Raw genomic sequence first — 54,965 nt, 5'->3', positions numbered from 1 at the left:
CTCCTGCTATAATACAAATAATGGATAAAATAATTACCGTTTTTTTCTTCATAGGAAATCCCCTTGCATTTAAATATATTTAAAATATACATTGAAAATAAAATTGTTAAACAAATGTTGAGAAATATCAAATTTCAATTTCCATTATATTCTATTCTTGCTATTATTTAATGTAAGACTATTCAGAAAAGGAAGGGATTATATGCAGGTTCCAGTGAAGGGGAATGAAAAGATTACAAAGTTACTTAATGACTGGTATCAATTAATGCTACAACAACAACTTTCAAAAGTAACAAACTTAAAACAAGAACTTGATGAATATATTAAAATCTTAAAAACTGAAGAAAACGCAGAACTACAAGACCAAAACCTATTATTATACTACTCTCTATTAGATTTTCGTTTTAAAACACTTACCGATAGATTCAGTATCACTAAAAGTAGTTTTGATAAAATTGATTCTTTTGAAACTCCGACTGATGGTTTCTTAGCTTATTATTATCATTTTTATAAAGCTGTACATTTCATGATACTCACTGACCATAATGAGGCACAAAATCATTATGAAAAAGCTGAATCTCTTTTGAAATATGTTTCCAATGAAATCGAACAAGCTGAATTTCAATCTAAGTTAGCTTTGTTTTACCATAACACCTACGAACCACTTTTAGCTATTCGTTATGCAACTACTTCAAAAGATATCTTCTCTAAACACCAAGGTTATGAAAGTAATGTAGCTTCTTGTGAAAATACAATCGGAATGAGTTGTGTATCTCTAAAACAATTTGAACAAGCCGAGGAACATTTAAATTCTGCATTAAACTTATTAAACAAGAATAACGAAGAAACATTAATTTCATTAGTCCGCCACAATTTAGGTTGGTTATATTCAAGTCAAAATCTTTCTGAATCAGCTATTCGTCACTTATCAGAAGTAACAGAGAAAATTCCTAATCATTTTAAAGCTATTTTCCTACAAGCTAGAGAATATTCTAAGTTAGGTGAAACAAATATTGCCTCTGACCTAATTGAAAAAGGTTTAAAAATTTGTTTAAACCTAGAGAATGAAGAATACACGCATCACTTTACCATTTTAAAAGCACTAAATAACAATGCTTCTATTGAAGAATTAAAAAGAGTAACTATTGCAGGTATTTCCTATTTCAAAAGAGAAACACTTTGGGATTATGTAGAAGAATATGCAGAACTGTTAGCAACTAGATTACATACTGCGTGTGAGTACCAAACATCTAGTGACTATTTCTGTTTAGGTCTTGAAGCAAGAACAAAATTATTAGCTAAAGGGGCGTTAAAGTAATGAAAAAGCTTGGTTTAACGGTAATGAGTTTAGCTGCTACAGGTATTATGTCTTTCGGATTAAGTACTATTCCTGAAACACAACAAACAGCAAAGATAGAGAACATTAATAAATTACAATCAACACATGGAGAAGGCTGGTCACCTCAAAGACCTGACTTAGCGTATAGTCACGGTAATGGTGGCGGTGCACCTACTTACGATCATGGAAGACCGCCTGCACCACAAGCTTAATTGTTTCGCAAAGAAAGTCATACTACTTGTATGGCTTTTTCTTTATTTTAGTTACTTAAGCCCTACATTTTTATCTAATTTGCTTTTGCTGGTGTAGAAGAGGAAAAAGATATAGAAGCATAAAGTGAAACTTTAATCAGTGGGGGTTTTCTTCATCCCCACTGATTATCAGCCCTCACCAATTGGGCTTTTACGGGCAGCCCGCCCCCCCACCTAATTTCTTTGCTTTCGCTGAATTTTGAGGTGGGGATCTTACTGCCCGTTAATGCGTGATAAAAGAAAACCGCCTGAAATGATGTGTACTCGAATAGTAGTACATAAAAAAATACAAATAACAATAAATTAAATCTCGTTAAAACAAAAAGGAGATGTCCTAGTACCATGCCTAGGACATCTCCTTTACTTATCTAAATTTCTAAATTCTATACAGCACTATCAATTAAACAATTATTAGATATATCTTCTATCTAAAACATCGTATTATCATTAGCTGCTTCACTTGGAATCTCTTGAATTACATCCCAGTGTTCAACAATCTTTCCATCCTTGATACGAAATATATCGACTATAGCAACTCCCTTATCTTGAGAATTAGTACGAGAATGCACATGAAGAGCAACTGTATCCCCTTCAGCTACTACACGTTTAATCTCTGCAGAGGAATTAGGATTTTTAACAAAATCCTCCTTAAAGAAATCCATGAAGGCTTTTCGTCCATCAGCAACAAAAGGATTATGTTGCTTATAATCTTCGCTAACATATTTAGGGATAATATCGATATTATGTTTGTTAAAAACTTCATTATAGAAATCAACTACCATCTTTTTATTCTTTTCATTTTCTTTTACTTCTTTTGATACAGAAGCGACATTTTCGCTCTTTATTGAGTTCCCTTTGTTATTACCGGTGGAAGCTTGAAATATCAAAGTCGATACAATTCCTAAAATAAACACAGAAATAATTATTACTATTAAACTTTTCTCTAATTTCATATATACCTACCTCTTCTAATCATATAAATTATATTCCATTACATTTTTGGGAAGTAAAACCCTTCCCAAAAATGTAATGTCAGAGGTAATGTTAGGAAATTTCATTTATCCTAACCTCCCCCTATACAAGGCATATTAGAAACGATTAACTCTAACTTAATACCTCATTAACAGTTGCACTGTCCACAATTTGAATAAACTTCTTAACCTTATCGTTCTCATCAAACTCATAAAGGTGACAAAAATCTGCTATGAACGATTTCCCTGTAGCTTTATATGTTCCACTATATTTTCCATAAACGATAACAGTATTGTTATTGAAAGTATAAATTTCATCTTTAGCGCTATAGTCATCCCATTCCGTGCCAAGACGTTCATGTACGTTTTTCACTACTTCATCTGTACCTATATAAGTACCTGCATATGGAAACCCGGCAGCTTCTGTCCAAGATACATTTTCACTTAAATACGTTTTGAACGCATCCAATTTCCCTTCGCCAGTTAACACATACGTTTCATGTAATAGTTTTTGATATTTATTCATATCATTAACCCCAAGGCATTTCTTTTGTTACAACTTTTGCACTTAATTCTAATACACCTTTATTTGCATAGCCTGGATATGCTGCTTCAAGTTTTGCCACAAAATCTTTTGAAGTTTCACTTTCCTCAGAAGCTTGAACCGCAGTTCTTAGATAATCCATTGTCGCAGTAAGTGCTTGATTATTTAGGGATTTTTCGATTGATCCATGGCTAGGTACAATTATGTCAGCATGTAATGCTTGTAATACTTTCAAGTTCTCAATCCATGCCTCCATAGCCGCTTTTGAGCTAGTATCCGCTAAGAATACATGTATTTCGTTAAAGACATCAATACCACCAATTAATAATTTTAGTTCTTTATTAAACAGGCTAGTTCTGTAATGATCTAAGCCTACTAGTTCAAATGTTAACCCCTGAAAATCAATCGCTTTTTCTTTAAACACTTGAGGTAATACCACGTTACTTGGCGCGTTTTCTCCAAGGGCATCTTTCCAAACTTTTAATTTCCCTAGTACAGAATGAACAATATGTTCAACAGTAGTCTCTGTAGCATACGCTATAGCTTCTGGGTAAGTAGCTTTAATATTTTCTAATCCAAAGTAGTAATCAGGATCCCCATGAGTAATAAAGATTTTATCTAAAGATAAGTCGTTTTTTTTCAGATACTCAACAATTTCTTTCGAATCAGACTGCGTAAATTTTGAGTTTATTAAAAATGCATGTCCTGCTTTCTCAACTAATGTTGCTGTGACCATAAAGCTTTTTTCGTCCGAACTAAACACCGTTAATTTCACATCTTTTTGATTTGTATCGATTGTTTTAAACATAGTATGTTATTCTCCTTTTGTTAAAGTTATTAACTAATTATCATATTTTTATCTTGTTCCGATAAAATCTCCCACTCCCATTCATCTGAAAGTGTAATAGTACCGGCGAATATTCCGGAGATGAATGTCAGGTGCCCTAAGATAACATGTTTGCTACTATATCCTAAATTTTCTTAATATAAATTTTTAAAACGTGCTTCGATTTTATCCGGCGTCATTACCCCACCACCAATAGGGATAATTTGATTATCCTTTTGTAAAAGTAATGAAGGATAACTATTAACACCAAGCTGTCGAACTTTATTGAAATCATTTTGGACATCTATTATTGTTTCTTGAGCGTTTAAACGTTCTAATACTTGTTCAGGGTCCAAACCATGCTCGATTGCAATCTTACGATATGTTTCAGGATCACTCAGACTTTGGCCCTCATAATAAAACGCTTTTTGCATAGCCGAAGTGAATTCTAATAAACGGTCTGGCGCTAATGAGCGTAAGGCTGAAAAGCCAATTGCAGCATCTTTCGAATTCATTTTAAAAGTCCCTTCCTCCACCAGTTTTTGATATGAAGGACCAAATTCAGCACCTGTAAGTTGATTAATTCTTTTATTTCCTTCTTCTATATATGAAAAGTTTTTCATTGGTAAATTATCTAAAAATAACCCTCCACATAAAACCATTAATGGCACTTCAGTGTGGTTTTTGTAAAATCCTTTAATACTTTCTGAAAAACCATAGCACCATCCACAATATGCGTCCCATACGTAAATAAGGTTATCTTGTGTCTTCTCCATTTAAATCTCCTACCTTTCTTTTTATTATCCAGCTCAACTAAATTTTTGGTTTATATAAGTACATCTTTTTATACCTTGTTCTTTTTTTAGATACCTTACTATATTTCCCCAAAACTAATATTTCCAAAGAAAGAGCAACCAAGGTTTTTAACAAAAGATAACGCTGCACCTTATTGCCCCGTAACAGAAAATACTAAAGCTTGGAATATGCATTGATTTGAATGCGTTAGTAACTGTCTACACCGGGTGGCAACGTATGGACCACCATCCTTAATTAAATATATAAATCATATTTTTTAGCTGATATTAGTTGTAACTAAATAGATTACATCTTTATGTAACTATTTTAGTTACAACTAATATAGAAGTCAATTCTTTTTTCCGAAAACATTAAATTTCTACATTATAACGAAATCCTGTGTTAACTTGTAACAAAAAAAGAGGAGTCATCTCCTCTTAATAAATAAACACTATTTAATTTGTTCCTTATACTCATGGTTAACAACTACATACCATTTTCCTGTATCAAATTTTTCTTTATTAATCACGTAAACTTTACTTTCTCTCCTTACCTCCCCTGGTTTTAATTCCTTAGTAATAGTAGAGGTTTCGCCTTTTTCAACCCCATAACTACTAGCTGCCCACACATCACTTTGGTAAGCATTATCATTTTCATCCACTAAATCCACTGATGGTAAAACGGCTAATTTCATCGATTCGTTTGTGATATTTTTTCCTTCTGCTTCTACAACAATAAAGACATGTCCATCTTCAGGTTTTTGGAATCCTATACTTTCTTTACCAACCTTATCTCTTTCTACAACTCTTTTTACAGTTACATCAAATTTAGGTGTATGAAAATCCTTGTTTACAGCATACTCTTTTTCTTTTATTTTTGATTTCTCTTTTGTTTGTTCTGTATTTTTCTGCTTTGTATTCTCTTTCGTTTTCGCCTCATCAGTTGTTTGCACTTTCTTTTCTTCTTGTTTAGAATTGGTTTCTTTAGATTCTGAAGAAGTTTTGTCGGATGTATTGCCGCAACCAGATAAATTGAATACTAAAGCGCCACCTAAAATACATGTAGTAAATTTTTTCAACATCTCTTTTTATCCCCCAATAACACGATATGTAAATTCCTTACTTATCATAGCAAAAAATACAATCTTAAATTGTTGCATCTTGTCGAATGATTAAGAATGATCAATTGTTTTTATTGCATATAAAAAAACATGATCTTGATGTAGTACGAAGATCATGTTTTACGTTGATGTTATTTATAAAACACTTTATTCACATTATACTTCGCTTGAAATTCGTTAATCATATATGTTTCGTAAATTCCTCTTTCCATCGGATTTTCTACAATACATACATCAATACGATACACTTCATCACGATGATTTTTAATACATTGTCTTACTTTACGTGCTTTCCCAACAAAAAGAAGTTCGTCATTCAAATTATAGTTAAACAATAAGGAAAATTATATGACAGGAGATGCAAATATAGACAGTCGCTGATCATTAGTCTACAACCAATCCCACTCTTTACAAAAATATATCAACGATTATTCAATTATATCGATCGTAACTCCGAATATATCGACGATTCGACACAACATATCGACTTACCGACAAATTTCGTGAAAACTATAACCAAAACCACCAACCAATCCCACACCGGCACCCACGCTCCCTACAAAAGAAAAAAACACCTTCAATTTGTCGTTTACATCTACATACTACAGACTGGGTGTTCTATCCTTGTCTCACTTTATTGGGTCACTCCAAAGTATGCCAATTCAATCGGTGCATTCTTACTCATGATGATCGGTGCTACACTTCCATTAACGCAATTGTAAAAGCCGAACTCTTCCCAACTGAAATTCGCGCACTTGGCGTAGGTTTACCATATGCGCTAACCGTTGCGATATTCGGCGGAACAGCTGAGTTCATCGCATTATGGCTAAAGAGTATCGGAATGGAGTCACTATTCTACTTCTATGTAGCTGGATTTATCGCGATAAGCTTTATTTCGTATTGGCGTATGGATGAGTCATCGAAGAATTCGCAGATTGAGGCAGAGCTTGGTGGTGGGGATAAATTAATTAATAATAAATCTAGTTAAAATTATGCATTCTATAATTTTCGTTTATCTGAAAAAGTATAATTCATTAATATGCAATTTAAAAACCTCTACTAATATGTAGAGGTTTTTAAACTTTATAATAGAAAAAATATTCAATTGTAAAGAATAGTATCCTTGTACCAGAAGTATATGTATAGCTTGGGCTGATTTTTTCCTACTCTCTATTTTTAATAAATATAAAATAGAAACCATTTTAATATTCCAAAGAAAAATTCCCTATACAAACCTTTAATTGATACAATAATCTATGGATAAAATTAATATTTTATTTATATTAAAAAATCGAAAAGAGGTGGGGCTTTGAACAAGTGGGCTATATTATCTTTAATATGTGTACCTTACGCTCTCTTAACTATAGTAAATGAAAATACATTAGAAATAGGTGGATCAGCAAATGTCTTTTGGAAAGTTGGTTTATTTGCACCACTTATAGGTGTTTTATTTTCAGCTGGAGCCAGTAAAACTTACCAACGCGTTATGCTTGCAATATTTAATTTAAGTTACTATTTTGTACTCTACATCTATATGATATACACTTTTTAAAATACTCTTATACTCGTTTTATGAACATATATTTTGGAGAGAAAATCATGAAAAACAAAACATACTATTTATCAATAATTTTCACAAGTCTTGTTTTTTTATTTTTATTTACAAAAGCTTTAGGATTTATCTTCTGGATAAATGGTGCACCAATAGACAAATGGGTAGCTTTGGTTGGTTTATTTGCTATTCCGATTTTCATCTACTACTCTTTTCCAGGACAAAATTTTAAAAAAGCACAAAAAACAGTAACCATAGTTATAATAATAGTTCAAATCATATGGCTAAAATGGGCCATTAATCAGTCTAAATATTATGTATATGTTAACAGTAATAACATTCTCCCCTCTCCATATATAATTCAGGAGACTCCAAATTCAGATACTCCTATTTCTCTTGGTCAAAGGCTTTTAACTAACTATACATTTTATAAATCAATTCATTCATATCTATATGTAAGAGAAAATGTCAAAGAAAGTGATCGAGGCATTGTTGATTGGATAAAACATTTTGATAGCGAAATAAAAGAAGAAGGCGACGGGCGCATCTATATAGAAACTTATAAGGGGAAGTTATTTTTCAAGTAAATTGTAAAAGGGAGAACTCAATTTGAAATCTCCCTTTTACATTCTATCATTTAATATCTACTCTCCAAATATAACAATATCAATAGAGTAGATACAACAATTTTTGGAGCTTACAGCATAAGATACAATTCCCTTAGGAATCTATACGCTTTATTATCTTTTATTCTATTTTTGCACTAGAACCTTCTTTTTTGCTTTGCTCTTTGAGATATGCTTTTTCTTCTTTTGGAGTAGCTAATCTTTTGGCTTTCCCCGTACTTTCCCCACCTGCTTGCTCCAACATATAATTATGTTCCTCAACCGCCTGAGAAAAATCTCCTTTTTCCCAACGCTTTAAAATCTCAACATATTTTTCTTTTTCGAGTATTTTATCACTTTGATCTAACAAGTGACGGAGCTTTTTAATATTCTCAGGAGACATTACGATAAACCCAATCTTTGTATCAGCTATTACTTTTTGATGCAGCATTTTGTGCATAGAGTCGATTATGACACCCTCAGAGTTGACCAAATCGTCAATTTCCTCACCTTTGGCAACAACTATTCTCTCTTGTGCTTGCTTATTGTCACTTCCAGAATTGAAAAACATTCCCACCATATATCCTATAAATATACTAAATACCACAACACTGACTACAATCATTGAAAACTTTGTCCACCTATTCATTTGTTGAATCACCCCTTTTCAAGAAATCAATCCATTTGCAATATAGCCCCTATAAAGCACTTTAATATTTGCACTTTATAGTAATTAGAGCATAAACTTAACCACTATTTTATATTTTGTATCTTCCACTAGAAAATTACTATAATTTCCATCTTTTTTCTCTTCTACCGATAAACAACTTATGTTTTCAATCAATTTGATAACATTGATTTATAAGGACAGATTCAGATAATGAGTGTTTGCCCCATCGCTATCAACTAAAAAAACAGGTCCCCCCCAAAACAGTAAAAATAAATAGATTGCTTCTCAATTTAAGTATATTTTAAGTGTTAATATTTGCCTAATAATATTATAATTTATATATCAAAAATATAATTGAGGGTTATAACTGTTGTGCCTTTAAAACGGACAAACGGGAACAAATTATTTTTAATGATTATGATGTTACGTTATTGCAAAGATTAATAGAGTTAAAAAGTATGCCACAAGTTACATTGAAAGATGCTTGCAAATTACTCTTAAAAGAAGTATTGAGAGAATTAAAAAACACAGTAGAATTACAACAAAAGCAATTACAAAATCAAAATGAACAGATAGCCCAATTAACAAACTTATTGGAATCGCAACAAAAGTTATTAACTCATTCTAATGCTATAGAAAAACAACAGGTTACTGATCGTGATAAAGCTGTTATGACTGTTATGCGAGAACTTCAAGAAGTAAAACAGATGGTTGCGGCAAGTAATGAAAAGAAATGGTATCAATTTTGGAAGTGATTTGCTGAGTCATAGCGTTTATGCCGTGAAAGTTCTTTGATGATGAGGGTTCGGAGGCTCGTGGTCAAGGGAATCGTGGAATAAAAAGCGAGGACGGACCCCAGGACAGGGCAAAAACCAAGGTCTTCGCCAAGATTTGTGGTTTTATTGTTAGAAAAGGCGAATAAGAATATAGCATACATACAATAAGGGAATGCAGTATAGATCAGTCTATAAGCATTCCCTTATTATTCTTTTGGTTTTAAAAATTGGGATTTTAAGTAATTAAATGAATTTGAAATGATATTATTTACAATGTATAAAGTGTTTAGAAGGAGAAGGAGAATGAAAATGAAGATATTACGGAGTAAAACTACTTGTTTTGGAATAGGAATGAATATTATTTTTTGTATAGCAATATATATATATATTGCTTATTATAATGATTTTATTTATTTGGATTCTGGTAATTTACATAGAAGTCTTGGAGATGATATTACATATATTTTATATGCTTTATTAGTTCCTTTGGGTGGTTCTATTATATTTTCGTATATTGCTTTAGGTAAAAAAGAATATAGTAAAGGGGTATTAATTTTTAACTTATGTTTTTCGATATTTTTTATAATTTTTATTGGAATTTGGTTTGTTTGTCTTTTGATTTCGTTTTAATATGTGGTTTTTAGGGGTGGTTATTTTGGTTTTAGGATTCTTTAGATAGAGAATTAATATAGAAAGATAAAAAGGAAATGCAGTATAGATCAGTCTACAACCAATCCTACTCTTTACAAAAATATATCAACGATTATTCAATTATATCGATCGTAACTCCGAATATATCAACGATTCGACACAACATATCGACTTACCGACAAATTTCGAGTGCGCTATCCCCTAAACTAACAACCAATCCCACACCACGTCCACCTACAAAGAAAAAAAGCACCAGGTCCCCTAGTGCTCTCCCTCTAAAACAAATGACAAGCCACTTGATGCCCCTTCGCAATCTCAACCATCTTCGGTACTTCCTGCGCGCATTTTTCAGTGGCGAATTTGCAGCGCGTTCTGAATTTGCAGCCAGATGGTGAGTTTAGTGGGCTCGGTACTTCTCCCTCTAGGATGATCCGTTCTTTACCAGTGTTTGTTGGATCTGGTTCTGGCATAGATGAGAGTAGTGCTTGTGTGTATGGATGTGCCGGTTTTGTGTATAGATCTTCGCTGTCAGCAATTTCTACTATGTTTCCTAAGTACATGACTCCGATTCGGTCTGATATGTGTCTTACCATCGATAGGTCATGTGCGATGAATAAGTATGTGACTCCTGTTTCTTCTTGAATGTCTTGCAGCATGTTTACGACTTGCGCTTGGACTGAGACATCGAGTGCTGAGATCGGTTCGTCACATAGAATGAAATCTGGTTTTACAGATAGTGCGCGTGCGATGCTGATGCGCTGACGCTGGCCCCCGCTAAACTCGTGTGGGTAGCGATATAGGTGTTCTTCTTTTAGTCCTACTTTTTTGAGAAGGTCTAGAATGATTTCTTTTCTTTCTTCCGTTGTGTAAGAACCGTGAATGTTCATCGGTTCGCTAATAATTTGGAATACATTCATTGCCGGGTTTAATGATGCGTATGGATCTTGGAAAATGATTTGCATTCTTTTTCTATATTCTTTTAGTTCACTTTCCTTTAAACTTGCGATGTCTTTTCCGTCAAATAAAACGTTACCTGAAGTGACATCGTGTAAACGAATGATGCTTCTTCCTGTCGTTGATTTTCCGCAGCCCGATTCTCCTACTAATCCGAATGTTTCACCTTTTTTAATTGTGAAGCTTAAGTCATCTACTGCTTTTAATTGCTCTGTTTTCCTGCCGAATAGTCCCTTTTTAATAGGAAAATACTTTTTTAAGTTCCGAACTTCAATTAAGTTTTCTTCACGCATGTAAATCACCTACTGTCTTATCGTTTAACCAGCACATAGAACGTCTTTCGTTTCCAATTTCAAAATATGGAGGACGTTCTTTTTCACAAATGTCCATCGCATGCGGGCAACGCTCTGCGAATGGGCAACCTTTTGGCGGGTTTAATAAGTTTGGCGTTACACCTTGAATTGGCGCGAGTCTCTCTTTTACGCCGTTCGATATTTTCGGCAGAGAGTTTAATAACCCTTTCGTATATGGATGATTTGGTGATTGGAAAATATGAAGTACAGGTCCTTCTTCCATAATAAGTCCGCCATACATAACGATAACGCGTGTACAGTTTTGTGCGACTATTCCTAAGTCATGCGTAATAAGAAGTAACGCCATGTTCGTTTCGTTTTTTAAGTTTTTCATTAAATCTAGTATTTGTGCTTGTATCGTTACATCAAGCGCTGTCGTCGGTTCGTCCGCAATGAGAAGGTCTGGGTTACAAGACATCGCCATTGCGATCATAACCCGCTGCTTCATACCGCCGCTTAGTTCATGCGGATATTGCTTTACCCTTTCTTCTGGCGACGAAAGGCCGACTTGCTTTAACAAATTGACCGCAATCTGCTCTGCTTCTTTCTTTTTCACTTTTTGATGGCGTATAATTACTTCCGTCATTTGTTTCCCAATTTTTACGACTGGATTTAGCGCTGACATTGGGTCTTGAGAGATAAGTGAAATTTGATTTCCTCTAATAGAACGCAATTCTTTTTCAGATTTAGAAAGTATGTTTTCATTATGAAAAAGGATTTCCCCTTCTTTCACTTTCCCTGGTGATGTAACAAGAGACATAACGGACTTTGCCATTACACTCTTTCCGCTTCCAGATTCCCCAACAATACCAACTACTTCTCCTTTATTTAAGCGAAATGTAACGCCGCGAACCGCTTCAACTTCGCCACTTTCTATGAAAAAAGAAGTCTTTAAATTTTTCACTTCTAGTAGTTTTTCAGACACGCTTCTCACTCCTTTCACTTAACACTTTAGTTTTCATGTCCGGCTCCTTTTGGTGCGAAAGCTTTCTTCAATGCTTCACCAATTACGTTAAAACTAAGTACCGTTAAAAGGATAAGGAATCCTGGGAAGAGTGTTAAATACCAAGCTTCACCAATATATCCTTGCGCATTGTTTAGCATGCTGCCCCAAGAAGAATCTGGTTCTCTAATACCTAAACCTAAGAAGCTAAGTGATGATTCCATTAAAATCGATGTCGCAATTGTTAATGTCGCGGCGATAATAATGGTTGATAAAATGTTAGGAATGATATGTCTTACAATAATCATAAGTGATTTTTGTCCTGATACTTTTGCGTATAAAACGTACTCACGCTCTTTTACAGATAACGTTTCTGCCCTTACGATACGGGCGGTGTCCATCCATGTTAGTAATCCGATAATAAGAACTAACGTCGTAATTCCTGGTTTTAAATACGCATTTAATAGTAGCATTAAAAAGAATGATGGAATGGACATAAGTACTTCAACAACCCTCATTAAAAAGTTGTCTAACTTTCCGCCAAAATATCCGCTAATTGTTCCAACTGCGGTACCGATTGTAATAGAAACAACCATCGCAAGGAAACCGACCGCAAGTGAAACTCGTCCGCCATATAACGCTCTCGTTAAGTAATCCCTTCCGTAATCATCCGTTCCGAAAGGATGACTCATACCCGGTTCTTGTAAGCGATCTGGAATCGACATTTTGCTAGGATCGTACGGTGATACGAATGCGAAAATTGATGCGACCGTTAAAACCGCAAGTATAATAACTCCCATTGCAACAAACTTATTTTTCGTAAAGCTATGTTTTATCGTTTGAAATCTCCTATTATTCACTCCAAATCACCCCCTCATTCGAATGCGCGGATCTACTACGCCATATAAAATATCAGCAATTAAGTTACCGAGAATTAACATGAATGATGATAGTAATGTAATTGCCATGATAATCGGATAATCAAATCTAAAAATAGCATTTACCCCAAGTGAACCAAGTCCTGGCCATGAGAATACTGTTTCCGTAATAAACGCCCCGCCTACTAAACTTGGAATCGATAATCCGAAAATTGTAATGATCGGTATTAATACATTTCGAAGTACGTGATTAAATAAAACTGTTTTCTTCGAAGCACCGTACGCATATTGAATTTGCACATAGTCTTCTTCTAATTGCTGAATTGTACTTGAGCGAATATATCTCATATAAACAGAGATGTTTTGGAACGCAAGCACCATGCAAGGCAAAATGCCGTGCTGGACAATATCCCAGACGGAATCTTGACCGACTGTACGCATACCCATACTCGGAAGAAGAGTCAACTTTAAAGAGAACAAGTAGATTAATAGTAACGCGAACCAAAAGACTGGCATTGAGATTCCCACATAAGAGATGAAGTTCACAATGCGATCAAAGATAGAATTCTTTTTCACACCTGTAAGTAGTCCAAGCGGTATTGCGATTACAAATGAGACGAGTAAAGATGATCCCATTAAGCCGATTGTTGCAGGTAACCTTTCTACAATAAGATCTAAAACAGGACGATGGTTTTGAAGTGAGTAACCAAAGTTCCCTGTTAAAATATTTTTTAACCATAAAAAATACTGCACGTAAATTGGTTGATCTAATCCTAAACTTTTACGAATACGCTCAACATCAATTGGACTCATGTTTGGCGTGACAAAGTTTCGAACGGGATCCCCCGGTGCTAGTTTTATTAATAGAAAAGAAATAATAGAAATAACAAATAAAAGCGGAATTGCATTTAAAAGCCTCTTCGCAATTACTTTATACACAAACTTCCCCCCTCAAGCTAAAGAAGCTGATTTCCACCAGCTTCTTTACTGTTTCTTATTTCACTTCATAGATCTTAGATAGATCTTCAAACATTGTGACAGGAATTGCTTTCGCTTCTTTTAATCCATCAAACTTTTTATCTACTGCAATAACTGCTTTCGGATATGCAATTGGTAGATAAGGTACGTCTTCTCTAGCTGTCTCTTGAATTTTATGATATAGCTCTGCTCGTTTCGTTTTATCTGTTTCAACTGCAGCTTCTTCCCATAACTTATCGAAATCGGCGTTTTTATATCGTGCATAATTGTATTCAGCATTACTTAAGAATAAGCTCTTATATGAATCTGGCTCAGGTCCCATTATGTAACCACCGAATGTAATGTCATATTCTTTATTCTCTTTATCTAAGCCTTTTTCACTTGCCGCACTAGCATCTAATGCATTTAGTTCAACTTCTAAGCCAACTTCTTTTAATTTTTGTTGTGTATAAAGCGCTAAGCTTTCCATGATTTTATTATTCGTTACATACATCACACGTACTTTTTCTTTATCTTTCACGCCAGCTTTCGCTAATAAATCTTTCGCTTCTTTTTTATCATACTTATAGTCTTTAATATCTTTCGCATAATACATAGCGTCTGGCGTTAAGATTGAATTTGCTGGTTCTGCAAATTCACCTGAAACGAATGCTGAGTTAATCATTTCTTTTTTATCTAACGCATGCGCAATTGCTTGGCGCACTTCTTTTTTCTTCATCAAATCTGTATTCATGTTATAAGATAAGTAGAATAATCTACCTTCAGGGAATGTCACCATTGAGAAGTTCCCAGTGCTATCTAATTTCTTAAAGTCTTGTGGCTCAATCATCTTCATGTTGATTTGACCATTTTGCAGTGAAACATTTGCTGTATTACGGTCTTTTACAACGCGGTATACGATAGAGTCTAATTTAGCTTTCCCACCTACATAATCATCAAATCGATCTAATGCAACGTACTCATCAGATTTATATTCTTTAAACTTAAACGGCCCTGATCCTACAGGCTGTAAGTTTTTCTTACTTTTCGCTAAATCTGCTTCCCCTTCAAATACATGTTTCGGAATTGGGAAGAAATCATTCATCACACCTTCGAAAGATGCGCTTACTTGTGGTAAAACGAATTGAGTTGTTAACTCATCTACCTTTTTCACCTCAAGCGGCTTTCCTTTAAAAATAAAGTTTTCACGACTTGAGCTATTTTGCTTCTCATCCAAAATAGATTGGAATGTAAATGCTATATCGTCTGATGTAATTTTCTTACCATCATGCCATTTCAAATTATCTTTTAGTTTCACTGTCCACGTTAATTGATCTTCTGAAGGCGTAAAGCTCTCAGCAAGAACAAACTTTTTCTTACCGTCTTCCATATGATATAGCGGCGCATATAAGGCCTGCTGTATCGTTAATGACACACGATCGTTCGCATAAAGCGGATTCATCGTATCTGGATTATCGCTAACACCAATCGTTAACGCCCCTCCATCTTTCGGATTCCCTGATTTACTAGTGCCCGCTTGCTTCGAATCTTTTTCCCCTGAACAAGCAGCTAATGCAATAAGTAGTATTAGGACAAATGGTAATGCAAATAACTTCTGTTTCATCTTTCGGCCCCCTCAACTGTTTATACCCATAAGAAAACTCGGAATTAATCCCGAGTTTTCTTATAAGTTTTAAATTACCACTACCCGTATGTAAAGTCAAACTTTTTCGTAAATGTGGAAAGTTTGAAATCTATTCATGCATTCTTGCGATAAGCTATATTGATGCGCAGAGCAAAATAAGTTAAAAAACTAGCAGCCTACAAAAAAGTTCTCTTAAATGATTGTTATATATGATCGAAAATGTAGAATGGGATTAAAGACAAAAAACACATTTAGGAGGTTATCATGACATTTGATGAATTGAAAAAAAACAAACCAACAACCTCATGGGTTGAGTATGATGAAGATGGGGAATTTTTCACTGAAGAAAATATAAGTGCAACAAATACAGTTCTTGACACTTACATTAACCATTTAGAGCGATTAGGTGAGAATCCAACCGAAGTCGAAGTAATGCAAGTTGTTAAAGAGGTAGTTATTAAAATAAATGAACTAAATATTGAACATGACCATTTTATCGAAACAATGGAAAGAGAAGATCTCTATGAATTTATTGATACAGCAGCACGATTAGCTGGCTTAGAATCTGAAGAAGATATAACTGAAGAATGGCGGGAATGGTAAAAAGCTGCATTTACTCCTCCATAAAAATTTGTCCCTTATTCTCCAATTGGAAAATAAGGGACAAACAAAGACAATCTACTCAGATCCCCTAAGGTTTTAATGGTTTAATATTTTGATTTTCAAGTTTGCCTTCACAAATTCCTGTTAACACTGATAATAAGAAAAACAGGCCGTAAAACGGGCGATCAATTTGATCATAAAGGTCATATGCTTCGCCAAGTAGAAAACGTTTGGATAAATACGAAGCAAATAAATTATTAAAGGGTTGTAACCCCTACTATAAGAAATACTATTATTACCAAAGGAAGAATGATAATCATAAAGGACACTATTATTGTTAATAATGCTTTCCATGCTGAAAATTGGTGTGCTTCTCCTAAACATTTTAAGGAAATAATTATTGTCCAAATTCCAATAACTATATCAATTATGGCAAAAATAAGAAACAAAATCGTTAAAGTTATGCTACTATCCATTTCCGGTGTCTCACTCGTAAAGTTTTCTATCCCAAACAAGAAAAATGAAGGCACCCAAACTAATATAAGAGAATAAACGTAAGGGATATAAGAATAGGCAACTGAGTAACGTGTTTTTTCAAAGGTACCTTGTCCACCAAGTTTTTTTGCCACCCAATTAAATAACGCTGGTAGCAAAAAATAATAAATTAAGAAAGCAACGAAGGTACCGAATATAACCATTGAGATTATTGAAAATGGACTACTTATTGAATCCGCCATATTTTTAGAAGATGCTCGATCTAAAGTCTGTACGAATGAGCCTAATAAAATGAGTAAAAATACATTCTTAGGTTTGGATATAAAAATTTCTTTCATTGTATCACGTGGTTTTGTCCAAATGGAGAACCAAGGATTAAGTGCACGTTTAAATTGATTTTCTGGAGTTTCCATAAAAAAACATTCCCCTTTCTTAAAACATATCAAATACAAATCCCTAATTATCCCAGTTAAGTATATAAAAATATTAAAGCATAAATAGTCAATTATTTAAATATAAATATTCAATTATTTAATTTCATCTGAAATTTAGGGGGAGTGCTTCTTAGCAATTACCTCTATATTGTCTTGCATTTTTAACTATGGGCTGAGTAGTTACTTTCATTTTTGAGTACCTCACATTCTTTAATACATTGGATAAACAGTTATAATCTTATCATTAATAAGAACAAACCTAATTTCCATTCCTTCAAATGTTTTACTAGAATATAATCTTCCACTTATACATCTTTTATTGCTATAAGTCTCGTGAATGGCTTCCATAAGAAGAGTGCGATTATATACTTGAAATGCAACAAATCCTCTTTAAAAGCCTATACGTATTTTCCCTCCATCTTCTATATGCTTCCGTAAATAATAATACTTATGAAGTTCTATAATCATATAAAACAAACCAAACGAAAACACTGTGCATGCACACATAAATACAATTGCCCCCATCTGTTGTGTTACAATGCTAAGAATTATATTAGCAATTAACTGCCCCAATCCCGCTGCAATAGCTGCTACTTTTACACCACCAGTTCCTTTCGATGATTTTGATTTTTTTCTTGGTTCCTGAAGTTTTTCAATATGATTTTTATAAAAATGATACAAAGCAAAACCATACAAACCAAATGAAAGAATAAAATAGATGGGAGTTTGTAATTGTAACACTTCATAGGCATATTTTTGAGTTATAACCAATAATCCGACTGAACATATGATGCCATATACTCCTCGAAATAGAGTGTATTGCAATTGTCGTTTCCGAGGATTGATAGCAATCCATATCGCCCACAAATTTAAAAAAATAACTGGAGGAGTTACTATATATACATAGAGTAATCGAAAAGGATTCGCAAAAGCAGGCAAAAGAACAAACACGTCTGCCCCCAAAAGGACAAGACCAATTACATGGACCCTTATTTCATTTACAGGATAAAGAGCCATATAATGTGCAAAAGCTTTCTTATTAAAATCTATACTTCTTTTCATGTTAATTCCCCCCTATTGTTCCAATCGGCAAAAGTTTCATAGCTATTTATTCTCTTTCCCCTTAAATTTATCCATAATATTATGAGCAACTATATTCCATAGTAAAGAAAGTGCGGTAACAAAAAGTACAGCTAAGGAAAAATAAATCCTATCTTTCCATGTATCATGTACAATCATGCCCAGTATAATCATTATTAACGCACCAACACATATAACTATTTTTGAAAATTTTCTCATTCTATTATCTCGCTTCCTTCTCAAACTTAAATGAAACTCCTGTGGAATCTATAAACATACCCACCTATTATAATCTCACCTTTGACACTTATATCATAATCACCTAATACAGGTATATAATCAGGTATCTTAATTTTAGTAATTTCCACTTCATATGTTTGCAATACTATCAACGTTTCAAATGTCCTTTATACATTCCTTATCTAATTTTTAACAATAAATCCAAACTATATATTTAAAAAAGTAAAAGCGGACTCATAAGAGCCAACTTTTACTTTTTATTTTTTAATATATCTTATGAAAGATTTAAAATTAATTCTGCTAAACTATCACAAATAACTTCGAAGCTTCTGCTTTCATAATCTTCTAATTTTACTTGTCCATTTTCATTATCTACAACTACCAAGAGACCATTAAATTCCATACCAATAGGAATATTATTCAGTTGATTATCATGTGCGCCTCGGTATCCTTGTAAAGATACATAAAAATCATGTAGTTCAATTCCTGGTATAACAGGATTTAATTCAAAATCATAACCTAAATAATTACCTCCTAAGTCTAAAAACCAATAAGAATTATAATATTCTTTAATTGAATTATGTAATTGTATCCCCAAATCTTTTTCTATATCAGAAAAATCATGAATTATATTTTTTTCTAAAGGTTTCCAGAATACGTACCCCTCTATATCTGGTTCTCCTTCATAGATAAAAGTATCTGCTTCTTCTATCCATAAAGATTTTGGCAATGAATTATTACACTCTTGCCACTCTCTAATTATTTTATCAAAACAATTTTCCATTTCATTTTTCATTTTTTTATTTACCGCCTAATGTATGATGTTCAATAAATTTCTGAAGCATTTCTACATATCCTGCATCTTTTCCCCCATGCTCCAATCGCTTTTTCTGCGTTATGAATCCCTCCAAAACCAGGATGTAGTGGCAGCGGAACACCAACAGCTTGACCACCACCAATATGGTGATGGACTAATTTAGTTCCACGTAATCCGGTAAAATCATATTGTGGAAATTCCCCTCTAAATCCTTAATGATTTATTCATATTTTGAATCCCCCTATCACATAAGTAATATCATTTCTTATTAAATTTACTGTGTATCAGTTCAAAGAATTTATTTGCACCAAATGAAATTGCGCCAATAATAAGAACACCAATAATAAAATAAATCTTTTTAAATAAGTTGTAAGGAGATAAAATAGCAACTACAAGAAGTATTATAATTGCAACGAATGTGACTAATTTTCCAACTTTAAATGCTTGCATATCAGCTTTCCTCCTTCTGGATAAAAACAGCCAATATAGTCATACATCACAGGTTCTTTAACCATAAGTTTTTGTTTCCTTCCATAGATCACAATACTTAAAATTCAATAAACCTCTTTAAAAGGTTTCATGTGTTCTACCCCCATCTTCTATATGCTTCCTTAAATAATAATACCTATGGAGTTCCATAATGAAATGAAACAACATAAACGAAAGCATGGAGTATACACACATTAATACAATTGCTACCATCTTTTGTGTTGCAAAACCAAGACTGATATTAGCAACGAGTTGACCCAATCCTATAAAAGCCAATACTCCGAAACCAGAGTTTTTTTTCGATGACTTTGATTTTTTGATTGGTCCCTGAAGTTTTTTAATATGATTTTTATAATAATGATTCAAAGCAAAAATATACAAACCAACTGAAAAAACAAAATAGATGGGAGTTTGTAATCCTAACATTCCATATGCAAACTTTTGGGTTATAACTAATAATCCTACTGAACATACGATGCCAAATCCCCCACGAAATAGAGTGTATTGTAATTGCCGTTTCCTAGGATTTATAACAATCCATATTGCCCATACATTTAAAAAAGCAACTGGTGGAACTATTATGTACATATATATCGGTTGAACAGGATTCGCAAAAGCAGGCAAAAGCACAAATATATCTGCTATCCCAATGACAAGAGTAATTATAGTTGATCTTATATCATTTACAGCATAAAGAGCCATATAATATTCAAAAGCTTTTTTATTAAAATCTGTATTCCTTTTCATGTTAATTAAACCACCCCGCTACCGTTGACCAAGCTTTTTTCATTTCCCCTTTAATACATAATGAGTAAAATATGAATTGGTTAATTTCACTAAACATATTATAAGATTTTATTATGAATTTTCAAACATCTAATCTTTCTATTGAATATTAGCATATAATCAATTCTAATCATGAAACATTCTACTTTTTCATATTTTGATTATTTCTAAAATACCGAAAATAATCCTTGAATCAAATATTTTTTCAGCGTTAGAGATATTATTCCCGAATTTAATAATAGGTGCATTTAATCCAAATCTTTCATTCCATTAATTAATCTTAATACCCAATCATCCTTTAAATATATTAAGAACGGAATATACAATCTAACATGTCATTAAAAAAGCTTATGCACGTTATACATAAGCCTTTTTACTCATGATTAGATATTTTTCAAATGCTACACCTTAAAACAAGTCTTAAAAAGATTAAATATAATAGTCAGGATTTTCATCCATTTTAATTAAAAATTCTTCTAAAGAATCCGCTATTTTCTCATCCTCAGAGTAAATAGGACATTGACCTAATTCATTTCCCTCTTTAAATTTAATGGTTAAAAAATTAAGTTCTGTTACTTCAAAAAACACTAATGATTCATCATCATCTACATCATCTAGGTTTGGATTATATTCATAAATATCTTGCCTTAAACGGAAATCTGCAACTGAAATCGGGTCCATAAATCTGTTGAAAAACGTTCTTTTATCAGACTTTAAAAACCCACAACCTATTTCTTGATAAAAGCGTTTCAGTTCTTTTGGGAGTTCCATTTGTAATAAACTTTCTGCCTCATCTATCTCATCTTGATATATAGGATAGAAAATAGTTTTTTGTTTAGAACGGACACTTCTGTCTGCTACAACATATTCTTTCAAAAAATTAAACATAATTTTTACTACCTCCTATTAAAGAAGGGTTATTTTTAACGCTTCCTCAAGCATTGTATTAAAATCATTATATGTGTTCATTACCGTACCTGATGGTTTATCAAGTTCTAAATAAGTACCGTCTGATAAGCTTTTACAAAACCACGCAATATTTGAATCGCCAAAGAAAAGATACTCTTTTTGAAATTCATTTTCATACCAAATCTCCTTGGTTTCTATAAGCCCGCAAATTGATTCGTCCCTTTCTGTATCTAACAAATAAGAGTCAACTCCATAAAGTACTAGCCCGTTAAAATCTAATCCATTTACAGTTTTAAGAAACTCCTCATATTCACTCGGTAGGTCAACATTAAAACTCTTTTTCATGCGTTCTCTTAATTTCTGAACTTCACTATCTGTTGCTGGTGTATTCAGTTTATCATTAAAACTTTTCTCTATTTTTTCAATTTCTAAAATCAAATTTTTCCACATATAAAAAACTTCTTTCTAAGAGTATTTATTCTCCTTTAGGATAGGCATTATATTTGGGTATAGACCAAGTTATATCTGCACTATCTCCATCTTGTAAGTGTCTAGTTAATGTAAACCATTGCTTCAACTTCTATCAGTTATTTTAGGACTTTCTTTTACATATTTGCCTCTGAATCCCATACCTCTACAAATTCAAAACCTTCTAAATCACTCTCTAAAACTACATTTCTAAATTCGTCAGACACAAAAACAGCAGTAGGATGAATCCTTTTATTTACATATACTTTAAAAATCACTTCATTTTGAATAACATTAGGAGTAAATGCAAATTTTTCACACCCTATTATTAAACCTGTAATTAGTTTTTTAAAAATTGCTTTATCACTATCAATTGCATCTAATACATTTAAAACATGAACTACATAATATACTTCACCTGTTGTATTATTAATAAGTGGAAGAAACTCAACGTTAGCACCTATTAAAGGTTCTAATAATTTTTTCGCTTGTTCACTAACCATTGGTGCACCAGTTTCCCCAAAAAAATAAGGAAAATCACTATGATTTCCTTCTTCTAGACATTCAATAAATATTTCTCCCCATGAATCTAGTAAAATTGTAGTGGAGTTGAATTTTCCTTCAAAATATTTCTTATCCTTTTTATAATTTAATAGTTGGAAAGACTCATAGTTATTAGATGAGCTCTTCAATTCCCAAATTTTCATTTTCCTTCTCCTTTATATTTAATCTATTCATAAATTATTTCGGGCTATTTAATTTTAAGCTGCCATCTAATAAACGTGTTCTTATGTCATGTAAAGCTGCAACAGCGTCTGCTTGAGTACCACCATATTCTTTAACTTCTTTTAGTACCTTAGTTACCTCTTTCATATAATCCGTACCATGGTTACCTATATGTAACACTTCAGTAGTCACATATTCATTTACTTTATACGGTAAAAATACTCCATTAGCAGCAGAATCATGGTGTATTCCAAATTCTTTTAATAATTCTTGTGCTTCAATAGCCCTTTTATCATTCCAAGGTGTTAGGTGATGTGCTGCATTAGAATATGGGGGTGGTTCAATCCCTGCATCCTTAAGTTCTTCACGTAATATTTTAGATGTTGTATACGAATCAGGTTTTAATGAAGTATACTCTTATGCCCAAACACTAGAAAGTACCTGGTTATTCCCTTCTCGAAAAGGGGAGCAACCCATTAGTAAAATCCAGGCTTATCGACAATTGCAAAAAGCCGGAGATTTTGCCGATGTAGAATCTATTGGTACTCATACCATGCGCAAAACCTTCGGTTATTGGTTCTATAAACAAACAAAAGATGTAGCCATGTTACAAGAAATTTCGAATCACAGCACACCACAAATTACACTTAAATACATTGGTATCAATAAAGAAGAAAAGGATGATATCCTTGATACATTTCTCCTTTAATTTCTTTTAAAATATATATCAACCTATTAAAAAGCAAATAGTAGTCTTCTTTTTCTAATTAAAATATTAAAAACCAAAAAACTAGCTTTTTTGTGACCAATTAGCACAAAATCTCGTTCTGGGGGTACAATAAAATTTTAGCTTGATGGCAATGTGGCGGTAACCCTTTTATAATGATTTTGGGTAAGTTATAAATAGTCTCTACCTATTAATATTGTATAATTCAATAAATTTGTTAAGACTGTCTTCTAATCTCTTAATTGTGTTTGGATACTTTTTTGAATAATCCTCACACATTTTTTTTAAATAATGATAAAGTGTTTGATAATCAATTATTACCTCATCACCACTGTATAATGCAAATTCTACACCTTCAAATGAATCTCCATTGGCAATATCATACTCATCCAAATCTCCTGGAAAAGTACATGCGCCATATTCCTCTCCAAATCCTACTCCTTCACAAACTGAATTGATTACCTTTAAAAATTTTTCATCATTTACCATATTAAACACTGCTTGTATAGGGAAATGAGTTAAATCTAGTAAATCCTCATCTTTTAATCTAAATTCTCTTTGCATACATATCTCTCCTCGTATATCTTTAATTTATTCTGGAAAAAAAGAAGAAATTTCTCCATCTTTATGGTATCCTCTCCAAGTTATCTCTTTACTGTCAACACCTGTCCATTCTCTTGAAAGAACTCCATCACTAGTTTTTAATTTAGCGTCATTAGCTGCTTCAATTCCACGGTTAATAAATTCCTTATCACTTATAATTTTAGGATCATAAATGGTTTTTGTGAATACTTTATTTCCATACTCTCCTGTAGGAGTGCCATCCATATTTAACTTAGGCATATTGTATTCTACTGTTTTTACACCTGGAATTTTTGAAGGTGATTCACTGACTATTTTTATATCGTTTTTAAAGAACTCTTCACTGTTGTGTGCTCCACCAATACCTCTCCTTCTTGGAACAGAGGGGTCTATGTTTTTAATATGATTTTCTAATTTAGGAGTCGCTTTAAAGGTATTATCGACTTCTTTTTTAACTCCACCACTAGATCCATTAGAAGAAGACTGGAATTTTTGAAGAGTATCCTTACCATTTTGAATTGCATTACGCCCAACAAATACACCATGTCCAACAAGACTAACTCCAGCCGTTGTAGCAGCTGCATCAAATGTAATAGCAATTGGTGCTGCTAATCCACCAGTTCCTACTGTTGCGACTAGAGTTAAAAAATTAGAGCCGCCTATGACAGTAAGACCTTCTAGAATTTCTATAATGGATGCCGCTCCTGCTATAACATTTCCCGTGAACCTTCCCGCTTGATAAGTTAACTTGCTTTCTAATTCATCATTATCAGGTGATTCTAGTCCAATAACGCTTTCGAAAGCCGCGCTGCCAGCGCCTTGAAAAAATTCTTTCATAAATTCCCAAGTACTGATAGCTGTTTTTTCATACCATGGTCTATTGGCTTCTTGTTCTCGTAAAGCAATTGCTTTTTCAATTTGTGCTTTACGAGCTTTACTTTCTGTAATTGCTTGAATAGGACCCGTCCACTCCATATTCAACCCTTGCGTACTAAATGTACCACTTGCAGGACTAAATCCTTTTCCACCTTGAACTTCAGCAAGACCAGTAGCAATACTAGATGCTAGTTGAAGGGCCGTGCTGTAGTTATTACTGGACGTATAATTGAATTCATATAGATGCTCTACTCTTTCTTGCTTTACAAGATTTTACGCAAAAAAAGACCACCAAAAGGCAGTCTCCCTCAAAACTCAATCCTATTCCCCACTCCGCGCTCCACCGCTTTCTCATACAAATACTTCGCAACAATAATGTCTACCACCGCCAAACCAACTGATTTAAAAACAGTAATCTCTTCATCATTCTCCCTACCTGCTTTTTCTCCGCTTATGATTTGTCCGAGTTCAGCGTAAATGTTGCTTGCCTCAAATAGACCTTCTTGCACTGGAACTTGGAGGTCACCTGTTTCTTCTAGTGCTGCTTCTTTTGATTCGACTACTACTTTGTTTGCATTAGCAATGGCGTGGGATGGTAATTCTTGCATGTTCGGTCTGAATGAGCCGACGGCGTTTACGTGGACGCCTTTTTGTAGTTTTTCTGAGAAGACTGGTGTGGATGCGTTCGTAGTTGTGACAATGATGTCTGCTTCGCTTATTGCTTCATTTGCATTTGTTTTAACATAAGCAGGTGTATTGAATTCCTCTTGTATGTATTGCGCAAATGCATACGCTTTTTCTTCTGTTCGATTGTATAAAATGACTTTTTCGATATCTCTTACCGCAAATACTGCTTCGGCAATTCCCTTCGCCTGTTCACCGGTCCCGATTATGCATAAAGTTTTTGCGTTATGACGAGCTAAATGTTTTGTCGCTACTCCTGATAGAGCCCCTGTTCGAATCATCGTTAAGTAGGATCCTTCTAAAAGTGCGAGCGGTTCTCCCGTTTGAAAGTCTGATAGCATCACAATTCCGTTTATCGTTTTCTTTCCTATCTTTTTGTTCTCGGGGACTACTGTTACTACTTTTAAGCCAAGTGCCTCAAGTCCCTCCGCTACTGAAGGCATAATTAATGCCGTATTTTGCTCGTTCGCAAACGGTAATGAGCTGCGAATTGGTGTAATCGTTCTTTCTGCGGAAAATTCTTTTAAAGCAAGCGCCGCGTATTCAATGACTTCATTCATATTTACTAAGTTTCGTTGTTCGTTCGCGCTTATGACTAGCATATCTTTCCACCTCCTCCTCTTATCCTAACAAAAATCCCCGATTCAAATCATCTCTTGGATCTATAACGAACTGATGAAACCCTGTAATAAATGCATGCCCCGTTACTTTCGGAACGACAGCTTCATATGTATCTACCACTGTTACCGACAATACTTCTCCCTCGAATTTCCCGTCAGTAATGCATTCGTGGACGAAAATTCCTCCCTTCTGTAAAGCATCTCTTTCAAAAAGAGTTGCGATTCTTGCGGAAGTTCCCGTGCCACAAGGAGAACGATCTACTTGCCCATCAGCGAAAATTGTTACATTTCGTAAAGTTGCATCTTTTTCTTTCGGTTCATCTGAGAAAATAACGCCGTATATTCCTTTTAAATCTTCTTCCAGTGGGTGCTTTACTTCCATTTGACTCTCAATATAGCGTTTAATTTTACCGCCCCACGTTTGAATAGCAGGTAAATCTTTAAAATCCACTTTTAAACCGAATTCTTTACTATCCACAACAGCGTAAAAAGCCCCGCCAAACGCGATATCTACTTGAAATTCATAGTTATCTATTTTAATAGGAACGTCTTTTTTGTATACAAATGAAGGGACATTCTCAAATGATACGGACTCTACTTCGCTCCCGTTATATTTTGCGTACGCAACCACTTCCCCAGCAGGGCTATCAATAATGAACTTTTGTTTCTCACCTGTCACTTCAAACATACCTGTTTCAATTCCGACTGTAATAACAGCGATAATGCCATGACCACACATCGTACTCCAACCTTCATTATGCATAAATAATACGCCAAAATCAGCGTGAGCACTTGCAGGCGGAGTAATAATACAACCGTACATACCATGATGTCCTCTCGGTTCATACATAAGAACTTCGCGAAGATGGTCCAAATTCTCCATACAGTATGCGCGTCTTTCTAGCTGCGTTTCTCCTTTTATTTCTGGCACGCCACCTGTAATAATTCGAAGCGGTTCCCCAGCTACGTGAGCATCAATTGTCGTGTACACTTTACTAACCTTCATTTCTATCTCTCCCCTATATGTTGATACTATTTTTATTGCAAATATCATGCCAACGCATAGGGTATAAATTTGTATACATTGTAAAAAAAAGCATACACTACTGTCTATTTTTTTATACAGTAGACAGTGAGTGACTCTTAGCCCGCACAAAACAAAAAAGCCATAACGTCACTACTTGAGCAAAGTTATGGTTCCTTTTTAAATTATTTTGCGGGATTTGAGCCAATATCAAATTTATATTTCACTCGGTAATTTTTCCCACTCACTTAAATACATGACATCTTGTTTTACGTTTTTCTTTTCAGGAAGTAAGCATAGAAACTCTAAAGAATTACCGTCAGGATCATAAAAATAAAGATTCGCAGTAGGTGTCCACGTCTGAACCATAGGCTCAGACGGTTCAAGACCGAAAGCAGCTCTTGGTTTTATTCCTTTATTAAGAAGCCATTCTCTTGCATGAATGATTTCTTCATAATTAACCTTGAATGCAAAGTGACTTTTATGGAATTCCTCTTCTGATACCTCCCAAATGCCCAGCATTTGTTCCTTCTTATTATCTTTATCAAACCAAAAGAATGCTACACGTCGTTCTTCAATTGTACGAGCATGAAATAATCCAAGTTTAGTATAAAATTCTTTTGCTACTTCTAAATTTCTTGTTTTAACATGTGTTTCATATAAAGTACCTGGAAACAAAGCATATTCCCCCTTTATATTTTTAGAAATTCTTACTATGAAGCCTATTTTTATAAACTAAAAATAGAAGTGATATCATATTCTTCTTACATGTTTTTCAAATTTGTAGCACTAATGCTGAATAAAAAAGAAAATTCTCTCCCCCCTCCACATATACTGTTCAAAAGCAAAAAGGAAGTGATCTAATGTACTACGGAACAAAAGGCTGGTACGTAGCTGAATTAAAAAAATTAGGTGTGCGCTATCATGAAGGACGAAAACTAGAAAGTTACCGCGGACACGTTTTACGCAATTTATTACTTGTACAACAAGAGAAATTAAAAGAACAGTAATATACTAATGTAACGATATCTACGATTCTCGGAATATATCAGCGATTTTTTAAATTTATCGACGATTCGCCATGGAATATCGACTTACCGACAAATTTCGCTAATTCATCTATCTAAACTACCAACCAATCACACATCAATATCAAACAAAAAAGGTCACCCAAACGGGTGACCTTCCTTTCTTATTCACAAACAAGAATTTGTCTAGTAAATGATCCTTTTCTTGTAACACAGCGATCTGTAATTTCAAATCCTGCTTCATGGATCATGTCGTCCATTGTTTCCATCGTTACAACGACTACCTTTTTAGCGATGCGGCGCGCACTTGAAAGAATAGAGAACTGGTCTTCTGGTGTTGCATGCGTAAATAAGTCGTACGGCATATCGATAATTGCAACATCGTAGTTCTCAGTAATTTCCTCGATTGGACCTTTTGTTACTGTTCCTTCAAACCCGAAATGTGCAATGTTTTTTCTCGTTCCAAGAACTACAAGTGGGTTTATATCTCTACCAACGATGTTAATCCCCATAGAAAGTGCTTCTACTACTACTGTTCCAATACCACAGCACGGGTCAATTGCTCGTACTCCCTCTGGATTTGGTACAGCGATATTTGCAACCGATCTCGCAACACGTGTGCTAAGAGATGTCGAATAACTATGCGGTTTTTTTATGTGATGATACCAAACTGGTTCACTTTCTACATAATGTCCGAAGTACCAGCGTCCTCCAAGAGGAACAATCCCGAATACACGCTCTGGATTACGGACATCCGCTTCTCCTTCAATATGCATGCCGAGGTCTCGTTCAATGAGACGTCTTTCCCCATATTCAATTTTATTTTCTCCAACCAGGTCATTGATTTTAACGAAGATAACTTTAAACGACGCTCCCGCCAAATCAATTTGTTCCACTTGTTTTAAAATACTTTCTAAGTCGTCTCCTTCATACATAACCTCAACGCGCTCTTTAATAAATGCACTTCTACTCGGGTCAATTTTGACATCACTTTTCAAAATATTAACGTGAGACTCCATTCCAAAGAACGAGCGCATTTCCAAATAACATAAAGCACGCTCCTCCTCACGAAATGCATACGTATATATACATGCAGGTGTTGTACTATGATTACTCAATCTATTATCATCCTTTATCGTTTAAAATTATTATGATTACAATTATTCGAATATCTTTTTACGTAAAATTAAATGATATCACATGCCGGAAATAAAGAGAAACCTTTCTAAATCCTTTCACAAATAAAAGAGACTGCCTATTGGCAATCTCTTTATTTTTATTAACAGAAAGAAGTTACATTCTGAACTTGTTCTTCCTAGTAATCTAGCATACCACCATCAGTTGCTTCTCCTAATGTATCATTTGAAATTGTCCTTAACGTATACATTCCCTTCCTCTAAAGGAAGTTTTTTCTGATCAACCCGTTTCGCTTTTCCCGTTTCAAGATCGGTTTGGAAAGTTGAAAAATACCACATTCCTTCTCCATTATCATAATTCCCAATAAGAAACTTCCCTTTATCTAAAGCTTTAAAACAAGTTCCTGCAATACCAAAATCATCTTCATTAATTTTCACTTCGAGCACTTTCCCTTTATGAATGTAAAAAGCTTTCGCTGTTGAAAAATTAGAAGACTCACGTTGCAGTGCTACGAAAAAATCTGGTGTACCTTTACTTACAAATCCATTTTTTCTAGACGTATTAAATACAAACTCTCCAATTTTCGCCTCTTGCAAATATAATGTCGCGCTTGTAGATTGTAAGGCAAGCTGATATTCACCTTTATATATTTGATCCCCTTCTTGTGCACCAACCCAAGGCTCTTTTTGCGTTTCATGTTGTTCATTATTCGAAAAAACATGCAAAGTATACGCTTCTCCCTCAGTAGAATTCATTGAAACAGTGTAGCGACTTTGCACTTGTGGATTTATTTGTGATCCTTGTATTTTTCTACTCTCTTTTTTATTCCCCTCGGTATCCTCTACCTTCGTCACTACTTTTTCATCTGAACCTTCTTGAGCACATCCACTTAACGCTAAACTTACGACGATACTACCCATCAATAATTTCTTCATCTTGCCCCCCTAAATGAAAAGCTGATTAAAAATAATATTTTTAATCAGCCCTCTCTATTTTCTATGAAATTATTCTTCAATTAAATGAGACATTACATATGCATATACTAACGCTTCTGTATGTGCAATCGAACTTTCATGTGTACGCTCAAATGCATGAGAAGAATCAATACCCGCTCCAATTAATGCATGTTTCACATCAAATCCAGCGTGAATCGCAGCTGATGCATCCGATCCATAGTAAGGATAAATATCTACTTTATATTCAATATTGTTCGTTTTCGCAAGCTCTACTAAATGTTTACGCAGTGCATAATGATACGGACCGCTAGAGTCTTTTGCACAAATAGATACTGTATATTCGTCAGATGCTTGACCATCACCTAACGCTCCCATATCAACCGCTAAATACTCAACCGTTTCTTCTGGAATGTTAGAGTTACCACCGTATCCAATCTCTTCATTATTAGAAATTAAGAAATGCGTTGTATATGGTAATGTTACGTTTTCGTCTTGTAATCTCTTAATTAATTTTAATAAAATCGCAACACTTACTTTGTCATCTAAATGACGTGATTTTATGTATCCACTCTCTGTAATTTGAACGCGCGGATCGAATGAAACGAAGTCTCCTACTTCAATTCCTAATTCACGTACTTCATCAGCTGAAAAGACACGCTCATCAATACGAACCTCAATATTTTTCTCGTCGCGTTTCGCTTCACCTGCATCTTTATATACATGCACAGATGTTTGATGCATTAAAATCGTTCCTGTATAAGTCTTACCGCTTGATGTTTCAATTTCGCAATATTCCCCCTCTACAGAGTTCCAGCGAAATCCGCCAATCATAGAAAGACTTAGACGACCGTCAGGCTTAATTTCTTTCACCATCGCCCCTAACGTATCAACGTGTGCCGTTAATAAACGGTGCTGTACATCATTTTTCCCTTTTACCGTTAAAATAAGAGCGCCTTTATTGTTACGCTTCGTTTCTACGTTCCACTCACTTACATAATTTTCAATAAAACGAATGATTTTCTCTGTATTTCCAGACGGACTCGGAATAGAGACAAGCTCCTTAATAAGTTCCATCGTTTCTTTCGTATGATGTGCCATTGTCGTTTCCTCCTCATTTTCTCTACTATTCAGTATACCGAATTTACTATAAATCCTCTACTCATATAGCTCAATTTTCTAAATTGTATTAAAATTCACTTTAACAAAAAAACATAGCGTTATTCATAAACACTATGCTTTCTATCAAACTATTCTTCTGACACATCTAATAAATAAATGCCTCTTTCAAATCCACCGCGCTCTATTTCTTTTTGCTTTCGTAGACGCTCTACATCTTCAATTGTTGCACCTTCTGCACGCGCTAATGAAATGATTACTTCCAGTGCATCCGCAAGAGAATCTAGCGCATGTTCACGCTCTTTCATAGAAGCAAATTCACGAATTTCTTCCGTTCCAATTTTCGCTAAAGCTTGTATGTATGCTTGTCCTGTTAATTTTTGTGCTGTATATGTTTTTCCAGACATTAAAATCTTCTCTGGAACACGATCTCTTACTAACTTGTTATATGCTGACATCATTCATCCTCCTATGTCTAATAACATCCGAGCTCTGCTTTATAGAAAAACCATTTTTTCTTCACGCACGCACTAAGCATATCAATTCCTGACCCATGTGCCCTTACGTGCGGAAAGAAATAGTGTTCTGATTCTTCTTCCTTACTATATAAAGTTTGGTACTCAGCTGGAATTGCTTCTTTTTTCACATCTTTTTCTTTCGTCACTTCGCCAGAAAACGCAACGCTTGGATGTCCTTCAAAAAACAACGCAGTTCGCACAGCCATAGATGGTGTACTATGCAAAGCATAATATGCTATTACAATCATGCCGATAACACCAATAATTTTCTTCATACATTACTCCTTAAAAAAAAGTGCTAACACAATTATACTAAAATGTGTTAGCACTTTCTCCCCTTTACCTTAAATTAACCGGCAGTAAAACTACCATTAATTCAAATTTCACTTTATTCCCCTTTAAATGCAGGCAAACGTTTTTCTAAAAATGCAGCAATGCCTTCTTTATGATCCGCTGTTTGTCTCATCGCATATTGGCCGCGCTTTTCAAGTTGCAATGTTTGTTCTAAATTAGAACGATTTACTTCACATAAAATTTGCTTCGTTTGAATCATCGCTTTAATCGGCTTTTGTGACCATTCACTAATTTTTTGCTTCACAGCCGTTTGGAAATCCTCACCGATTACTTCATCAATTAAACCGATATCAAGCGCTTCTGTTGCTGATAATTTCTTTCCTTCCCAAATAATTTGCTTCGTCATATTTTCACCGACGCGCTTTTGAAGGAAGAAATGGCCGCCACCATCTGGAATTAAAGCGATTCCAATAAAGTTCATCGCAATAACGGATGATATATCTGCCATCACATAGTCAGCTGTTAACGCAATACTTAACCCAAGACCAGCAGTCGGTCCATGAATCGCACTAATCACAAGCTTCGGCATCGTATATAAAGTTACAACAACTTCAGAAATAGTATTCATAATACCATCAAACTTGCTTTCATCATTACTTGAAAGCATCGATTTAATATCTCCACCCGCAGAAAAACCGCGGCCGTTCCCGCATAGCACCACAATATGCGCTGAACTCTCCGCAACTTCTTTCAGTTTTTGTAATAGCTCTTTTAACGTTGGTTCATCTAATGCATTTAACACCTCTGGGCGATTGACCATAACCGTTGCAACGTGCCCTTCATATTTCACAATGACAGATTCTGTTTTACTTGTTACTTCCATTATATATACCCCTCTTTTCTACATAAAGATTATACTTATATAATTATAGAAAGCAGGTGAAAAACCCTTCTTTTTTTCTTAATTTTCTGTCTAATAATCTCGTAATTTGTATATAGCCTCGTATAAAACATACAATTCCGTTAAAAAATATAGCAATTAAAGTCGGTTTATCCATACTTTCCATCTACTTACCATTACAATGAAATTGTGTATTCTTAAGTTTGATATAAATAATCAAATATAGAAATTCCTTCTCCTTCCTATTATATATAGAAGTGCTGAAATAAAGGAATGAAGAAATGGAGGCACATATGGTTACTAAGTTAAAACAGATGGATAACTACTTCCCGCATTTCCTACTGCTATTCATTGTGTTTCAACCAATTTTAGATTTATTAACATCTTTTTCAATTTATGTATTACACATGAGCGCAACCGTCGGAATTGTAGTCCGTTTCGCCTTTATGCTTCTTGCATTAGGTTATCTACTTCTTCATCATAAACAACACGGTGCAAAAAAGTATATTCTCTACTTATGTCTCTTTGGCATCGTACTCGCAATCGGCCTTATAAATAATTTAATGGTCAAATCTCCAGTTTCAGTTGGAGAAGAAGTGAAATTTATTTTGAAAAGTGTATATCCAATTGTACTACTGTTTGGATATATTATCGCACTAAAAGAATTAAAAAATAACGAATATGTATTTCATAAAATCATTACGTATTTCTTATATGCAACGTTAATTTTAAGTATTTCAATCATCGCGGCTATGGCAACTGGTACAGATTTCCAAAGCTATCCAAACTCAAAGATCGGTTCAAGAGGATGGTTCTTTGCTGGAAATGATTTAAGTTCCATTTTTGCAATACGGTGTTTTACATATAACGCTTCTTATTCGTAACGGTTGCAAAGACACGATTCAACTAGAGCAACTTCTTCTTCATACAAAAATTCTGTTCAAAAAGATGGTCATCACACCTCTTTGGACAGGATTTTTCTTTATGTAAAATTTATTTCGTTACTAATAAACGTTCAATATAATATTCAGCTTCTAATTTGCACATGTCATATACATGCTTCACTTTATTTCTCTTTAATTGCTCTTCGCTCGGTTTTTCATTCATACATTCTTTAATTTTTCCATTTACTTTCATTGCTAATGCTTGATGGAAATCTGGATGTCCTTTCAACTCATCATCTACTTTATTGATCCAAGTTGATTTTGTGTATAAATACTATTTCCACTGTTCAACAAATTGTTACATATCAAACTTTTCTTCGTTCCATTCAATATCTTTCATATACTTCTCAAAAGAAACAACAATTGAGCGTGCAATCCCAATTTTCACTCCGTGTGGTAACTGTTTGTACATCAATTATTCCCTCCAGCTTAAAGCTTTTCCTTCTGAAAAAAGGAATCCTCAAAATTCATATATATTTTTATAATATCACGTTCCTAATCTAGAATGTTACTATAATGCTAAGATTAACAAACTTCAATAACCACAAAACATTGTGATATAAAGATGTTGAATACAATAAAAAAACACTCTCATACGAGGGTGTTTTTTTATATAGCCTCAGCTTTTACAAACTGTAATTTATCTTTCTGCTCATTACTCGCCATCGTTACTAACGTATTTTCAATATGAGCAGGCACTTGTTCTAGCGTCACACTCGCACCTACTTTATCCGATTGCTCAACAAAGTTTAACAATGCCATCGCTCCTGATACATCCATATAGCGCACATCTTTCATACGTAAAACAACTGGAGACTTTACGTCTTGTAAAGTATGAAAAACACGATCCACTGTTAGGAAAGAAAGTGGACCTTTAATTTTATACGTCGCTTCCTTTTCTTTTACAATAGAAGCTTTACGTTCTTTACATTTCACCATGTATATAATGAACGAAAGAATAATACCGAATGCAACAGCGATCATTAAATCAAACTTCACTGTGACAACCATCGTTACAAGCATAACAATGACATCACCTTTTGGTGCTACATGCATTTTCTTCATGCTTTCCCAATCAAACATGCCAATACCAGTTAAAATTAAAATACCTGATAATACAGCAAGCGGAATGTATTGTACGACCGATCCAAGCCCCATAATGAAAATAAATAATATAACACTATGCATAGATGCTGAAAGCGCCGTTTTACCACCGCTTCTTATATTAACGATAGATCGTACAGTCGCCCCTGCCCCTGCTAATCCGCCAAACAACCCGCTCATCATATTACCGATACCTTGTCCGACCAGTTCTTTATTACTTTTATGACGTGTACCCGTCACATTATCCATTACGACCGATGTTAACAACGAGTCAATCGATCCTAATAAAGCAATACTAAGCGCTGGTAAAATAAGTTCTGCGATGCCTGTTCCACTTAAAGATGGAATATGAAGCGTCGGCATCGCTTCTGGAATCGTCCCAATCTTCTCAATCATCTTATTTAATGATAAGTTTCCGATAATCGGCAACTTCACTGTAAGCCCTTCTAACGCAGAAGAAAATAAAGGAAGCAAAGCCGTCACACCAACTAATGCAACTAAACTAGATGGAATGGCTTTAATCCATTTTCCAGAAACAATCATTACAATAATCGTTAATACTACGAGTAGAAAACTATTTTGCACATGCTTTATTTCACCTAAAATAATAATTAATGCGATTCCGTTCATAAATCCTGAAACGACAGGATACGGAATATATCGCACGTAAGAGCCAAGCTTACATACACCGAATAAAATTTGAAACAGTCCCGCCATCATAAATGCTATAAAACTCGCCTCTAACCCGTGCGTCGCAATTACCCCTGTCGCAATTACCGTAATCGGTCCAGTTGGCCCGGTAACCTGCCCCGGTGTCCCGCCAAATAAAGCCGCAAATAAACCTGCAAAAATCGCACCATACAATCCGACTAGTGCTCCCTCAGACGTTCCTGTTGCAGCAATACCAAATGCAATGGCAAGTGGCAACGCAACAATCGCAACAGTAAAACCTGCTAAACATTCCTTTGCTATTTTTTGAAACATATAATAACCACCTTCGTATAAAGTCCATTTTCCATTGTACACCTAAAAGAATATATTCGTTAGCCCACTTTTTACAGTATCGTGACGTAAACGCATTCAATTGTAAGCTCACACCGCATCTTTGGAAACTATTATAACTATGCTATAATAGATAAATTAAATCTTTTATTATATATTTGGAGGCACTATGCTAACTTTTGAAGAAAAATTATCGATTATTGAATCTTTCCCTGAATTAGAAAGAAAGAACGTATCATTAAAACGTGTGAACTTTCACTTTGAAGAAAGTCGTTTAGATAAAAAGAACGTTGTTTATCACTTACACCCAAATGGAAACGGCTTTGTATATGCAAACTTCATTAAAGGTTATAAAACAGATGATAAAGGCATGATTAACATCCGTGAGTTTTCAGAAGAAGAACTGCGTTCATTAATTGAAAAAGTAATTGAACGTCTATCACAGGAGCCAGAAGAAATTGTTACACCAATGGAACCTGCTGCAGAAGAAGAATGGAAGAACGAAGACGGCCACATCCTAACTCTTATTCAAGAGGATGATATGTGGAACGTGTACGCTGGTGTAAACTTAGACGGTACATTCAACTCTTACCCAGAAGCTGCGGAATACCTTGATGAAGAAGGATTTTCACGTAAGTAAAAGTAGAAAATGGGCATCCCAACATGACCATCAAACAATGTTGCGAACCCCATTTAATTCAACGATTTTTATAACAGTAAAAACCCCTCAAGCATTCATATGCTTGAGGGGTTTTCAATTAAAAGATAGAACAGCTAAAATTCCTTATATTAAGAACAAAGTGGAATTATTCCTAGACCAATTAATAGAGCTGCAGCAGCCGCTGGAATTGGTACAGGAATCTGGATACCTTCTACAAATAAGAAATATTGACCACTTACTATTTTAAAACAAACTAATTGTATGGCTATTCCTCCCTTCTGTTAGATTAATACATTATATTAATTAACCTTATTATTAATATAACTAAATTATTTGTTTTTCAAAAAAGTTACTATGTTACAATCTCTCCAATCAAAGAAAGCATCTTAAAGTTTCTTTTTTGGCTATATAAACTCCTTCCTCACACTATCTCTAGTAATTTTCATAAAATGATTTAGAGGAGGATTAAAAATGAATACAACTGCTAGATTAGTAAATTGGAAAGAACATGGGGATATGATTATTTTGGAATGTGAATCAAATGGAAAACACTTCGAGATATCAACATATAAACAACGAATATATAATGCCCACCTTTTGTCAGATGACGTATATGTTCGTTTAGATTCATCTGATAATATAATTGGAATATATATCTATAAGAAGTAAGAAAAGCCCTCTATTTTTTTGTAGGCGGGCTTTATCTTTATTACAAAACACCAAAGTATACTCTCTTTTTCTCATGAAGTTTATGTAATTATACATATTCACAAAAAATAAACTAAATGAATATTACATGTAGTAAAATATAACTTGTGGACACTTTCTATAAAGCAGATTCTTTTAAAAGGCGTAACATATCAATCATTATAGGGGATGTGGCGTTACTCCGATACTGATCTCAGATCTCTTATATTTTGTGAACTAACAATCTAGTGTATATAGACGATTCTGTTTTATAGTATGTGTTTACACTTATAACAAAGGGGTAATACGGATAGATTCGTATGAAATGAAAATGGTTCAAGTCGGAGAGAGGCACCTTAGGGTGTCTTTTCTTTTATACATTACATCCCTTTTGTTCTTTCACCTTACTTCAAATACACGAATCACTCTTCATTAAGAAAAAACGAGAATTAAGTGAAGATCAATTGACCTTCACTTAATTCCCCACCTCTACAAAAGAGCAAAGATATTGCTTCGTCTATTTAATCGCTTACAGACAAACAGGCGAAAATCACGTAGGCATCCCACACTTTCTATTTTTTCGCACCTTTCAAAGACTCTCTAAGCACAAACTTCTGTAATTTTCCACTCGCATTACGAGGCAGTTCATCCACAAATAAGTAATGACGTGGACGTTTATAATCTGCTAATTCATCACTTTCTTTACAATATACTTCTAAATCTTCTTCTGTAATCGCTTCATCTTTCTTTACAACAACAGCCACAACACGTTCTCCCCATAATTCATCTGGCTCACCAAGCACCGCAACATCTAATACACCAGGATGACTATGAAGGAAATCTTCAATCTCACGTGGATAAATATTAACGCCTCCACTAATTACCATATCATCCACACGATCTGCGACGAATAAATAGCCATCTTTATCGAAATAACCTAAATCACCAGAGTGATACCATCCTTTATACATCGATTTTGCATTTGCTTCTTCTCGGTTATGATAACCAGCCATCATAGTTGGGCCGCGCAAAATAATCTCCCCAACTTCATAAGGAGGCAATACATCATCTGGCTCTGCTGGTGCATCATCGCTTGGTTTTACAATGCGAATTTCATGACTAAAGCATGGTGTTCCCGCTGAACCTGCTTTCGTAATTTGATCTTCTTCTACGAGAAATGCAACAACTGGCCCCATTTCTGTCATTCCGTATATTTGTACAAGATCAATATAAAGACGTTCTTTACATTCCTTCACTAATGCTGGCGCCATCGCCGCTCCACCATATATACCAATCTTCATCGACGTTAAATCGTACTGTGTTAAATCTTTTTGCAGTAACATATTCCACATCGTCGGTGCTGCAAAAAACGTCGTAATCTTCTCTTCTTGAATCGTATGTAATACTCTATCCGTATCAAAATGATGCAAAATAACATTCTTTCCGCCAACTTGAATGCGCGGAATGATTCCAGCATTTAACTCGCCGCAATGATATAAAGGTGCTACAACAAGTCCGGCACTATCTCTATTATATTTTAAGAAATACGTACAAATCATGCTATGCTCAGTCATTTCACGATGACGATGCAATACGCCTTTCGGATGACCTGTCGTACCGCTCGTATACAGCATCGAACAATAATCCATTTCATCAATTTCGATATCTATTTTCTCAGAAGATGCTGCATTCACTTTTTCATGGTAGGAACTTGCATAAGAAGGTGTATCGTCTTCTACATACCAAAAAGACGAATTTGGAAAATCTCGTTCAATGATAGCGACAGTTGATTCAACTGCTTTTTCAAAGACAACGACTTTGGAGGATGCGTCCTGGAGAATATAAGATACTTCTTTTGCTTTTAAGCGAAAATTAATCGGGTTAAAGATCGCACCAATTTTCGCACAAGCTAAGTAAACGTTTACAAATTCACGACAGTTATATAAGTAAACAGATACAGTATCTCCCTTTCTTACCCCTTCTTCTAATAGAGCTTGCGCCGTTTTATTTATTTGCTCATCCCACTGTTTATACGTCCAGCGAATATTTTTTTCCGGCTCTACTAACGCCTCTTTATTCGGATACTTACCAACCGCTAAATCAAATATTCTCCCTATCGTCATGTACATGCCAACAATTTCCCCCTTTTCTCTTCCATAAATCTATCATTTCGTCCATAAGTAGACATTGTCCTCTAATGATTTGACTAATTTTTCTGATTATTATCGACATAGTTTTACAAACAGTGTGGTCTCTTGATAAATGAAATTATAGCAACTTACTCACAACAATATAAAAAAGAGGCTGTTCCAAATGGAACAACCTCTTTCTTCTTATACAAATAGCTCTTCTAAAATTTTCAGTTTGTCTTCTGTATATTTTACGAAGCCATCGTTATATGATTTTGGATCTTTCGGATTTGCGAAGTGCGTAATTGCACCTGTCTTCGGATGAACAAATTTACTTGATGCACCACAACCAAGTCCGATAATCGATTGAACTTCTTCCATAATAACAATGTTATAAATACTTTCTTGCGTCGGCATTGCATAACCAACGTTCTCTAAGTTACCTAAAATATTTTTTTGACGATATAGGTAATATGGTACGTAATTATGCTTTTGCGTCCACTCTTCTGCTTCATGCATCATCGCTGTAATTTCTTCGCGACCTGCTACTTTATATTTACGTTTGTTTTGCGTCATTTCAGAAGCACGTTTGAATGATAACGTATGAACTGTTAACGATTCTGGCATTAACTTTTCTGTTTCATCTAACGTGTGCTTGAAAATATCTAACCCTTCACCAGGAAGACCAATAATTAAGTCCATATTAATATTGTTCATTCCCATTTCACGAGCTAAGTGATACTTCTCAATTGTTTCTTCTACAGTATGATGACGCCCAATTGCTTTTAATGTCTCTTGATGGTATGACTGCGGATTAATACTAATACGGTCAATGTTCCATTTATTTAACACTTCTAGTTTTGCTGGCGTAATTGTATCTGGGCGACCTGCCTCAACTGTTACTTCACGCACATTTTTCACATCTGGGAACGCTTCATACATTTCTTCATACAGCATATCCATCTCTTCTGCTGTAATACTTGTCGGTGTACCGCCGCCGTAATAAATCGTCGTAACTGTTACACCTTTTTCTTTTAAAAACTTACCAATTTCACGAACTTCATAATGTAAACCACCTAAGAATGAATCAACAGAGCCTTGGCGTCCGTTAATTGCATACGCCGGGAATGTACAATATGCACATTTTGTTGGGCAGAATGGAATACCGATATAAATACTTACTTCCTCTTTCAAACGGTATAAATCCGGAACTACCGCTAATTGGCAGTCAACAATACGCTGAAGAAGTTCAATTTTCTCTTCATGAATTAAATAGCTTTCACGAAGTTCTTGGTGTGCTTCTTCTTTTGACATACCACTTTGAAGCATTTTATGAAGGAGTTTCGTCGGACGAACTCCTGTTAAAATGCCCCAACTTTGTTCAAGACCAGTTAACTGCTGAAGAACAGAAAGATATACATAAGAAACAACGTGCTTCACTTGCTTCATACGCTCTTTTTCATCTGTGAAAGCAGATAAATCTTTTGCGAAAGTTTCTTCATACACATTTCCAGTAGCAACATCTGTTAAACGAGCAGATGCTTTCACATTCTCTTCAATGTGTATATCAACAATAAGATTTGCTTCCTCTTGTTCAAATCCAATCGTACTATCTTCAAAAAATAAGCCGCCAATATTTTGCAGCGGACGTAAAAAACGATCATCTTGTAGCGTTTTAATTGAAATTAACAACATTATCACCTTTTCATTTGCAAACTCTCTTTAGTTTACTTGAAGGGCGTTTGCAGGTCAATACAGAAGGTTTTACCTTATTTCTTCTATTTAAAAACTTAAAGGCAGAAGAGATGACATTTCTCTTCTGCCTTTTATAAATCTATTAGCTATTTTTAGTCATAAATCTTAAACGCATTCCTAATAACACAAGAATTACACCTATAAATGGAAGGTAATTTGTATTATGCCCTGTAGCTGGAAGTTTTTGATCATTGGAACTGCCTTGCTCTTTTTCTGGTAAGTTAGGCTTCCCTACTTCTTCACCCGGCTTCTCTGTTTCTTCACCTGGCTTCTCTGTTTCTTCACCTGGTTTTTCTGTCTCTTCACCTGGTTTTTCTGTCTCTTCACCTGGCTTTTCTGTTTCTTCACCTGGTGTTCCTGTTTCTTCACCTGGTTTTTCTGTTTCTTCACCTGGTTTTTCTGTTTCTTCACCTGGTTTTTCTGTTTCTTCACCTGGTTTCTCTGTTTCTTCACCTGGTTTCTCTGTTTCTTCACCTGGCTTTTCTGTTTCTTCGCCTGGTTTTTCTGGATCTATTTCTTGTTCTTTTTCATTTGTAATTTCAAGATTTTTAACTTCTACTTTTTCATTAGAAATCTTAAATTTAATTTCCTTATCAGATAATTTATATCCTTCTGGTGCATGAACTTCTTTTAAAATGTAATCTCCAGGTTCTAACTTCTTAGAAATTGCTTTACCATTCTTATTTGTTGTTAATGTGTCTATTTTTGTTCCATCTTTCCAAATTTCAAACACTGCGCCAGCTAATGTTTTACCTGTATCATTAGCATCTACTTTTGTAATTTCTAATTGACCTGTAATTTCTTCTTTCACTTTTTCATTCAATACTTCTCGTTTCGCTACTTCATTTGCTACTACGTTTACTTCTACTGTTACTTCTACTGCTTTGTAGCCTTCTGGTGCTTTCGTTTCTTCTAACGTATACTTACCTGGCACTAAGTTTTCGAATTTCACAATGCCGGCTTTATTCGTTGTTTTCGCCTCTCCAACTACTTGACCAGTTTCATTTTTCAGCTTAAATTCTGCACCTTCTAGAACTTTTCCACTCTCTGCATCCTTTTTGATTACTTGTAAGCTTCCTAGTTCTTTTGCGTTCTCTACTTGTACTTGTACTACTTTGTTTGCTTCCACAACGACTTCAATTTCTTCTTTTAATAATGTATATCCTTGTGGTGCTTTCGTTTCTTTTAATGTGTATGTTCCTGGCTCTAATTTCTGAGAGATTACTTTACCAGTTTTATCTGTTCGTAACGTCTCTACTTTTTTACCATCTTTGTACACTTCGAATTCTGCGTCTGATAATACTTTCGTTTTATCTTCTGCATCCACTTTTACGATTTCAAATTGACCAAGGCTCTTACTGTTCGTTACTTTTACATCAATAACTTTTTCACCATCAACCGTTACATGAATTACTTGTTTTGTTAACTCATAACCTTCTGGCGCTTTTGTTTCTTCTAACGTATATTCACCAGGCACTAGTCCGTCTACTTTAACAATTCCAGACTTATCTGTTGTAATTCCTTCTTTTACAACATTCCCTTGCGGATCTTTCAATGTAAATTCTGCGCCTGCTAAACGTTTCGCTTGATCTTTATCATCCGTCTTAATAATTTGTAGAGAACCTAAGATTCTTTCGTTTTCCGCCTCTACTTTTACTACTTCTTTCTCGTTTTGTATTGTTACTTTCCATTCTTTATTTGAAAGCTTGTAACCTTCTGGTGCTTTCGTTTCTTTCACTGTATATTCACCTAATGGTAATTTTGGTGACATCACTTTTCCACTCTCATCTGTTTTCAGTTCCGCTACCTTTTTACCATCTTTATATACTGTAAATTCTGCACCTGATAATACTTTCGCTTTATCATTCGCATCTACTTTTACAATCTCAAATTGACCTGTTACTTTTTCATTCATAACTTCTTGTTTTACTACTTCATTTGCTACTACGTTTACTTCGACTGTTACTTCTACTGCTTTGTAGCCTTCTGGCGCTTTCGTTTCTTCTAACGTATACTTACCTGGCACTAAGTTTTCGAATTTCACAACGCCGTCTTTATTCGTTGTTTTCGTTTCTCCAACTACTTGACCATTTTCGTTCTTCAGTCTAAATTCTGCGCCTTCTAGAACTTTTCCACTCTCTGTATCCTTTTTGATTACTTGTAAGCTTCCTAGTTCTTTTGCGTTTTCTACCTGTACTTGTATTACTTTGTTTGCTTCCACAACGATTTCAATTTCTTCTTTTAATAATGTATATCCTTGCGGTGCTTTCGTTTCTTTTAATGTGTATGTTCCTGGCTCTAATTTCTGAGAGATTACTTTACCAGTTTTATCTGTTCGTAACGTCTCTACTTTTTTACCATCTTTGTACACTTCAAATTCTGCATCTGATAATACTTTCGCTTTATCTTCTGCATCCACTTTTACGATTTCAAATTGACCTGTAGCTTTTTCAACAATTTTTTTATTCAACACATCTACAGTCACTGTTTTATTAGCAGCTACATTAACATGAACTAAACTAGATGATAGTTCGTAACCTTTTGGTGCTTCAATTTCCTTTAATGTATATGTTCCAACTGGAAGTTGTTTTGATAAAGCTTCACCTTTACCATCTGTAATAATTGTTTCGACAACGTTCCCATCTTTATCTATAACATCAAATTTTGCACCTGGTAAAAGTTGACCAGATTCACTATCTTTTTTCAATAATTTAAATTGACCATTCTCTACTTTTTTCGTATTCTTCATAACAAATTCAATTATGTTTGTATTATCAATTGTTACTTTTACTGGTGTATCAACTTTTATATATCCTTCTGGTGCACTAATTTCTTTTACAAAATAATCACCAAATGGTAAATCTTTAACTTCCGCAATACCCTTTTCGTTTGTTGTAACAGTAGCCACAACATTATTATCTTTGTCTATAACATCAAATTTTGCGTCTTTTAAAACAATATTTTCATCGTTTTCATCAACTTTTTTAATTTGTAAATTTCCTTTTTCAGCTGCCGGCTTTTTCCACTTTGGCCAGTTAAATTTAAAATTGTGAACCTCAAATCCATCTCTTTGGTGTAATCCACCAACAAAAGCTTGTCCGTTAATAGAGCCACCTTTTGTCTCTACAACTGCATTAGGCGCAAATACACTTCCTACTACACCATATCCTTTAGTTGTTATCTTTTTAGCATTAGGGAACACCCAAATGACTTTACTAGCTAACTCAGTAAAAAAGGAATTAGGGTCATATGCTTGAGATGTATTAACTAATGTGAACCCGCCCTTATCTGTTGTATCATACAGGATTGCACCGCCACCAAAATTAACTTCTTCTGCATCTGAATGAATAACAATAAAATCTTTGTTATTTACATTTGGAAGATAAACATCCTTTACATTGAATGGTTCTTGCCCTTCTAATCCTGAAGAAACGTAAATATTAGGATTCTTTACATCTTCACCGATTCCAAAGGTCATACCCGCTTTTGGTTTATCAGTATGTAATTGACCCGCATCCTCAATTACACTATTAATGTCTTTTCTAAACTCTTTAAATTTAGCATCAATCTCCGCTTGCTCTTTATACGAGATACGGTCATATGATGATTTCATTGCACCTTCTGGATCACCATCTTTTGTCATCGCCACTGTTCCATCTTGAATAATTACTTGTCCTGTTCCCGCTTTCGTAAACTGACCACCTAGTAATAATGATGGATATCCTTCCTCTACCCATGTTGCTCCAGCTAAATTATTCGCTCCAGTTGCAGCCGCTACGACTGTATAACTTGATGCATTCATATTTTTTTGAACCGCCATCGCACCCTCAATATCCGCACTCGTTGCACTATGATCTCCAAAAATGATTGCATTGTAATAAGATACATCACCTAAACCTTTTAATTCTGTTGTAGCTGCTTCTGCTTTATACGGTAAATGGATTAAAAAATTCATACATACTAGTAATACAACTATAAAACTACTACTTAATTTTTTTATTTTTTGATTAAATGATTTCCTCAAGAAATTCATTCCCCCTTTTAAACTTCCTAAAACCAAACAAAAAGCATCTTTCCTATGTACCCAACCTTACTCACAATTACCTAAAATCATCCATTTAAATAAAAACAAGAAACTCTACAACTGCTTAATAAAATTACTACAATTCATTTTTGAAATAATACGTAAACGAAACTATCATGCGGGAGTATTTTTTGCATATAGAGCTCAACAAAATTAACCTGAAGAATATTTCATGTGGTGTAACTATTTTGGCAACATCATCCACTTTACAACAGTTTTCTAAAGGATTCAAGTGAATTGTATAGATTTCAGACACAATTAACTCGAGTAAAACGCTTTCAACCTTAGGATAAAACCAAAAGAAAAACGTAGCAAAAAGCTACGTTTTTCTTTTATCGTTTCGGTGTATTTTTATGATTTTTCAAAAACGGAAGCGGGAATTGCTTACGGAAATGTTCTTTAATCATATACTCTACACCGTTCTCACTATTTGAACGTGTAATCCAGTCTGCTGCTTGTTTTAACTCTACAGGCGAGTTCCCCATCGCTACCCCGAGCCCTACATTTTCAATTACTTCTAGATCTTCTAAACTATCTCCAATCGCAACCATTTCGTTTAGCGAAATATTTAAATGCTCTCCAAGCAATTGTAATCCGCGTAATTTTGATACATTTTGCGGCAAGATTTCTATTCGTTTTGAATCACACTCAACATACTCTATATCTTGGAATGCTTTTCGTAATGTATTTAGCCCTCGTTCTTTTTCACCTTTACTTTGGAAAATCACATCAATTTTCGGAGCAGCTACTGGATGATCACGAAGCGCATCACCTAACGAGTCTACAAATTGAACTGGATAAAATAACGGATCTGCACTCGATAATACAGTACGCGCAATTAAGTTTGGTGTATTTCTCTCACGATTTCCGATTGAAAACCGTTCATGAGAAATGCGGACGTTACAATCGAAGTGCTCTAATACTTGCACGATGTTAAACGTCTTCTCTTCAGATAATCTTTTTTGAACGTACGGCTTATCTAACGTTGCTGAAACGAAAGCACCACCGTGTGTCACTAATATAGAATCTAATTTTAATGCCTTTGCTACTTTATGAGCAGACTGAAAATTACGGCTCGTAAATAATGTAACGTATACGTCTTTTCTTTTCACAAATTCAATTGTTTCTCTTAATCCTTTTGCAATTTTTCCGTTGTTGTATAGTAGTGTCCCATCTATGTTAAGAGCTAGTAAGCGATAAATCATGTCGCACTCCCCCTCTTCGCTGTTGTACTCTATCCATAATTTATGAAATAAATGTAGCAAATAGAACGAGTTAGAATTACTACTGAAAATTTGGTTTACTATATACATATACACTCAGTAAAGGAGATAGTACAATGCAAGCACCACCTTCCTTTTATGAAGGCGATACGTTAGAAATAGCAAAGAAATTAATTGGGCAGAAGCTTGTTCATATTGTAGACGGAATAAAGCGAAGCGGAATCATTGTTGAAGTAGAGGCATATAAAGGTCCCGATGATAAGGCCGCACATAGTTACGGCGGCAGACGGACGGATCGCACGGAAGTCATGTTTGGTGCACCAGGACATGCTTATGTATATTTGATTTACGGTATGTATCATTGTTTTAACGTCATTACAGCGCCAGTTGGCACCCCACAAGGTGTTCTCATTCGAGCCCTTGAGCCAGTAGACGGGATTGAAGAAATAAAACTTGCACGATACAACAAAACCGACATTACAAAAGCGCAGTATAAAAATTTAACGAACGGCCCTGGCAAACTATGCCGTGCCCTCGGAATTACGTTAGAAGAACGAGGTGTATCATTACAAAGTGATACATTACATATTGAACTCGTCCCAGAAGAAGAACACATATCATCACAATATAAAATAACAGCAGGACCTCGTATTAACATCGACTATGCAGAAGAAGCTGTACATTATCCGTGGCGTTTTTATTATGAGGGGCATCCGTTTGTTTCAAAGAAATAAACGATATCAACGATTTTTCGAATATATCTATCGTAACTTACAATATATCAACGATTTTTCAAATATATCTATCATAACTCAAAATATATCAACGATTCGACAAGGAATATTAATAAAAGAAGACTGTTCCATAATGGAACAGTCTCTCCCTTTTACTCCGCGCCTTCCGCAGTCGCTATATTATCCTCTAAGTTTTCTCTCGATAATTCAGCTGCCATAAAATCAGCTGTTTCTGGAAGTGCTAAATGCATATGAGCTTTTTGACAAATTTGGATCGTACAGTTTTCTACAACATAATCGAAAACATGTCCGCCTCCGCTTCTTGCATCGTCAATGTAATGTAAGTGGAAACCAGCTACACCAATACCTTGCGCGTAATCTGGTGTCCAAAATCCAGCAAGCGTACCTTCTGTATGTTTAAATGAAAAGATTGGTTGTGATTTCGTCACTTCAACGAGCGGTGTATACGGTTTTTCTTGTCTTGGAACAGTTCTCGTTCTTACTTCACGGAATGTACCGTCCATTCGAATCGCGTAAAATAAGTTTTTACTTGGCATTAATTCATGTAATAATGCCTCAATTTCTTCACGATTCATCGAGCGCTCTACTGTATAACTCATTTCTTTTTCAAAAAACGTTACAGTCGCAAACGGTGTTGTTTCTTCCGGTTCTACTTTTTCTGCTGAACCGTCTGAACGTAAATGATAAAACTCATTATCGAATGCAATCATTTCACCATCTAATTGATCAAATGTACCTATGCCGAAATCACCACGTTCTTTCAATTCCTCAAAGCTAATTACACCATCATATATACCATCTAATAGCGCAAGCATTGTAGATGTTTGATATACTTCATTACTCATTTTCGTTCTTTTTGCATCAATATCAATTAATTGTGCAACAGTCATCTCAATCATGCCTCCATTAGTTTAATTGGTTTGGTAATAATTTTTCACTTAATTTAATGTTATCACGGTAATCAATTGGAACATCAATAATGACAGGACCATCTGCTGCTAGTGCTTCTTTTAATACACCTTCTAATTCATCAGGCGTGTTAACGCGAAGACCTTTTGCACCGAAGCTTTCTGCATATTTCACAAGATCGACATCGCCAAACTCTGTAGCTGATGTTCTACCGTATTTCATCATTTGTTGGAACGCAACCATATCATACGTACCGTCTCTCCATACAAGATGTACGATCGGTGCGTTTAAACGTACCGCTGTTTCTAATTCCATCGAAGAGAATAAGAAACCACCATCACCTGACACGGAAACAACTTTCTTGCCCGGTTCAACTAAAGTAGCAGCAATTGCCCAAGGAAGTGCAACACCTAACGTTTGCATACCGTTACTAAATAATAATCTACGTGGTTCATAAGAACGGAAACATCTTGCCATCCAAATAGAATGTGAACCGATGTCACATGTAACGGTTGTATCGTCACTAATTAAAGAACGAAGTGTACGAATCACTTGAAGTGGATGCGTAACACCTTCTGAAGGACGGTTTGGAACTTCTGCTTGTTCTGATAATTTCGCGCGTAATCGTTCTAACACTGCTTCTGATTTCGTACTTAATACAAGTTTCGGTAATTTTTCTGCAATGCTATTTACTGTTAAAGCGATATCGCCAATTAATTCACGCTCTGGTTGGTAATCATGGTCGATATCCGCTTGATGGTCATCAAGATGAATGATCGTTCTGTCTCCAAGTTTATTCCAGAATTTCGGATCATACTCAATTGGGTCATAACCGATCGAAATAACAAGATCTGCTTCTTCTAGTAAAATATCACCTGGTTGGTTACGGAATAATCCAACGCGGCCAAAGAAATGATCTTCTAATTCACGCGAAATTGCACCAGCTGCTTGATATGTTTCAACGACAGGAAGTTCTGTATCCGCAATTAATTCACGAACGGCTTTCGTCACTTCATTTGTGCTCGCTCTCATACCGAGTAAAATAACTGGTAATTTCGCCGATTTTATTTTTTCTACTACATATGTAATTTCATGTGTGGGAGCGATTCCAAGCTGTGGCTTAGAAAGCGCACCGATAGACTCTACAGTCGTTTCCGCAGTCATAACGTCTTGCGGAAGACTTACTAAAGTAGCTCCTGGATTAGTGGAAGTCGCACTTCGGAATGCATTTGATAGTGCTTCTGGCACATTATCAGGATGTTCTACTTCTACGCTATATTTTGTGATTGGTTCGAATAGTGCAGCATTATCCATAGATTGATGCGTACGTTTTAATCGATCCGTACGTGGAACTGCACCAGCTAAAGCAACAACGGGATCACTCTCCGCATTCGCAGTAACAAGACCTGTCGCTAAATTCGATGTCCCTGGTCCTGAAGTTACAAGACATACGCCCGGTTTCCCTGTTAATCTACCAATAGCAGCTGCCATAAATGCTGCGTTTTGTTCATGACGACAAACAATTAACTCTGGTCCTCTTTCTTGCAGTACATCAAATACAGAGTCAATCTTCGCTCCTGGAATACCGAAAACATGTGTAACACCTTGTTTAATTAAACAATCAACAACAAGGTCTGCTCCTTTTGTTTTTGTTTTCACGTCGTTTACTTTTACACCTGTACTCAAACTAATCATTCCTTTATTTCATAATGTGTGTAATAAAGATTTTTAATTTCACCTAGTTAATTAATGTGGTGAAGTATTGTTTATCATTATAGTACAAATGCATTATTTTTTCCAAGAATATGAATTTGATAGTTTTTTGACAAACATTAAAGAATCCGCTTACAACCCTTTATTTATCCTAAAATAATATTTTTATATCTCATCTAAAAATGCACGAAAAACTTTCATCTAGTCACAGTATTAAAAACATTACAGTACCTTGCAAAGAACACTACTAAATGATATATTTGTAAATATTGGAATACCCAGCAATTGGAATGTGCTTTGTAATTCATCATTTTATAAAGGAAAGTGATTGTTATGAACAAAAATGAATTTTTGGAACAACTTAGTTCTTCCCTGCGGAATATGCCTAATGTAGAAAAGAAAGATATTCTTTCAGAGTACGAAACTCATTTTATCAGTGGTAAACAAGATGGGAAATGTGAAGAAGAAATTTCTAGAAAACTAGGAAACCCTAAAACGATCGCTAAAGAACTTAATGTTTCCTATGCAATAAGCAATGCTGACAAGAAACGCAGCTTTAAAAATATGATAACTGCACTAATTTCTGTTATGAGCTTAAGTATTTTAAACTTTGCTTTTATCATTATCGCCTTTTTCGTACTACTCTTTTTATTACCTATTATTCTAGCACTTATCATTGCCACTCCAGTATTAATCATTTCACCTATTTTATTAATAGGGTTAGGATTTTTCAAAGGGTTTCATCAAATTAGTTATTCCGACGTTTATAATGTGTTCATCGCTTTTTGCGGCGGTTTACTCATATCCGTCATATGTTACCAAATGGTAAAACATTTATACGCAACTTTAGTAAAGTATTTGAAATGGAATATAGCTATTTTACAGAGATAATAATGAATATAAAAGGAGATTAAAATGAAGAAGTATACTTTATATCTACTCATGTTACTTACAATTTTATTTCTATCAGCTTGTTCAAACAGTGCACAACCTAAGGAAGAAAACGATGTACAATCTATTAAAGATGTAACGATTAAAATTCCAGAAACTATATTCACTTCCTCAAAAAAGAATGAAACTATTAACGAAGACGAAATGAAACAAAATATAAAAACGTATTTAAATTATAGCGGAGAGTTATACGAAAACATCGTTCCACTTTCGTCAGCCATGTCTGACGAGAATGTCACGAAATCCGACCGAGAGAAATTAAAACAACTAGTAAATTTAGCGCAACAAAATGATGCGAACTTCCATGATTTTATTAGTAACAATACGATCCCTGATGATTACAAACAGCCTTCAAAGGAAATTCATGATTACATTTCAGCGTCTACGGCACTTTCAGTAGAACTAGAGCAAGAATTAGACAAAATCGCGCAAGATGGTAACTTATTCAAAACTGATTTTTCTTTTACAAAACGCTTTGAGAAAGTTAATGGTAGGAAGCAAAAAGAAATTGAAACATTTTTGAAGGAAAAGAATATTGAGACGGAGTATTTCCACAAATAACAAACAAAAAAGACGCCCCTATACAGGAGCGTCTTCTCTCATTACGCTTGTTGTTGCGCGTTATATAATTCTTCAAGTGGCTGCATGATAATTTTGTTAACGTCAGTGATAACGATGTTTAAACGTTGTTCAGTTTCCATTAACTTTGTGATTTTAGCATCTTGTTGAATGCGAGCTACAACTTCTTGTGCTTTTTGGTTATCTTCTTCACTGATTTCTTGACCTTGCATCATTTTTTGTTGTAAGCCAAGTTGCATTGCGCGGAACTCATCGAATAAGTTCTTTGAATTTGCATCACCTTGTACTGCTGCGTAGCTTGCTTTTAATGTTTGGAAATCTTCGTTTTCAGCGATTGCTTTTTGTAATTCATATGCAACATCATGAATGTTTTTTGTCATTTTATTTTTCCTCCTTTAGAAGGCTAGCGCTTATTATGCGCACCGCCTTTTAAGTGCATTTACATACGCACCTCTTCTTACCATATCAAACTATGCAAGAGATGTGAAGAAATTTCACTTTTATTTCTATGTACTTATCTTTACTACATAAGGAACAACAGTAATAGCCCTTGCACGAGTCCAATCATTCCACCTAATAAGGCACCTAAATACGTAATCATTTTCAGCTCATTTTTTGTAATGGACAGAACTAAATCTTCTAGTCTCTCTGTTGAAAATGTAGACACTTCTTGCTGGACAATTTCCGCAAGATGTAGATTGTTTAGTATACTCTCTACATTTTCTGTTCCCCACTTTAAGCCTTTCGTTACTGCACTTGGGACTACCTTTTCCATAATTGTTTCTCGAACTGGCTCACATACTTGCTGCACAGATTGATTTAAAAACTTACTCACTGTTTCTTCAACTTTAACCGCTGACAATATGGAGCTTACAATCATTTCTTTTTCTACAAACGTTTCTACTTCTTTTACATCTCTTCCTTTTAACTTTTCCCACTCTTTTTGCAGTACGTCAGTTAAAAGTTGCTTTGTGCCATCTTGCCCTAAAAACTTAATAACTTCTGGCTGCACACGATCCACTACACTTACATTCCCTAAAAACATTCCGACTAAGTTAAGCAGCGTTCCCCTAGAAGCAAAGAAATCATCAATCATTTTTGAAAGACGTGCTTTTCCTTCTTCACTTTCAAAAAAACTAATTCCTCGCTCTAAAATAAATGCCGAGACATTTGGGATCGTATTCTCTATTTTTTCATGAACAGAATGAGGTAAAGCCTGTTCCCATGTATATGTATAATACTCTGCTAAAAATGCCTCTATTTTTTCTGTAATCACATGTTCGATTTTCCCGGTCGCTTCTTTTTCTACATACGCTACATTCCATTTTTCTAACATATGTCGTAACGACTGTTCATTCGTAATTACTTTATCCACTTCTACTTGTGTCCATTGAATTAAACCTTTTTGAAACTCTTCATTTGTTAATTTCTTTCCGATTCCTTCTGGTGTTAACAAATGCTCGACAACCATTTTTCCTAATTGAACAGCAAGCTCATCGCGGCGCTTCGGAATTAACCCTGGTGTAAATGGAACTTGAAACTTCCCAATATAAATAGGACGATGAGGACGAAATAACATTTTTATCGCTAAATGATTTGTGAATCCCCCAATAATCGCTCCGAGCCCTGTCGTCGTTAACATACTTAACCATATATTCATTACAATCAACCTTTCGCTTCTCCAAAACTATAGCATATCATCATACGGACAAAAGTATAATGGTATAAAAACGTATTTGCAATATATAGCTATGCCTATTATGCCAACATTTTGTTAGTAAAGGAGTGATTTCGTTGGTTCTCGGTATTTTAACTTCTCACCCTCATTATGAGCAAATGTATTACACCGAAATCGCTAAACGCGCTCGGCTTTATCATAATGTCGTGGCCCAGTTTACGCCATTTGGTATTGATCCTAAAACAGACCTTGTCTCTGGTCTTATTTATGATACAGATACAGGAAAATGGAAAGAGCAAATATTCCCTATTCCTTCTTATATTTACGATCGTTCTTCTTTTAACGAGGAAACAGACTTCGACAAAGCAAAATCAATTATTCACTCATTACACAACCGTCCTACCACTACCTTTTTAAATAACACACTTATTGACTTAAGCGAACTTCATGATTTATTTCTCACGAATAAAAAATTATCTCCTTATATACCAAAATTTGAAATAGCAACGATACAAAACATTTTCAAACTGTTATTAAAAACAAAAGATATTATTATACGGCCTACTAACACACATTCCAATGAAAGTCTGTACCGGATCACTTATAAAAGCAAAACGTTTCATATCGATACGATAAATGATGACTATCATACTTCTACTCCAATCAAACGGACAGATGAATTTATATCTTGGTACAAATCTAACATACGATCAGCACGTTACATCACCCATACAATGCTGCAACCACCAAATCAATTAACATACCCACTCCATATTCGAACCATTTTGCAAAAAAATAAAGAACAGAAGTGGACTGCTATCGGCCAATTTATACAAAAAAGCTCATTTCCGAATCAACTTTTACTTTCGGCAACGGATGATTCCTCGCTGCATTCATTTTCAAAAATTAAATACGTACTATCTAGTACCGGTGTACAATTATTACAAGACGCTTTACATGACATTATAAATGAAGTGTTTCAAACATTAGATGAATCTTATTCTTCGTTATTCGAGCTAGAGCTTTCCACCATTATGGATCAAAAAGGGGCAATTTGGCTTATGTATGTCAACACGATTCCCCCGTATGAACATTACATTCGTCATAGTGATGCACTTGCGGAAAAAATATATCACGGACCACTAAAGTTTAGTCGCTTCACACCATAATGAAAGGAGGTAACACCATTTTGAAAGAGCACATATATACATTAAATATTTCAGATGAGCATCCAAATAGTATTACTTTACCTTATATTTTTTCCATTACACCACCAATTGCATCTCTTTCCTTCGGCGTACGCCATGTTGCAAGTGAAGAGGTGAAAATTCATTATTCCTTTACTCGCGAAATCATTATCGGAAAACAAATTGCAGAGAAACTTTTACTTCCTCATTCCACTACTATCCATGCATTTACACAAAATGAAACCATTATTTTCGGACCATTAA

Annotated in this window: 54 protein-coding genes and 8 pseudogenes (1 of these 62 only partly in view); 18 read left to right on the top strand and 44 right to left on the bottom strand. The window is 34.7% G+C overall.

The window, feature by feature from the left end; genetic code table 11:
- The first annotated feature begins 202 nt into the window (after positions 1 to 202).
- Together DN394_RS03900 and DN394_RS03895 are read left to right on the top strand one after the other, a co-directional pair.
- Entirely contained in the window at positions 203 to 1,318 is a 1,116-nt protein-coding gene (locus DN394_RS03900; RefSeq protein ID WP_046957197.1) for a response regulator aspartate phosphatase, read from the top strand.
- Positions 1,318 to 1,551 carry a Phr family secreted Rap phosphatase inhibitor gene (locus tag DN394_RS03895; RefSeq protein ID WP_088080527.1) on the top strand — a complete coding sequence of 78 codons (234 nt, stop codon included), beginning with the start codon at positions 1,318 to 1,320 and terminating at the stop codon, positions 1,549 to 1,551. The genes DN394_RS03900 and DN394_RS03895 overlap by 1 nt, the downstream gene beginning before the upstream one ends.
- A gap of 467 nt (positions 1,552 to 2,018) precedes the next feature.
- Here the strand turns inward: DN394_RS03895 and DN394_RS03890 are convergent, their stop codons facing one another.
- The 6 genes and pseudogenes from DN394_RS03890 to DN394_RS03865 all read right to left on the bottom strand — a co-directional run.
- Entirely contained in the window at positions 2,019 to 2,543 is a 525-nt protein-coding gene (locus tag DN394_RS03890) for a nuclear transport factor 2 family protein (protein ID WP_000764219.1), read from the bottom strand.
- 151 nt (positions 2,544 to 2,694) lie between these two features.
- Positions 2,695 to 3,087 carry a nuclear transport factor 2 family protein gene (locus DN394_RS03885; protein ID WP_149293636.1) on the bottom strand — a complete coding sequence of 131 codons (393 nt, stop codon included), beginning with the start codon at positions 3,085 to 3,087 and terminating at the stop codon, positions 2,695 to 2,697.
- 4 nt (positions 3,088 to 3,091) lie between these two features.
- On the bottom strand, positions 3,092 to 3,913 hold the full coding sequence (locus DN394_RS03880; RefSeq protein ID WP_149293635.1) for an MBL fold metallo-hydrolase: 822 nt from the start codon (positions 3,911 to 3,913) through the stop codon (positions 3,092 to 3,094).
- A gap of 173 nt (positions 3,914 to 4,086) precedes the next feature.
- Positions 4,087 to 4,707, bottom strand: coding sequence for a DsbA family protein (locus tag DN394_RS03875; protein ID WP_149293634.1), 621 nt, complete (start codon positions 4,705 to 4,707; stop codon positions 4,087 to 4,089).
- 470 nt (positions 4,708 to 5,177) lie between these two features.
- Positions 5,178 to 5,807 (bottom strand): hypothetical protein, encoded by a 630-nt coding sequence (locus DN394_RS03870; RefSeq protein WP_149293633.1) that lies wholly within the window; start codon positions 5,805 to 5,807, stop codon positions 5,178 to 5,180.
- A 170-nt stretch (positions 5,808 to 5,977) separates the two neighbouring features.
- A pseudogene (locus DN394_RS03865) lies at positions 5,978 to 6,172 on the bottom strand (GIY-YIG nuclease family protein); the annotation flags it as partial.
- A 339-nt stretch (positions 6,173 to 6,511) separates the two neighbouring features.
- Here DN394_RS03865 and DN394_RS03860 point away from each other — a divergent pair.
- The 3 genes and pseudogenes from DN394_RS03860 to DN394_RS03850 form a co-directional block, all read left to right on the top strand.
- Positions 6,512 to 6,834, top strand: a pseudogene (locus tag DN394_RS03860) (alpha-ketoglutarate transporter); the annotation flags it as partial.
- A gap of 321 nt (positions 6,835 to 7,155) precedes the next feature.
- A complete protein-coding gene (locus tag DN394_RS03855) occupies positions 7,156 to 7,398 on the top strand; it encodes a hypothetical protein (protein ID WP_097918382.1) in 243 nt (80 codons plus the stop codon).
- A 47-nt stretch (positions 7,399 to 7,445) separates the two neighbouring features.
- Positions 7,446 to 7,985, top strand: a complete 540-nt coding sequence (locus tag DN394_RS03850; protein ID WP_000792414.1) for a hypothetical protein — start codon at positions 7,446 to 7,448, stop codon at positions 7,983 to 7,985.
- A 160-nt stretch (positions 7,986 to 8,145) separates the two neighbouring features.
- On the opposite strand, the gene DN394_RS03845 is transcribed toward DN394_RS03850, so the two are convergent.
- Entirely contained in the window at positions 8,146 to 8,652 is a 507-nt protein-coding gene (locus DN394_RS03845; protein WP_001082946.1) for a DUF6241 domain-containing protein, read from the bottom strand.
- 371 nt (positions 8,653 to 9,023) lie between these two features.
- Between DN394_RS03845 and DN394_RS03840 the strand changes: the two genes are divergently transcribed.
- A complete protein-coding gene (locus DN394_RS03840; protein ID WP_033658791.1) occupies positions 9,024 to 9,428 on the top strand; it encodes a DUF3967 domain-containing protein in 405 nt (134 codons plus the stop codon).
- A gap of 324 nt (positions 9,429 to 9,752) precedes the next feature.
- Positions 9,753 to 10,079 (top strand): hypothetical protein, encoded by a 327-nt coding sequence (locus DN394_RS03835; RefSeq protein ID WP_252197126.1) that lies wholly within the window; start codon positions 9,753 to 9,755, stop codon positions 10,077 to 10,079.
- A gap of 296 nt (positions 10,080 to 10,375) precedes the next feature.
- Here the strand turns inward: DN394_RS03835 and DN394_RS03830 are convergent, their stop codons facing one another.
- Genes DN394_RS03830 through DN394_RS03810 form a run of 5 tightly spaced genes read right to left on the bottom strand, consistent with a single transcriptional unit; the run spans position 10,376 to position 15,809 of the window.
- On the bottom strand, positions 10,376 to 11,347 hold the full coding sequence (locus DN394_RS03830) for an ABC transporter ATP-binding protein (protein WP_149293632.1): 972 nt from the start codon (positions 11,345 to 11,347) through the stop codon (positions 10,376 to 10,378).
- Positions 11,340 to 12,332 carry an ABC transporter ATP-binding protein gene (locus DN394_RS03825; protein WP_149293631.1) on the bottom strand — a complete coding sequence of 331 codons (993 nt, stop codon included), beginning with the start codon at positions 12,330 to 12,332 and terminating at the stop codon, positions 11,340 to 11,342. The genes DN394_RS03830 and DN394_RS03825 overlap by 8 nt, the downstream gene beginning before the upstream one ends.
- Before the next feature lie 26 nt (positions 12,333 to 12,358).
- Entirely contained in the window at positions 12,359 to 13,210 is an 852-nt protein-coding gene (locus DN394_RS03820; RefSeq protein WP_001065283.1) for an ABC transporter permease, read from the bottom strand.
- Between the two features lie 6 nt (positions 13,211 to 13,216).
- The gene (locus DN394_RS03815; protein ID WP_149293630.1) at positions 13,217 to 14,167 is read right to left on the bottom strand and encodes an ABC transporter permease; all 951 of its coding nucleotides are present in this window, start codon (positions 14,165 to 14,167) and stop codon (positions 13,217 to 13,219) included.
- A gap of 55 nt (positions 14,168 to 14,222) precedes the next feature.
- On the bottom strand, positions 14,223 to 15,809 hold the full coding sequence (locus tag DN394_RS03810) for an ABC transporter substrate-binding protein (protein WP_149293629.1): 1,587 nt from the start codon (positions 15,807 to 15,809) through the stop codon (positions 14,223 to 14,225).
- A 285-nt stretch (positions 15,810 to 16,094) separates the two neighbouring features.
- On the opposite strand from DN394_RS03810, the gene DN394_RS03805 reads away from it, so the two are divergent.
- On the top strand, positions 16,095 to 16,433 hold the full coding sequence (locus DN394_RS03805; RefSeq protein ID WP_149293628.1) for a hypothetical protein: 339 nt from the start codon (positions 16,095 to 16,097) through the stop codon (positions 16,431 to 16,433).
- 257 nt (positions 16,434 to 16,690) lie between these two features.
- Here the strand turns inward: DN394_RS03805 and DN394_RS03800 are convergent, their stop codons facing one another.
- The 11 genes and pseudogenes from DN394_RS03800 to DN394_RS03745 form a co-directional block, all read right to left on the bottom strand.
- Positions 16,691 to 17,341 carry a Yip1 family protein gene (locus tag DN394_RS03800; protein WP_075313652.1) on the bottom strand — a complete coding sequence of 217 codons (651 nt, stop codon included), beginning with the start codon at positions 17,339 to 17,341 and terminating at the stop codon, positions 16,691 to 16,693.
- 411 nt (positions 17,342 to 17,752) lie between these two features.
- The gene (locus tag DN394_RS03795) at positions 17,753 to 18,424 is read right to left on the bottom strand and encodes a hypothetical protein (protein ID WP_149293627.1); all 672 of its coding nucleotides are present in this window, start codon (positions 18,422 to 18,424) and stop codon (positions 17,753 to 17,755) included.
- Positions 18,425 to 18,956: 532 nt separating this feature from the next.
- The gene (locus tag DN394_RS03785) at positions 18,957 to 19,478 is read right to left on the bottom strand and encodes a SecY-interacting protein Syd (RefSeq protein ID WP_149293625.1); all 522 of its coding nucleotides are present in this window, start codon (positions 19,476 to 19,478) and stop codon (positions 18,957 to 18,959) included.
- Between the two features lie 29 nt (positions 19,479 to 19,507).
- Positions 19,508 to 19,648: pseudogene (locus tag DN394_RS29295) on the bottom strand (hypothetical protein); the annotation flags it as partial.
- A 109-nt stretch (positions 19,649 to 19,757) separates the two neighbouring features.
- Positions 19,758 to 19,949, bottom strand: coding sequence for a hypothetical protein (locus DN394_RS03780; RefSeq protein ID WP_149293624.1), 192 nt, complete (start codon positions 19,947 to 19,949; stop codon positions 19,758 to 19,760).
- Positions 19,950 to 19,960: 11 nt separating this feature from the next.
- Positions 19,961 to 20,053 (bottom strand): annotated as a pseudogene (locus DN394_RS03775) (DUF4176 domain-containing protein); the annotation flags it as partial.
- Positions 20,054 to 20,066: 13 nt separating this feature from the next.
- A complete protein-coding gene (locus tag DN394_RS03770) occupies positions 20,067 to 20,735 on the bottom strand; it encodes a hypothetical protein (protein WP_149293623.1) in 669 nt (222 codons plus the stop codon).
- Between the two features lie 468 nt (positions 20,736 to 21,203).
- Positions 21,204 to 21,662, bottom strand: coding sequence for an SMI1/KNR4 family protein (locus DN394_RS03765; RefSeq protein WP_088121410.1), 459 nt, complete (start codon positions 21,660 to 21,662; stop codon positions 21,204 to 21,206).
- 18 nt (positions 21,663 to 21,680) lie between these two features.
- Positions 21,681 to 22,133, bottom strand: a complete 453-nt coding sequence (locus DN394_RS03760) for a YrhA family protein (RefSeq protein WP_088121409.1) — start codon at positions 22,131 to 22,133, stop codon at positions 21,681 to 21,683.
- Between the two features lie 155 nt (positions 22,134 to 22,288).
- Entirely contained in the window at positions 22,289 to 22,858 is a 570-nt protein-coding gene (locus tag DN394_RS03750; RefSeq protein WP_149293622.1) for an imm11 family protein, read from the bottom strand.
- A gap of 34 nt (positions 22,859 to 22,892) precedes the next feature.
- Entirely contained in the window at positions 22,893 to 23,252 is a 360-nt protein-coding gene (locus DN394_RS03745) for an AHH domain-containing protein (RefSeq protein ID WP_088121407.1), read from the bottom strand.
- A gap of 25 nt (positions 23,253 to 23,277) precedes the next feature.
- Here DN394_RS03745 and DN394_RS03740 point away from each other — a divergent pair.
- Positions 23,278 to 23,586: pseudogene (locus tag DN394_RS03740) on the top strand (tyrosine-type recombinase/integrase); the annotation flags it as partial.
- A gap of 201 nt (positions 23,587 to 23,787) precedes the next feature.
- On the opposite strand, the gene cdiI reads toward DN394_RS03740, so the two are convergent.
- The 5 genes and pseudogenes from cdiI to DN394_RS03715 all read right to left on the bottom strand — a co-directional run bounded on the left by cdiI (position 23,788) and on the right by DN394_RS03715 (position 28,068).
- Positions 23,788 to 24,168, bottom strand: a complete 381-nt coding sequence (gene cdiI, locus DN394_RS03735) for a ribonuclease toxin immunity protein CdiI (RefSeq protein WP_149293621.1) — start codon at positions 24,166 to 24,168, stop codon at positions 23,788 to 23,790.
- A gap of 27 nt (positions 24,169 to 24,195) precedes the next feature.
- Positions 24,196 to 25,323, bottom strand: a pseudogene (locus tag DN394_RS29755) (CdiA family toxin C-terminal domain-containing protein); the annotation flags it as partial.
- Between the two features lie 47 nt (positions 25,324 to 25,370).
- Positions 25,371 to 26,348, bottom strand: a complete 978-nt coding sequence (locus DN394_RS03725) for an ornithine cyclodeaminase family protein (RefSeq protein ID WP_149293620.1) — start codon at positions 26,346 to 26,348, stop codon at positions 25,371 to 25,373.
- Positions 26,349 to 26,367: 19 nt separating this feature from the next.
- Entirely contained in the window at positions 26,368 to 27,420 is a 1,053-nt protein-coding gene (locus DN394_RS03720) for a proline racemase family protein (RefSeq protein WP_149293619.1), read from the bottom strand.
- Positions 27,421 to 27,606: 186 nt separating this feature from the next.
- Positions 27,607 to 28,068 (bottom strand): VOC family protein, encoded by a 462-nt coding sequence (locus DN394_RS03715; RefSeq protein ID WP_000483913.1) that lies wholly within the window; start codon positions 28,066 to 28,068, stop codon positions 27,607 to 27,609.
- Between the two features lie 185 nt (positions 28,069 to 28,253).
- Between DN394_RS03715 and DN394_RS03710 the strand changes: the two genes are divergently transcribed.
- Entirely contained in the window at positions 28,254 to 28,400 is a 147-nt protein-coding gene (locus DN394_RS03710) for a YflJ family protein (protein WP_000291377.1), read from the top strand.
- A gap of 182 nt (positions 28,401 to 28,582) precedes the next feature.
- Here the strand turns inward: DN394_RS03710 and DN394_RS03705 are convergent, their stop codons facing one another.
- From DN394_RS03705 to DN394_RS03680, 6 genes are all read right to left on the bottom strand, one after another.
- Positions 28,583 to 29,536, bottom strand: a complete 954-nt coding sequence (locus DN394_RS03705; protein WP_000065005.1) for a TRM11 family SAM-dependent methyltransferase — start codon at positions 29,534 to 29,536, stop codon at positions 28,583 to 28,585.
- 240 nt (positions 29,537 to 29,776) lie between these two features.
- Complete coding sequence (locus DN394_RS03700) at positions 29,777 to 30,490, bottom strand: hypothetical protein (protein WP_000735154.1); 714 nt, start codon at positions 30,488 to 30,490, stop codon at positions 29,777 to 29,779.
- 69 nt (positions 30,491 to 30,559) lie between these two features.
- Positions 30,560 to 31,609, bottom strand: coding sequence for a M42 family metallopeptidase (locus DN394_RS03695; RefSeq protein ID WP_149293618.1), 1,050 nt, complete (start codon positions 31,607 to 31,609; stop codon positions 30,560 to 30,562).
- 149 nt (positions 31,610 to 31,758) lie between these two features.
- Complete coding sequence (locus DN394_RS03690) at positions 31,759 to 32,085, bottom strand: nucleoside triphosphate pyrophosphohydrolase (RefSeq protein ID WP_001277353.1); 327 nt, start codon at positions 32,083 to 32,085, stop codon at positions 31,759 to 31,761.
- A 17-nt stretch (positions 32,086 to 32,102) separates the two neighbouring features.
- Positions 32,103 to 32,420 (bottom strand): hypothetical protein, encoded by a 318-nt coding sequence (locus tag DN394_RS03685; protein ID WP_000720146.1) that lies wholly within the window; start codon positions 32,418 to 32,420, stop codon positions 32,103 to 32,105.
- Positions 32,421 to 32,533: 113 nt separating this feature from the next.
- A complete protein-coding gene (locus DN394_RS03680; RefSeq protein WP_000454176.1) occupies positions 32,534 to 33,322 on the bottom strand; it encodes an enoyl-CoA hydratase in 789 nt (262 codons plus the stop codon).
- A gap of 311 nt (positions 33,323 to 33,633) precedes the next feature.
- Here DN394_RS03680 and DN394_RS03675 point away from each other — a divergent pair.
- Positions 33,634 to 34,191: pseudogene (locus DN394_RS03675) on the top strand (O-antigen ligase family protein); the annotation flags it as partial.
- A 142-nt stretch (positions 34,192 to 34,333) separates the two neighbouring features.
- Here the strand turns inward: DN394_RS03675 and DN394_RS03670 are convergent.
- Together DN394_RS03670 and DN394_RS03665 are read right to left on the bottom strand one after the other, a co-directional pair.
- Positions 34,334 to 34,696, bottom strand: a pseudogene (locus tag DN394_RS03670) (hypothetical protein).
- Between the two features lie 197 nt (positions 34,697 to 34,893).
- Positions 34,894 to 36,372, bottom strand: coding sequence for a SulP family inorganic anion transporter (locus tag DN394_RS03665; protein WP_149293617.1), 1,479 nt, complete (start codon positions 36,370 to 36,372; stop codon positions 34,894 to 34,896).
- 187 nt (positions 36,373 to 36,559) lie between these two features.
- On the opposite strand from DN394_RS03665, the gene DN394_RS03660 reads away from it, so the two are divergent.
- Positions 36,560 to 37,030, top strand: a complete 471-nt coding sequence (locus tag DN394_RS03660) for a hypothetical protein (protein WP_000955002.1) — start codon at positions 36,560 to 36,562, stop codon at positions 37,028 to 37,030.
- 492 nt (positions 37,031 to 37,522) lie between these two features.
- Positions 37,523 to 37,720 (top strand): hypothetical protein, encoded by a 198-nt coding sequence (locus tag DN394_RS03655; RefSeq protein WP_097994780.1) that lies wholly within the window; start codon positions 37,523 to 37,525, stop codon positions 37,718 to 37,720.
- Between the two features lie 590 nt (positions 37,721 to 38,310).
- Here the strand turns inward: DN394_RS03655 and DN394_RS03650 are convergent.
- The 4 genes from DN394_RS03650 to DN394_RS03635 all read right to left on the bottom strand — a co-directional run bounded on the left by DN394_RS03650 (position 38,311) and on the right by DN394_RS03635 (position 46,911).
- Positions 38,311 to 39,867: a fatty acid--CoA ligase gene (locus tag DN394_RS03650; RefSeq protein ID WP_149293616.1), complete on the bottom strand. Its 1,557-nt coding sequence runs from the start codon at positions 39,865 to 39,867 to the stop codon at positions 38,311 to 38,313.
- A gap of 204 nt (positions 39,868 to 40,071) precedes the next feature.
- Positions 40,072 to 41,562 (bottom strand): coproporphyrinogen III oxidase, encoded by a 1,491-nt coding sequence (locus DN394_RS03645; RefSeq protein ID WP_002007015.1) that lies wholly within the window; start codon positions 41,560 to 41,562, stop codon positions 40,072 to 40,074.
- Between the two features lie 142 nt (positions 41,563 to 41,704).
- On the bottom strand, positions 41,705 to 45,646 hold the full coding sequence (locus DN394_RS03640) for a SpaA isopeptide-forming pilin-related protein (protein WP_149293615.1): 3,942 nt from the start codon (positions 45,644 to 45,646) through the stop codon (positions 41,705 to 41,707).
- Between the two features lie 392 nt (positions 45,647 to 46,038).
- Complete coding sequence (locus DN394_RS03635; RefSeq protein ID WP_097994511.1) at positions 46,039 to 46,911, bottom strand: Cof-type HAD-IIB family hydrolase; 873 nt, start codon at positions 46,909 to 46,911, stop codon at positions 46,039 to 46,041.
- Between the two features lie 134 nt (positions 46,912 to 47,045).
- On the opposite strand from DN394_RS03635, the gene DN394_RS03630 reads away from it, so the two are divergent.
- Positions 47,046 to 47,663 (top strand): DNA-3-methyladenine glycosylase, encoded by a 618-nt coding sequence (locus DN394_RS03630; RefSeq protein WP_046957221.1) that lies wholly within the window; start codon positions 47,046 to 47,048, stop codon positions 47,661 to 47,663.
- Between the two features lie 152 nt (positions 47,664 to 47,815).
- On the opposite strand, the gene alsD is transcribed toward DN394_RS03630, so the two are convergent.
- Entirely contained in the window at positions 47,816 to 48,574 is a 759-nt protein-coding gene (alsD, locus tag DN394_RS03625; protein ID WP_046956672.1) for an alpha-acetolactate decarboxylase, read from the bottom strand.
- A gap of 16 nt (positions 48,575 to 48,590) precedes the next feature.
- A complete protein-coding gene (alsS, locus tag DN394_RS03620) occupies positions 48,591 to 50,279 on the bottom strand; it encodes an acetolactate synthase AlsS (RefSeq protein WP_149293614.1) in 1,689 nt (562 codons plus the stop codon).
- 360 nt (positions 50,280 to 50,639) lie between these two features.
- On the opposite strand from alsS, the gene DN394_RS03615 reads away from it, so the two are divergent.
- Together DN394_RS03615 and DN394_RS03610 are read left to right on the top strand one after the other, a co-directional pair.
- Entirely contained in the window at positions 50,640 to 51,197 is a 558-nt protein-coding gene (locus DN394_RS03615; RefSeq protein ID WP_097994515.1) for a DUF1700 domain-containing protein, read from the top strand.
- A gap of 24 nt (positions 51,198 to 51,221) precedes the next feature.
- The gene (locus DN394_RS03610) at positions 51,222 to 51,818 is read left to right on the top strand and encodes an NDxxF motif lipoprotein (RefSeq protein ID WP_149293613.1); all 597 of its coding nucleotides are present in this window, start codon (positions 51,222 to 51,224) and stop codon (positions 51,816 to 51,818) included.
- A gap of 41 nt (positions 51,819 to 51,859) precedes the next feature.
- Here DN394_RS03610 and DN394_RS03605 read toward each other — a convergent pair whose 3' ends face one another.
- Entirely contained in the window at positions 51,860 to 52,216 is a 357-nt protein-coding gene (locus tag DN394_RS03605; RefSeq protein ID WP_000164619.1) for a YlbF/YmcA family competence regulator, read from the bottom strand.
- Positions 52,217 to 52,359: 143 nt separating this feature from the next.
- A complete protein-coding gene (locus tag DN394_RS03600; RefSeq protein ID WP_141498606.1) occupies positions 52,360 to 53,496 on the bottom strand; it encodes a DUF445 domain-containing protein in 1,137 nt (378 codons plus the stop codon).
- A 134-nt stretch (positions 53,497 to 53,630) separates the two neighbouring features.
- Here DN394_RS03600 and DN394_RS03595 point away from each other — a divergent pair, with 134 nt between their 5' ends.
- Positions 53,631 to 54,683: a YheC/YheD family protein gene (locus tag DN394_RS03595; protein ID WP_097917965.1), complete on the top strand. Its 1,053-nt coding sequence runs from the start codon at positions 53,631 to 53,633 to the stop codon at positions 54,681 to 54,683.
- Positions 54,684 to 54,703: 20 nt separating this feature from the next.
- Positions 54,704 to 54,965 carry the beginning of a YheC/YheD family endospore coat-associated protein gene (locus DN394_RS03590; protein WP_097917964.1) on the top strand. 1,199 nt of this gene lie beyond the right edge of the window, so 262 of the gene's 1,461 nt are visible here — the first part of the coding sequence; it begins with the start codon at positions 54,704 to 54,706; its stop codon lies beyond the right edge, outside the window.

This window comes from Bacillus sp. BB081 (genome assembly GCF_008368895.1).
GTDB classification, from domain to species: domain Bacteria; phylum Bacillota; class Bacilli; order Bacillales; family Bacillaceae_G; genus Bacillus_A; species Bacillus_A wiedmannii.
This window is presented reverse-complemented; position numbering and strand designations above follow the sequence as displayed.

Bases quoted from the DNA above. Each gene is read 5' to 3' on its own strand.
- DN394_RS03685 (WP_000720146.1), bottom strand. From the start codon at position 32,420: ATGAAGAAAATTATTGGTGTTATCGGCATGATTGTAATAGCATATTAT.
- DN394_RS03645 (WP_002007015.1), bottom strand. From the start codon at position 41,562: ATGTTGTTAATTTCAATTAAAACGCTACAAGATGATCGTTTTTTACGT.
- DN394_RS03875 (WP_149293634.1), bottom strand. From the start codon at position 4,707: ATGGAGAAGACACAAGATAACCTTATTTACGTATGGGACGCATATTGT.
- alsD (WP_046956672.1), bottom strand. From the start codon at position 48,574: ATGACTGTTGCACAATTAATTGATATTGATGCAAAAAGAACGAAAATG.
- DN394_RS03795 (WP_149293627.1), bottom strand. From the start codon at position 18,424: ATGAAAAGAAGTATAGATTTTAATAAGAAAGCTTTTGCACATTATATG.
- DN394_RS03710 (WP_000291377.1), top strand. From the start codon at position 28,254: ATGTACTACGGAACAAAAGGCTGGTACGTAGCTGAATTAAAAAAATTA.
- DN394_RS03900 (WP_046957197.1), top strand. From the start codon at position 203: ATGCAGGTTCCAGTGAAGGGGAATGAAAAGATTACAAAGTTACTTAAT.
- DN394_RS03655 (WP_097994780.1), top strand. From the start codon at position 37,523: ATGAATACAACTGCTAGATTAGTAAATTGGAAAGAACATGGGGATATG.
- DN394_RS03650 (WP_149293616.1), bottom strand. From the start codon at position 39,867: ATGTACATGACGATAGGGAGAATATTTGATTTAGCGGTTGGTAAGTAT.
- DN394_RS03605 (WP_000164619.1), bottom strand. From the start codon at position 52,216: ATGACAAAAAACATTCATGATGTTGCATATGAATTACAAAAAGCAATC.
- cdiI (WP_149293621.1), bottom strand. From the start codon at position 24,168: ATGCAAAGAGAATTTAGATTAAAAGATGAGGATTTACTAGATTTAACT.
- DN394_RS03890 (WP_000764219.1), bottom strand. From the start codon at position 2,543: ATGAAATTAGAGAAAAGTTTAATAGTAATAATTATTTCTGTGTTTATT.
- DN394_RS03660 (WP_000955002.1), top strand. From the start codon at position 36,560: ATGCTAACTTTTGAAGAAAAATTATCGATTATTGAATCTTTCCCTGAA.
- DN394_RS03885 (WP_149293636.1), bottom strand. From the start codon at position 3,087: ATGAATAAATATCAAAAACTATTACATGAAACGTATGTGTTAACTGGC.
- DN394_RS03850 (WP_000792414.1), top strand. From the start codon at position 7,446: ATGAAAAACAAAACATACTATTTATCAATAATTTTCACAAGTCTTGTT.
- DN394_RS03695 (WP_149293618.1), bottom strand. From the start codon at position 31,609: ATGGCACATCATACGAAAGAAACGATGGAACTTATTAAGGAGCTTGTC.
- DN394_RS03690 (WP_001277353.1), bottom strand. From the start codon at position 32,085: ATGTCAGCATATAACAAGTTAGTAAGAGATCGTGTTCCAGAGAAGATT.
- DN394_RS03635 (WP_097994511.1), bottom strand. From the start codon at position 46,911: ATGATTTATCGCTTACTAGCTCTTAACATAGATGGGACACTACTATAC.
- DN394_RS03870 (WP_149293633.1), bottom strand. From the start codon at position 5,807: ATGTTGAAAAAATTTACTACATGTATTTTAGGTGGCGCTTTAGTATTC.
- DN394_RS03835 (WP_252197126.1), top strand. From the start codon at position 9,753: ATGAAAATGAAGATATTACGGAGTAAAACTACTTGTTTTGGAATAGGA.
- DN394_RS03845 (WP_001082946.1), bottom strand. From the start codon at position 8,652: ATGAATAGGTGGACAAAGTTTTCAATGATTGTAGTCAGTGTTGTGGTA.
- DN394_RS03610 (WP_149293613.1), top strand. From the start codon at position 51,222: ATGAAGAAGTATACTTTATATCTACTCATGTTACTTACAATTTTATTT.
- DN394_RS03750 (WP_149293622.1), bottom strand. From the start codon at position 22,858: ATGAAAATTTGGGAATTGAAGAGCTCATCTAATAACTATGAGTCTTTC.
- DN394_RS03600 (WP_141498606.1), bottom strand. From the start codon at position 53,496: ATGAATATATGGTTAAGTATGTTAACGACGACAGGGCTCGGAGCGATT.
- DN394_RS03720 (WP_149293619.1), bottom strand. From the start codon at position 27,420: ATGATATTTGCAATAAAAATAGTATCAACATATAGGGGAGAGATAGAA.
- DN394_RS03680 (WP_000454176.1), bottom strand. From the start codon at position 33,322: ATGGAAGTAACAAGTAAAACAGAATCTGTCATTGTGAAATATGAAGGG.
- DN394_RS03810 (WP_149293629.1), bottom strand. From the start codon at position 15,809: ATGAAACAGAAGTTATTTGCATTACCATTTGTCCTAATACTACTTATT.
- DN394_RS03800 (WP_075313652.1), bottom strand. From the start codon at position 17,341: ATGGAAACTCCAGAAAATCAATTTAAACGTGCACTTAATCCTTGGTTC.
- DN394_RS03805 (WP_149293628.1), top strand. From the start codon at position 16,095: ATGACATTTGATGAATTGAAAAAAAACAAACCAACAACCTCATGGGTT.
- DN394_RS03665 (WP_149293617.1), bottom strand. From the start codon at position 36,372: ATGTTTCAAAAAATAGCAAAGGAATGTTTAGCAGGTTTTACTGTTGCG.
- DN394_RS03780 (WP_149293624.1), bottom strand. From the start codon at position 19,949: ATGCAAGCATTTAAAGTTGGAAAATTAGTCACATTCGTTGCAATTATA.
- DN394_RS03830 (WP_149293632.1), bottom strand. From the start codon at position 11,347: ATGCGTGAAGAAAACTTAATTGAAGTTCGGAACTTAAAAAAGTATTTT.
- DN394_RS03760 (WP_088121409.1), bottom strand. From the start codon at position 22,133: ATGTGGAAAAATTTGATTTTAGAAATTGAAAAAATAGAGAAAAGTTTT.
- DN394_RS03630 (WP_046957221.1), top strand. From the start codon at position 47,046: ATGCAAGCACCACCTTCCTTTTATGAAGGCGATACGTTAGAAATAGCA.
- DN394_RS03770 (WP_149293623.1), bottom strand. From the start codon at position 20,735: ATGAAAAGGAATACAGATTTTAATAAAAAAGCTTTTGAATATTATATG.
- DN394_RS03725 (WP_149293620.1), bottom strand. From the start codon at position 26,348: ATGCTAGTCATAAGCGCGAACGAACAACGAAACTTAGTAAATATGAAT.
- DN394_RS03785 (WP_149293625.1), bottom strand. From the start codon at position 19,478: ATGAAAAATGAAATGGAAAATTGTTTTGATAAAATAATTAGAGAGTGG.
- DN394_RS03895 (WP_088080527.1), top strand. From the start codon at position 1,318: ATGAAAAAGCTTGGTTTAACGGTAATGAGTTTAGCTGCTACAGGTATT.
- DN394_RS03765 (WP_088121410.1), bottom strand. From the start codon at position 21,662: ATGTTTAATTTTTTGAAAGAATATGTTGTAGCAGACAGAAGTGTCCGT.
- DN394_RS03880 (WP_149293635.1), bottom strand. From the start codon at position 3,913: ATGTTTAAAACAATCGATACAAATCAAAAAGATGTGAAATTAACGGTG.
- DN394_RS03615 (WP_097994515.1), top strand. From the start codon at position 50,640: ATGAACAAAAATGAATTTTTGGAACAACTTAGTTCTTCCCTGCGGAAT.
- DN394_RS03700 (WP_000735154.1), bottom strand. From the start codon at position 30,490: ATGAAGAAATTATTGATGGGTAGTATCGTCGTAAGTTTAGCGTTAAGT.